51 protein-coding genes, 1 tRNA gene and 1 riboswitch (2 of these 53 cut by a window edge) are annotated in these 56,265 nt (G+C 70.7%); of the genes, 31 read left to right on the top strand and 21 right to left on the bottom strand.

All coding sequences use genetic code 11. The features are described 5' to 3' along the window. Nucleotides 1-1,129: the 5' portion of a biotin carboxylase N-terminal domain-containing protein gene (locus CGL27_RS21025; protein ID WP_119989261.1), read on the bottom strand. It extends 620 nt beyond the left edge of the window; 1,129 of the gene's 1,749 nt are visible here — the first part of the coding sequence; the start codon lies at nt 1,127-1,129; its stop codon lies off the left edge, out of view. A gap of 387 nt (nt 1,130-1,516) precedes the next feature. On the opposite strand from CGL27_RS21025, the gene CGL27_RS21020 reads away from it, so the two are divergent. Further along, nucleotides 1,517-1,927, top strand: a complete 411-nt coding sequence (locus CGL27_RS21020; protein WP_240451000.1) for a hypothetical protein — start codon at nt 1,517-1,519, stop codon at nt 1,925-1,927. Between the two features lie 137 nt (nt 1,928-2,064). Here the strand turns inward: CGL27_RS21020 and CGL27_RS21015 are convergent, their stop codons facing one another. The 4 genes from CGL27_RS21015 to CGL27_RS21005 all read right to left on the bottom strand — a co-directional run bounded on the left by CGL27_RS21015 (nt 2,065) and on the right by CGL27_RS21005 (nt 4,866). Next, nucleotides 2,065-2,667, bottom strand: coding sequence for a Maf family protein (locus tag CGL27_RS21015; RefSeq protein WP_119994477.1), 603 nt, complete (start codon nt 2,665-2,667; stop codon nt 2,065-2,067). A 143-nt stretch (nt 2,668-2,810) separates the two neighbouring features. Beyond that, on the bottom strand, nt 2,811-2,942 hold the full coding sequence (locus CGL27_RS53175) for a hypothetical protein (RefSeq protein ID WP_014061294.1): 132 nt from the start codon (nt 2,940-2,942) through the stop codon (nt 2,811-2,813). A gap of 96 nt (nt 2,943-3,038) precedes the next feature. Further along, nucleotides 3,039-3,245 carry an acyl-CoA carboxylase subunit epsilon gene (locus tag CGL27_RS21010; protein WP_014061293.1) on the bottom strand — a complete coding sequence of 69 codons (207 nt, stop codon included), beginning with the start codon at nt 3,243-3,245 and terminating at the stop codon, nt 3,039-3,041. Between the two features lie 25 nt (nt 3,246-3,270). Next, on the bottom strand, nt 3,271-4,866 hold the full coding sequence (locus CGL27_RS21005; RefSeq protein WP_078641905.1) for an acyl-CoA carboxylase subunit beta: 1,596 nt from the start codon (nt 4,864-4,866) through the stop codon (nt 3,271-3,273). A 266-nt stretch (nt 4,867-5,132) separates the two neighbouring features. On the opposite strand from CGL27_RS21005, the gene CGL27_RS21000 reads away from it, so the two are divergent. From CGL27_RS21000 to hutH, 6 genes are all read left to right on the top strand, one after another. Beyond that, nucleotides 5,133-6,020, top strand: a complete 888-nt coding sequence (locus CGL27_RS21000; RefSeq protein ID WP_078641904.1) for a biotin--[acetyl-CoA-carboxylase] ligase — start codon at nt 5,133-5,135, stop codon at nt 6,018-6,020. Between the two features lie 147 nt (nt 6,021-6,167). Further along, entirely contained in the window at nt 6,168-7,382 is a 1,215-nt protein-coding gene (locus CGL27_RS20995) for an adenylate/guanylate cyclase domain-containing protein (protein WP_119989256.1), read from the top strand. 257 nt (nt 7,383-7,639) lie between these two features. Continuing rightward, nucleotides 7,640-9,172, top strand: coding sequence for a cytochrome P450 (locus tag CGL27_RS20990; protein WP_119989255.1), 1,533 nt, complete (start codon nt 7,640-7,642; stop codon nt 9,170-9,172). Nucleotides 9,173-9,265: 93 nt separating this feature from the next. Continuing rightward, a complete protein-coding gene (locus CGL27_RS20985; RefSeq protein ID WP_119989253.1) occupies nt 9,266-10,060 on the top strand; it encodes an enoyl-CoA hydratase-related protein in 795 nt (264 codons plus the stop codon). A gap of 368 nt (nt 10,061-10,428) precedes the next feature. Continuing rightward, nucleotides 10,429-11,550 (top strand): sensor domain-containing diguanylate cyclase, encoded by a 1,122-nt coding sequence (locus tag CGL27_RS20980; RefSeq protein WP_078647462.1) that lies wholly within the window; start codon nt 10,429-10,431, stop codon nt 11,548-11,550. A 137-nt stretch (nt 11,551-11,687) separates the two neighbouring features. Next, nucleotides 11,688-13,232, top strand: a complete 1,545-nt coding sequence (gene hutH, locus CGL27_RS20975; protein ID WP_119989251.1) for a histidine ammonia-lyase — start codon at nt 11,688-11,690, stop codon at nt 13,230-13,232. Nucleotides 13,233-13,287: 55 nt separating this feature from the next. Here hutH and CGL27_RS20970 read toward each other — a convergent pair whose 3' ends face one another. Next, a complete protein-coding gene (locus tag CGL27_RS20970; protein WP_119989249.1) occupies nt 13,288-13,584 on the bottom strand; it encodes a hypothetical protein in 297 nt (98 codons plus the stop codon). A gap of 99 nt (nt 13,585-13,683) precedes the next feature. Here CGL27_RS20970 and CGL27_RS20965 point away from each other — a divergent pair, with 99 nt between their 5' ends. The 3 genes from CGL27_RS20965 to CGL27_RS20955 all read left to right on the top strand — a co-directional run bounded on the left by CGL27_RS20965 (nt 13,684) and on the right by CGL27_RS20955 (nt 16,595). Beyond that, nucleotides 13,684-14,019, top strand: coding sequence for a hypothetical protein (locus tag CGL27_RS20965; RefSeq protein WP_162953033.1), 336 nt, complete (start codon nt 13,684-13,686; stop codon nt 14,017-14,019). A gap of 293 nt (nt 14,020-14,312) precedes the next feature. Continuing rightward, entirely contained in the window at nt 14,313-15,575 is a 1,263-nt protein-coding gene (locus tag CGL27_RS20960) for an Ig-like domain-containing protein (RefSeq protein WP_205587935.1), read from the top strand. Between the two features lie 237 nt (nt 15,576-15,812). Continuing rightward, a complete protein-coding gene (locus CGL27_RS20955) occupies nt 15,813-16,595 on the top strand; it encodes a VOC family protein (RefSeq protein ID WP_078641897.1) in 783 nt (260 codons plus the stop codon). An 88-nt stretch (nt 16,596-16,683) separates the two neighbouring features. Here CGL27_RS20955 and CGL27_RS20950 read toward each other — a convergent pair whose 3' ends face one another. Beyond that, nucleotides 16,684-18,147: a DUF2079 domain-containing protein gene (locus CGL27_RS20950; RefSeq protein ID WP_078641896.1), complete on the bottom strand. Its 1,464-nt coding sequence runs from the start codon at nt 18,145-18,147 to the stop codon at nt 16,684-16,686. 83 nt (nt 18,148-18,230) lie between these two features. On the opposite strand from CGL27_RS20950, the gene CGL27_RS20945 reads away from it, so the two are divergent. The 4 genes from CGL27_RS20945 to CGL27_RS20930 all read left to right on the top strand — a co-directional run bounded on the left by CGL27_RS20945 (nt 18,231) and on the right by CGL27_RS20930 (nt 21,256). Further along, nucleotides 18,231-18,941, top strand: coding sequence for an HNH endonuclease family protein (locus CGL27_RS20945; protein ID WP_119989245.1), 711 nt, complete (start codon nt 18,231-18,233; stop codon nt 18,939-18,941). A 144-nt stretch (nt 18,942-19,085) separates the two neighbouring features. Next, entirely contained in the window at nt 19,086-19,703 is a 618-nt protein-coding gene (locus CGL27_RS20940) for a SurA N-terminal domain-containing protein (RefSeq protein ID WP_078641894.1), read from the top strand. Continuing rightward, entirely contained in the window at nt 19,664-20,716 is a 1,053-nt protein-coding gene (locus CGL27_RS20935) for a nucleoside triphosphate pyrophosphohydrolase (protein ID WP_240450581.1), read from the top strand. The genes CGL27_RS20940 and CGL27_RS20935 overlap by 40 nt, the downstream gene beginning before the upstream one ends. A 120-nt stretch (nt 20,717-20,836) precedes the next feature. Further along, nucleotides 20,837-21,256 (top strand): DUF6479 family protein, encoded by a 420-nt coding sequence (locus tag CGL27_RS20930; protein WP_119989241.1) that lies wholly within the window; start codon nt 20,837-20,839, stop codon nt 21,254-21,256. A gap of 152 nt (nt 21,257-21,408) precedes the next feature. Here the strand turns inward: CGL27_RS20930 and CGL27_RS20925 are convergent, their stop codons facing one another. From CGL27_RS20925 to CGL27_RS20895, 7 genes are all read right to left on the bottom strand, one after another. Next, entirely contained in the window at nt 21,409-22,782 is a 1,374-nt protein-coding gene (locus CGL27_RS20925; RefSeq protein ID WP_119989239.1) for a tryptophanase, read from the bottom strand. Between the two features lie 47 nt (nt 22,783-22,829). Continuing rightward, nucleotides 22,830-23,975 (bottom strand): tryptophan dimethylallyltransferase family protein, encoded by a 1,146-nt coding sequence (locus CGL27_RS20920; protein WP_119989237.1) that lies wholly within the window; start codon nt 23,973-23,975, stop codon nt 22,830-22,832. Nucleotides 23,976-24,317: 342 nt separating this feature from the next. Continuing rightward, on the bottom strand, nt 24,318-25,664 hold the full coding sequence (locus CGL27_RS20915; RefSeq protein ID WP_078641889.1) for a cytochrome P450: 1,347 nt from the start codon (nt 25,662-25,664) through the stop codon (nt 24,318-24,320). Between the two features lie 9 nt (nt 25,665-25,673). Further along, on the bottom strand, nt 25,674-26,264 hold the full coding sequence (locus CGL27_RS20910) for an ATP/GTP-binding protein (protein WP_014061273.1): 591 nt from the start codon (nt 26,262-26,264) through the stop codon (nt 25,674-25,676). Further along, entirely contained in the window at nt 26,239-26,610 is a 372-nt protein-coding gene (locus CGL27_RS20905; RefSeq protein ID WP_014061272.1) for a DUF742 domain-containing protein, read from the bottom strand. The genes CGL27_RS20910 and CGL27_RS20905 overlap by 26 nt, the downstream gene beginning before the upstream one ends. Beyond that, a complete protein-coding gene (locus tag CGL27_RS20900; RefSeq protein ID WP_014061271.1) occupies nt 26,607-27,008 on the bottom strand; it encodes a roadblock/LC7 domain-containing protein in 402 nt (133 codons plus the stop codon). The genes CGL27_RS20905 and CGL27_RS20900 overlap by 4 nt, the downstream gene beginning before the upstream one ends. After that, on the bottom strand, nt 27,005-28,162 hold the full coding sequence (locus CGL27_RS20895) for an ATP-binding protein (protein WP_119989235.1): 1,158 nt from the start codon (nt 28,160-28,162) through the stop codon (nt 27,005-27,007). Before CGL27_RS20895 ends, CGL27_RS20900 begins: the two co-directional genes overlap by 4 nt. A 651-nt stretch (nt 28,163-28,813) precedes the next feature. Here CGL27_RS20895 and CGL27_RS20890 point away from each other — a divergent pair. From CGL27_RS20890 to CGL27_RS20850, 9 genes are all read left to right on the top strand, one after another. Further along, on the top strand, nt 28,814-30,091 hold the full coding sequence (locus CGL27_RS20890) for a cytochrome P450 (RefSeq protein ID WP_119989233.1): 1,278 nt from the start codon (nt 28,814-28,816) through the stop codon (nt 30,089-30,091). A gap of 146 nt (nt 30,092-30,237) precedes the next feature. After that, a complete protein-coding gene (locus CGL27_RS20885) occupies nt 30,238-31,245 on the top strand; it encodes a transglycosylase family protein (protein WP_119989231.1) in 1,008 nt (335 codons plus the stop codon). Nucleotides 31,246-31,500: 255 nt separating this feature from the next. After that, nucleotides 31,501-31,668: riboswitch (cyclic di-AMP (ydaO/yuaA leader) on the top strand. Nucleotides 31,669-31,675: 7 nt separating this feature from the next. Then, nucleotides 31,676-32,362, top strand: coding sequence for a transglycosylase family protein (locus CGL27_RS20880; RefSeq protein WP_119989229.1), 687 nt, complete (start codon nt 31,676-31,678; stop codon nt 32,360-32,362). A gap of 252 nt (nt 32,363-32,614) precedes the next feature. Further along, nucleotides 32,615-33,895 carry a phosphopyruvate hydratase gene (eno, locus tag CGL27_RS20875; protein ID WP_078641884.1) on the top strand — a complete coding sequence of 427 codons (1,281 nt, stop codon included), beginning with the start codon at nt 32,615-32,617 and terminating at the stop codon, nt 33,893-33,895. A gap of 118 nt (nt 33,896-34,013) precedes the next feature. After that, entirely contained in the window at nt 34,014-34,496 is a 483-nt protein-coding gene (locus tag CGL27_RS20870) for a septum formation initiator family protein (RefSeq protein ID WP_014061265.1), read from the top strand. Nucleotides 34,497-34,565: 69 nt separating this feature from the next. Then, nucleotides 34,566-35,114 (top strand): DUF501 domain-containing protein, encoded by a 549-nt coding sequence (locus tag CGL27_RS20865; protein WP_119989227.1) that lies wholly within the window; start codon nt 34,566-34,568, stop codon nt 35,112-35,114. Next, the gene (locus tag CGL27_RS20860; protein ID WP_119989225.1) at nt 35,111-36,070 is read left to right on the top strand and encodes a Ppx/GppA phosphatase family protein; all 960 of its coding nucleotides are present in this window, start codon (nt 35,111-35,113) and stop codon (nt 36,068-36,070) included. Before CGL27_RS20865 ends, CGL27_RS20860 begins: the two co-directional genes overlap by 4 nt. 395 nt (nt 36,071-36,465) lie before the next feature. Beyond that, the gene (locus tag CGL27_RS20855) at nt 36,466-37,845 is read left to right on the top strand and encodes an NAD(P)/FAD-dependent oxidoreductase (protein WP_078641881.1); all 1,380 of its coding nucleotides are present in this window, start codon (nt 36,466-36,468) and stop codon (nt 37,843-37,845) included. Between the two features lie 198 nt (nt 37,846-38,043). Then, nucleotides 38,044-39,357 (top strand): cyclopropane-fatty-acyl-phospholipid synthase family protein, encoded by a 1,314-nt coding sequence (locus CGL27_RS20850; protein WP_119989223.1) that lies wholly within the window; start codon nt 38,044-38,046, stop codon nt 39,355-39,357. Nucleotides 39,358-39,433: 76 nt separating this feature from the next. Here the strand turns inward: CGL27_RS20850 and CGL27_RS20845 are convergent, their stop codons facing one another. Both CGL27_RS20845 and CGL27_RS20840 read right to left on the bottom strand, forming a co-directional pair. Continuing rightward, on the bottom strand, nt 39,434-41,974 hold the full coding sequence (locus tag CGL27_RS20845) for an ABC transporter permease (protein ID WP_119989222.1): 2,541 nt from the start codon (nt 41,972-41,974) through the stop codon (nt 39,434-39,436). 66 nt (nt 41,975-42,040) lie between these two features. Continuing rightward, nucleotides 42,041-42,823: an ABC transporter ATP-binding protein gene (locus CGL27_RS20840; RefSeq protein WP_078641878.1), complete on the bottom strand. Its 783-nt coding sequence runs from the start codon at nt 42,821-42,823 to the stop codon at nt 42,041-42,043. 402 nt (nt 42,824-43,225) lie between these two features. Here CGL27_RS20840 and CGL27_RS20835 point away from each other — a divergent pair. Together CGL27_RS20835 and CGL27_RS20830 are read left to right on the top strand one after the other, a co-directional pair. Then, nucleotides 43,226-43,308, top strand: a tRNA-Leu gene (locus CGL27_RS20835). Nucleotides 43,309-43,493: 185 nt separating this feature from the next. Further along, entirely contained in the window at nt 43,494-44,372 is an 879-nt protein-coding gene (locus tag CGL27_RS20830) for a Bax inhibitor-1/YccA family protein (RefSeq protein ID WP_078641877.1), read from the top strand. A gap of 158 nt (nt 44,373-44,530) precedes the next feature. Here CGL27_RS20830 and CGL27_RS20825 read toward each other — a convergent pair whose 3' ends face one another. After that, nucleotides 44,531-44,761 carry a DUF4287 domain-containing protein gene (locus tag CGL27_RS20825; protein WP_014061257.1) on the bottom strand — a complete coding sequence of 77 codons (231 nt, stop codon included), beginning with the start codon at nt 44,759-44,761 and terminating at the stop codon, nt 44,531-44,533. A 120-nt stretch (nt 44,762-44,881) separates the two neighbouring features. Between CGL27_RS20825 and CGL27_RS20820 the strand changes: the two genes are divergently transcribed. Then, entirely contained in the window at nt 44,882-45,223 is a 342-nt protein-coding gene (locus CGL27_RS20820; RefSeq protein WP_078641876.1) for a hypothetical protein, read from the top strand. Nucleotides 45,224-45,265: 42 nt separating this feature from the next. Here CGL27_RS20820 and CGL27_RS20815 read toward each other — a convergent pair whose 3' ends face one another. The 3 genes from CGL27_RS20815 to CGL27_RS20805 all read right to left on the bottom strand — a co-directional run bounded on the left by CGL27_RS20815 (nt 45,266) and on the right by CGL27_RS20805 (nt 50,224). After that, complete coding sequence (locus tag CGL27_RS20815; protein ID WP_119989220.1) at nt 45,266-46,186, bottom strand: hypothetical protein; 921 nt, start codon at nt 46,184-46,186, stop codon at nt 45,266-45,268. 300 nt (nt 46,187-46,486) lie between these two features. Further along, nucleotides 46,487-47,707: an acetyl-CoA C-acetyltransferase gene (locus CGL27_RS20810; protein WP_078641874.1), complete on the bottom strand. Its 1,221-nt coding sequence runs from the start codon at nt 47,705-47,707 to the stop codon at nt 46,487-46,489. A 1,488-nt stretch (nt 47,708-49,195) separates the two neighbouring features. Continuing rightward, a complete protein-coding gene (locus tag CGL27_RS20805) occupies nt 49,196-50,224 on the bottom strand; it encodes an SGNH/GDSL hydrolase family protein (RefSeq protein WP_107439076.1) in 1,029 nt (342 codons plus the stop codon). A 197-nt stretch (nt 50,225-50,421) separates the two neighbouring features. On the opposite strand from CGL27_RS20805, the gene CGL27_RS20800 reads away from it, so the two are divergent. Then, nucleotides 50,422-51,807, top strand: coding sequence for a cystathionine beta-synthase (locus CGL27_RS20800; RefSeq protein WP_119989218.1), 1,386 nt, complete (start codon nt 50,422-50,424; stop codon nt 51,805-51,807). A gap of 326 nt (nt 51,808-52,133) precedes the next feature. Here the strand turns inward: CGL27_RS20800 and CGL27_RS20795 are convergent, their stop codons facing one another. Further along, nucleotides 52,134-52,571 (bottom strand): hypothetical protein, encoded by a 438-nt coding sequence (locus CGL27_RS20795; protein WP_119989216.1) that lies wholly within the window; start codon nt 52,569-52,571, stop codon nt 52,134-52,136. Between the two features lie 119 nt (nt 52,572-52,690). Here CGL27_RS20795 and CGL27_RS20790 point away from each other — a divergent pair, with 119 nt between their 5' ends. The 4 genes from CGL27_RS20790 to CGL27_RS20775 all read left to right on the top strand — a co-directional run. After that, complete coding sequence (locus CGL27_RS20790) at nt 52,691-54,070, top strand: acyl-CoA synthetase (protein WP_119989214.1); 1,380 nt, start codon at nt 52,691-52,693, stop codon at nt 54,068-54,070. A gap of 121 nt (nt 54,071-54,191) precedes the next feature. Beyond that, a complete protein-coding gene (locus CGL27_RS20785; RefSeq protein WP_119989212.1) occupies nt 54,192-54,467 on the top strand; it encodes a hypothetical protein in 276 nt (91 codons plus the stop codon). After that, on the top strand, nt 54,454-55,077 hold the full coding sequence (locus tag CGL27_RS20780; RefSeq protein WP_119989210.1) for a DUF6879 family protein: 624 nt from the start codon (nt 54,454-54,456) through the stop codon (nt 55,075-55,077). The genes CGL27_RS20785 and CGL27_RS20780 overlap by 14 nt, the downstream gene beginning before the upstream one ends. A 54-nt stretch (nt 55,078-55,131) precedes the next feature. Next, nucleotides 55,132-56,265, top strand: the 5' portion of a protein-coding gene (locus tag CGL27_RS20775) for a tetratricopeptide repeat protein (protein WP_240450580.1). The gene runs 1,230 nt beyond the window's last position; 1,134 of the gene's 2,364 nt are visible here — the first part of the coding sequence; its start codon is at nt 55,132-55,134; its stop codon lies beyond the right edge, outside the window.

Below are 56,265 nucleotides of genomic sequence, written 5' to 3'. Positions count from 1 at the left end.
GGCCGATGACGCTGCCGGACTCCACGCCCGCGTCCAGCCGGACACCGGGCCCGGCGGGCGGGACGAAGGAGGTCACCGTGCCGGGGGCGGGCAGGAAGTTGCGGCCCGGGTCCTCGCCGTTGATGCGGAACTCGAAGGAGTGGCCCCGCATCTGCGGGTCGTCGTAGCCGATGGCCTCGCCGTCGGCGATGCGGAACATCTCCCGGACCAGGTCGATGCCGGTGACCTCTTCGGTGACCGGGTGCTCCACCTGCAGACGGGTGTTGACCTCGAGGAAGGAGATGGTGCCGTCGTTGCCGACCAGGAACTCCACCGTCCCCGCCCCCACATAGCCGGCTTCCTTGAGGATGGCCTTGGAGGCGGCGTAGAGCTGGTCGTTCTGTTCCTGGGTCAGGAAGGGGGCCGGGGCCTCTTCGACCAGCTTCTGGTGGCGGCGCTGGAGGGAGCAGTCACGGGTGGAGACGACCACGACGTTGCCGTGGGTGTCGGCCAGGCACTGGGTCTCCACATGGCGGGGCTTGTCGAGGTAGCGCTCGACGAAGCACTCTCCGCGCCCGAAGGCCGCGACGGCCTCGCGGACGGCGGAGTCGTAGAGCTCGGGGACTTCTTCCATGGTGCGGGCGACCTTCAGGCCGCGGCCGCCGCCGCCGAAGGCGGCTTTGATGGCGATGGGCAGGCCGTGCTGTTCGGCGAAGGCCACGACCTCGTTCGCGCCGGAGACCGGGTCGGGGGTGCCGGCGACCAGGGGGGCGCCGGCGCGCTGGGCGATGTGGCGGGCGGCGACCTTGTCGCCCAGGTCGCGGATGGCGTGCGGTGGGGGGCCGATCCAGGTCAGGCCCGCGTCCAGGACGGCCTGGGCGAATTCGGCGTTCTCGGAGAGGAATCCGTAGCCGGGGTGGATGGCGTCGGCGCCGGATTCGGCGGCCGCGGCCAGGACTTTGGCCTGGTCGAGATAGCTGGCCGCCGGGGTGTCACCGCCCAGCGCATAGGCTTCATCGGCCGCGCGCACATGACATGCGTCCCGGTCCGGATCGGCGTAGACGGCTACGCTCGCGATCCCGGCATCCCGGCAGGCACGGGCAACACGGACAGCGATCTCGCCACGGTTGGCGATGAGCACCTTGCGCACGATGGCTCCCTCCTTGAAACAAGCCGAGTTTAGGTACAGGCGACACCTCGCGCCGAGAAGATCCCGGGCGTGAGCTTGACCACACGGAGCGTGAACCTCGCGTTGAGCGAGCAACCAAATCCCCCGTCGCTCCACCGTACGCCCGGTTTTCGGGGCTGGTGCGCCGTCCACGGTGTGGGCAAGGTCTCTGGCCCGCCGTGCTGCGGCGCTTCACGTTTCTTTGTGGAAACCCTACGAATGCCGGGCGGAAACTTTGCCATGGCGTTCAGCTCGTCCGCACCCCTTGTGGCAGCGCTTACCCGTTAGTAGCGTGCTTCGGCACTGACGGAGTGGAGGGGGAACACGGTGGCGCGCAGACCAGTGGCCGCGGTAGCGGCTGTGACGCTCATGTTCGAAGCGGTCGGTATAGCGCTGCTGAACTGGATCCTCGGCCTGGTCGTGGACCGTCAGCAGATGTCCCTGGGCGGCCTCGACACCGACGCGATGTCCATCGGCACCTGGGTCGGGGGCGGCCTCTTCGGCCTCTATCTGCTGGTGTGCGGGGTGGTGCTGCTGCGCACCGCCGTGCGCGACCGCGCGCCCGGCCGCCTCGCCCGCATCCTGCTCGTCACCTGTGCGGTGGTGCACGGGCTGGTGGGCGCGTTCGCGGTCGGCCTGGTGGGCTGGTCGGCGTTCGCGTTCTTGATGGTGGTGCTGGGGCTGATCGTGCTGAGCCTGCTGGGGTACGAGGCGGAGCCGCCTGCCGAGCCCTCCGCGGAGGCCGCGGGCGGCGGTCAGGACGCCCCCAGCCCGGCCTGATTCAGGGGAAATCCCTAGCCGGACCCGGCCTGATTCGGGGGGGGGGAATCCCTAGCCCCCGGCCTGGCCCGACTCAGGGGAGTCCCTAGTCGCCCAAGAGGCAGGGAGACCAGTCGCCCCAGAGGCAGGGAGACCCCCTAGTCCCAGAGGGCCGTGATTCGCACGCCCAACTCGGCCAGCAGACGGCGGAACAGCGGCAGGGAGAGCCCGATCACGGTTCCGGCGTCGCCCTCGATGCCGTCGATGAACGGCGCCGAACGGCCGTCGAGCGTGAACGCCCCCGCCACATGCAGCGGTTCGCCGCTGGCGACGTACGCCGCGATCTCCTCGTCCGTCGGCTCGCCGAAGCGGACGGTGGTGGACGCGGTGGCCGAGGCGCGGCGGCCGCTCGCCGTGTCGATCACGCAGTGCCCGGTGCGCAACACCCCGGCCCGGCCGCGCATCGACTTCCAGCGGGCGGTGGCCTCCTCGGCGTCCGCCGGTTTGCCGAGCGCCAGACCATCGAGCTCCAGCACCGAGTCGCAGCCGATGACGAGAGAGTCGGCCGCCTCCGGAAGCCCGGCCACGGCGGTGGCCTTCGCCTCGGCCAGCACCCGGGCCAGCTCGGCGGATGTCGCCGCGCTCAGCGCGTCCTCGTCCACCCCGCTGACGATCACCTTCGGCGCCATTCCGGCCTGCCGCAGCAGTTCGAGCCGGGCGGGCGAGGCGGACGCGAGGATGAGAGTGCGCTGCGCAGTCATGCGCACCAGGGTAAGCCGCCCCCGGGACGGCCCGGCCGGGGGCCGGAGCCGGGCCATGGCACCGGCCTCCTCGGGCAGGTCGGAGCAGGTCAGGGCAGGTCAGATTGAGCCAGATCAGGCCGGGGTTCGGATCAGGGCCGTATTCACGGCCACATGCTGAGGAGGCACATCGCGAGCAGCACGGAGACGGTCAGGACCGTGCGGGCGCGGCGGAGCATGGCCTCGGCGCGCCGCAGCTCCTCGGGCGGCTCATCGGGCGGCTCGGACCACAGCATGGGACCGATCCTGGGGCCGCAGACGGCGGGGCGCCTGAGTACGCGTACTCAGGCGCCCCGGCGCGAAGGTGCCATTCCGGCCTTACCGCGCGGCTCTCAGGCGGGCCAGTAGGTGGTACGCCACGCCTTGGGGCCGGGATGCGGCACCCGGTGGCTGGGGACGGTGCGGGCCGGGTCGGACCACTCCTCCGGATCGTCCTCGCTCTGCGCAGCGGCCGTGACGGCCGCCGCGCGTGCTTGCACCACCGCCAGTGCGGCGGCCAACTCCTCGGGGGTCGGGTTGCCCCGGACAATTCGGATCATGGAATTAGCCCTTCGCTCGAGGGGGCTAGAGGGGGATGTTGCCGTGCTTCTTGGGGGGCAGCGACTCGCGCTTGTTCCGCAGGGTCCTCAGTCCGCGGACGATGTGGCGGCGGGTCTCGGACGGCATGATCACTGCATCCACATACCCTCGCTCGGCCGCGATATACGGATTCAGCAGGGTGTCCTCGTAGTCCGCGATCAGCTCGGTGCGGGTCGTCTCCGGGTCGTCGGAGGCGGCGATGGTGCGCCGGTGGAGGATGTTGACCGCGCCCTGGGCGCCCATGACCGCGATCTGTGCGGTGGGCCAGGCCAGGTTGAGGTCCGCGCCCAGATGCTTGGAGCCCATGACGTCGTAGGCGCCGCCGAATGCCTTGCGGGTGATGACCGTGATCAGCGGGACGGTGGCCTCCGCGTAGGCGAAGATCAGCTTGGCGCCGCGGCGGATGATGCCGTTGTACTCCTGGTCGGTGCCGGGCAGGAAGCCGGGCACGTCCACGAAGGTCAGCACGGGCACGTTGAACGCGTCGCAGGTGCGCACGAAGCGTGCGGCCTTCTCGGAGGCGTCGATGTCCAGACAGCCGGCGAGCTGCATGGGCTGGTTGGCCACGATGCCCACCGGATGGCCCTCGACCCGGCCGAAGCCGGTGATGATGTTGGGCGCGAAGAGCGCCTGCGTCTCCAGGAACTCGTTGTCGTCCAGGACGTGCTCGATGGCCTTGTGCACGTCGTACGGCTGGTTCGCCGAGTCCGGGATGAGCGTGTCCATCTCCCGGTCCTCGTCCGAGACCTCCAGATCGGCCTCGTCGGCGAAGGCCGGGGGCTCGGAGAGGTTGTTGGAGGGGAGGTAGGCCAGCAGGGCCTTGACGTACTCGATGCCGTCCTTCTCGTCCCCGGCCAGGTAGTGCGCGACACCGGAGGTGGTGTTGTGCGTCCGGGCGCCGCCCAGCTCCTCGAAGCCGACGTCCTCACCGGTGACCGTCTTGATCACGTCGGGGCCGGTGATGAACATGTGCGAGGTCTGGTCGATCATCACCGTGAAGTCGGTGATCGCCGGGGAGTAGACCGCCCCGCCCGCGCACGGCCCCACGACCAGGCTGATCTGCGGGATCACTCCGGAGGCATGGGTGTTGCGGCGGAAGATCTCGCCGTACATGCCGAGTGAGACCACGCCTTCCTGGATACGGGCGCCGCCGGAGTCGTTGATGCCGATGACCGGGCAGCCGGTCTTCAGCGCGAAGTCCATGACCTTGACGATCTTCTCGCCGAACACCTCCCCGAGCGCCCCGCCGAAGACCGTGAAGTCCTGGGAGAACACGGCCACCGGGCGGCCGTCGACCGTGCCGTAGCCGGTGACGACCCCGTCGCCGTAGGGGCGGTTCTGCTCGATGCCGAAGTTGGTCGAACGGTGCCGGGCGAACTCGTCGAGCTCGGTGAAGGACCCCTCGTCCAGGAGGAGGCCGATGCGCTCGCGCGCGGTCAGCTTGCCCTTGGCGTGCTGCTTCTCCACCGCGCGCGCGGACCCCGCATGGGTCGCCTCTTCGATACGGCGCTGCAGATCCGCGAGCTTCCCCGCGGTGGTGTGACGGTCTGGAATCTCGGGGGCGATCTCCGGCTCGGACATCGGGATGCGGCTCCTGCTCGTCCTGGGGGTGGATACGGCGGACTTCTGGATACGGCGGACTTCTTCAGGGTCGGAGGGAATCGGGGGAAGCGGTGGAAACGGGGTGAGGGGTCGGAATCGTGATCAGTGGGGCCTACGGACGTTCGGTGGTTACGGACCGTTCGGCGGCTGTTGCGCCGGCTGGGCTACCGGCACGTAGCGTATCGGCGGCACCGCTTGGTGGCACTGCGTCGTTGGCCACACCTCCTGACCCTAGGCTGGCCCTCATGACGCCTTCTGACACCTCAGGCGGCCCAGGTGACGGGCCCGGCCGCTGGTCCGATCTTGAGCGGCCCCCGCTGAACGCCACCGCGCTGCGCCGGGGGCTGGTGCTCCCCGGCGGGCTGTGGACCGAGTTCGAGGTGGTGCAGGCGACCGGCTCGACCAATACGGATCTGGTCACCCGGGCCCGGGCCGGAGCCCCCGAGGGCGCGGTGCTCGTCGCCGAGGAGCAGACCGCGGGGCGCGGCCGGCTCGACCGCGCCTGGACGGCCCCGGCCAGGTCCGGGCTCTTCTTCTCCATCCTGCTACGGCCCGCCGACGCCGGCGTGCCCACCGAGCGCTGGGGCTGGCTGCCGCTGCTCGCCGGGGTCGCGAGCGCCGGGGCGCTCAGCCGCACGGCGGGCGTGGACACCGCGCTGAAGTGGCCGAACGACCTGCTGGTGACGGTCGCGGGCGAGGAGCGGAAGTTCGGCGGGATCCTCGCCGAGCGGGCCGGGGACGCGGTGGTCATCGGCATGGGGCTGAACGTTTCGCTACGCGCCGGTGAGCTTCCGGTGCCCACCGCCGGGTCGCTGGCCCTGGCCGACGCGATCTCCACCGACCGCGATCCGCTGCTGCGGGCCGTGCTGCGCTCGATCGCGGAGTGGTACGGGGAGTGGTGCCGCTTCGAGGGCGACCCCGGCGCGAGCGGCCTCCAGGAGAGCTACGCGGCGGGCTGTGCGACCCTCGGGCGGCAGGTGCGCGCCGAGCTTCCGGGCGGCCGGGAGCGGGTCGGCGAGGCGGTCGCGGTCGACGGCGACGGGCGGCTGGTTCTGGCCACCGAGGGCGGGGTTCAGGAGCCGGTCTCCGCCGGGGACATCGTGCATCTACGCTCCGTACCGAGGGAGGAATGAACCCCTGCCGTGGAGAGTGAGCTACGGCACACCTGACGTATCGTGGTCGCGGTCGGTCCAGCTCGGGGCGGCTGTGGGCGATTCGGAACCCCAACCGGGAAGAGGGAACGGAAGGGCAGTGCGCAGGGATCTGACAGGGGGCGGGCGGTGACCGCCGACGACGCGGGTTCCGGCACGGCCGAGGAGCGCGAGGCGTGGGACGCCGTCGCGCCGGACGGGACCGTACGGGACACCGGGGCGCGGGAGAGCGCCGCCGCGGAGGCCCTCGAGGAGGCCCCCGAAGAGGCCGCCGAGGAGGCCCCCGAGGATGAGGACCAGCCGGATCCCATCGCGCTCCGGCTGGAGCAGCTCATCCTCGGCGCCGAGCGGCGCTACACCCCCTTCCAGGCCGCCCGCAGCGCGGGCGTCTCGGTCGAGCTGGCCACCCGCTTCTGGCGGGCCATGGGCTTCGCCGACATCGGCCAGGCCAAGGCGCTGACCGAGGCCGATGTCCTGGCGCTGCGCCGGCTGTCCGGTCTGGTGGAGGCCGGGCTGCTGAGCGAGCCGATGGCCATCCAGGTGGCGCGGTCCACCGGCCAGACCAGCGCCCGGCTCGCCGACTGGCAGATCGACTCGTTCCTGGAGGGGCTCACCGACCCCCAGGAGACCGGGATGACCCGGACCGAGATCGCGTATCCGCTGGTCGAGCTGTTGCTGCCGGAGCTGGAGGAGTTCCTGGTCTACGTCTACCGGCGCCAGCTCGCGGCCGCGACCGGCCGGGTGGTGCAGGCGGCGGACGACGCGGAGATGGTGAACCGTCGGCTGGCGGTCGGCTTCGCGGACCTGGTGAGCTTCACCCGGCTGACCCGGCGGCTGGAGGAGGAGGAGCTCGGCGAGCTGGTCGAGGCGTTCGAGACCACGGCCGCCGACCTGGTGGCGGCGCACGGCGGGCGGCTGATCAAGACGCTGGGCGACGAGGTGCTCTACGCGGCCGACGACGCGGGCATCGCCGCCGAGATCGGGCTGCGCCTGATCGAGACGCTCACGCACGACGAGACGATGCCGGAGCTGCGGGTCGGGATCGCGTTCGGCACGGTCACGACCCGCATGGGCGACGTGTTCGGGACGACGGTGAACCTGGCGAGCCGGCTGACGTCCATAGCCCCCAAGAACGCGGTCCTGGTGGACGGCGCGTTCGCGGAGGAGCTGAGCCGCACCGGGGACGCCCCGGTGTCGGAGGCGGAGGCCGCGGAGGCGGCCGCCGCGGCGGAGAAGGAGGGCGAGGAGCCGCCCTCGTACCGGTTCGCGCTCCAGCCGATGTGGCAGCGGCCGGTGCGTGGTCTGGGGGTCGTGGAGCCGTGGCTGCTGAGCCGTCGCGCATGACCCCGGGCGGTCGCCGGGCATGACCCCGGGCGGTCGCCGGGCGGGACCCCGGGTCGCCGCCGGGCTGGACGCGGCGGGCGACGTTCGTCCGGATCCCTTCGGTGGCTTCGGCCGGATCGTTGAACTGGGCGCGGATCCGGGCCTGTTGGGCTAGCCTACGTCCGCAAGATCCACTCGGTGGATCCCAGGTCCTGTCGTCGAAGTAGCACCGTCCGCGTCCGCCCGCGGGGTGGGCCCGGCGGTGTCCAGGAGCACGTGTGACCCCGCTTTACGATTCGAGTGCTCAGCGTCCGGGCGCCTTACCTCCGCCGGGCTGCCCCGCCCATGAGGGGGCCGGTGCAGAGCCGCTCCACGCGCCCGAGTTCGGAAGAGACCCCTTCGCGGTCTACCGGCGCCTGCGCGAGACCCACGGCCAGCTCGCGCCGGTGGAGCTGGACAGAGGCGTCCCGGCCATGTTGTGCCTGGGGTACGACACGGCGCTGGAGATCATGCGGCGCCCCGAGACCTTCTCCAAGGACCCCCGTCACTGGCGGGCCAGGAACGAGGGCGTGCTGCCCGGGACCAGCTATGCCCCGCAGGTCATCAGGCCCCGGCCACAGGCCGACTTCGTGGACGGCGAGGAGCACCGGCGGCTGCGCGGCGCCATCGAGGACTGCACCGGCCGGATCGACTCCGGTGCGCTGCGGAACTATGTCGAGCGCATCGCCGACTCGCTGATCGACCAGTTCTGCGAGGCGGGCGAGACCGAGCTGATCGGGACGTACTGCGCACTGGTCCCGGTGCTCGTGACCAGCCAGCTCTTCGGCTTCCAGCAGCAGGCGATGGACCCGCTGCTGCGGGGCGTGGTGGCGTTCATCGACGGCTCGGATCCCGCGGGCGGGGACCGGGCCGCGGCCGCGGCGCTGCGCGAGCTGATCGGCCTCAAGCGGCGCGAGCCGGGCGCCGACATCACGTCCTGGCTGATCGCGCATCCGGCGCGGCTGACCGACGAGGAGCTGGTCGAGCAGCTTCTGCTGCTGATCGGGATGGTGACCGGGCTGGTGCCCGGCCTGATCGGCAACTCGCTGCGGGTGCTGCTCACCGACGAGCGGTTCTCGGGCGAGCTGATGGGCGGCAGCATGCTCGTCGAGGATGCCCTGGACGAGGTGCTCTGGACCGACCCGCCGCTCGCCAACATGGGGCTCTACTTCCCGGTCCATGACACCAACCTCGCCGGGAAGCGGCTGCGCGCGGGCGACGCCGTGATGATCAGCTTCGCGGCGACCAACCGGGACGCCCTGCTGAGGTCCCCGCACAAGCAGGGCAACCGGGCCCATCTGGCGTTCGGCGCGGGCCCTCACGCCTGCCCCGGCCGGAGCTCGGCCCGGCTGATCGCCTCCGTCGCACTGGAGAAGCTGCTGGACCGGATCCCGGACCTCGCGCTGGCCGGGGATGTCGAGGAGCTGAAGTGGCTGTCCGGGATCTTCGTACGGGGGGTGGTCTCCCTGCCGGTGCGGTTCGCCCCCGTCGCCAGGCCGGGGGGACGGCGCCCCGGCCCGCCCGCCGGCCGCCCTGGCGAGCGGGATCCGCAGGACCGGCGGCACGAGGCGCCGGGCATGCCGCAGGGGATGCCGCAGGGGGCGCCCCCGCCGCCGTCCATCGCGCCGCTCTCGCTGCCGCTCGCCACCGAGGGGGCGGCCGAGTCCGGAGGCGAGCCCCTGGAGGGGTCGGACCTGGAGCAGCAGGAGGAGGACGGGCAGAAACGGTCGATCCTGCTGGGCTTCCTGAACCGGTGGCGGCGGGCCCGCTAGGCCCGGTCCGGGCGGCTCAAAGGTTCCGCACACCCCGGGGAGCTGAAATGATCGCCGCATTGGGTTCACGGTCGTTAACCGGGAGAGTGCGTGATGAGTGAGCAGCGGTACGGGGAGTGGGTCGCGGTCCGTAAGGACGGCTTCGTGGCCGAGCTGGTGCTGGACCGGCCCAAGGCCATGAACGCAGTCTCCTCCGAGATGGCGCGCTGCATCACGGCGGCCTGCGCGGCACTGTCCGAGGACCGTGACGTCCGGGCCGTCGTGCTGACCTCGACCCATGAGCGGGCCTTCTGCGTGGGCGCGGACCTCAAGGAGCGCAACTCGCTCTCCGACGCCGAGATGCTGCGGCATCGGCCGGTCTCCCGCGCCGCCTACACCGGGGTGCTGGAGCTGCCGATGCCCGCCATCGCCGCGGTGCACGGCTATGCGCTGGGTGGCGGCTTCGAGCTGGCCCTGTCCTGTGACGTGATCGTCGCCGACCCCACCGCGGTGGTGGGGCTGCCCGAGGTGTCGGTCGGGGTGATCCCGGGCGGCGGCGGCACCCAGCTCCTGCCGCGCCGGGTGGGCGCCGCGCGCGCCGCCGAGCTGATCTTCTCCGCGCGCCGGGTGGCCGCCGCGGAGGCCCATGAGCTGGGCCTGGTGGACCGGCTGGCGGCGGAGGGCGAGGACCGGGCCGAGGCGCTGGAACTGGCCCGGGGCATCGCCGCCAACTCCCCGGTGGGCGTGCGGGCCGCCAAGAAGGCGCTGCGGCTGGGGCAGGGGCTGGATCTGCGGGCCGGTCTGGAGGTCGAGGACGCGGCGTGGCGGACGGTGGCCTTCTCCGGCGATCGCGCGGAGGGGGTTGCCGCGTTCAACGAGAAGAGGTCGCCTGACTGGCCGGGGGAGTGAGAAGCGGGTCGGCCGGACTGGCCGGGAGTGGGAAGCACGTCCGCCGGACTGGCCAGGGGCCGGGGGAGAAGTGGGCCGGAGGAGTAGAGGGCCGGGGGAGTAGGGATCCCGGACCGGGGAAGCTGACCGGATCCGGGGAATGGCCCCGGCCCGGGGAGCGCGCGGTCACCGGGGGTGACCGTTCGCTCGGATACCCGGGGTGAACGGCCCGCAGCGGATTGTTCTCGACGTTCTTACGCTGGAGAGCAGAGCGAACGATGCATGGCCGTGAGGAATGCGAGGCCGTCGTGACGGACAACGGGGAGATCGGCGGACGGCCCGCCGGGGTCGATGGACGATTGCGGGCCGTCGTGGGGCTCGCCCAGGAGATGGCGGCGGCGCACACCTCGCAGGAGTCGGTGGGCGCGGCGGCCGAGGCGGCCCGCCGCGCCCTCGACGGCGGCTTCGCGGCGATCTCGGTGTGGGAGCGTGCGCGGGGGCGGCTGCGGGTGCTGGTCAACGTGGGCGAGCTGATGGCGGGCGAGGAGCCGCTGCCGGAGGACGAGTCGTATCCGGTGCACGACTTCCCGGAGATCGCCGAGTTCCTGCATGAGCACTGGGCCGCGGGCGGGGAGCCGCACGCCTGGGTCGAGACCGCCGACGGCGTACGCCCCGGCGCGGCCCCGCCCGGCCATCAGGGGGCGCCTGCCAGCGGTAGCTGGGGGAGGGTGGCCGCCCTGCGGCGGCGCGGCCGGGGGAGCTGTGTGGTGGCCCCGATCGTGCTGCACGGGCGGGCGTGGGGCGAGCTGTATGTGGCCCGGGCGGCCGGACGTCCCGTCTTCGACCGCGACGACGCCGACTTCGCGACCGTGCTGGCCTCGGTGACCGCCGCCGGGCTGGCCCAGACCGAGCGCCTGGAGGAGGCCCGCCGCCTCGCCTTCACCGATCCGCTGACCGGCCTCGGCAACCGCCGCGCGGTGGACATACGGCTGGACGAGGCGCTGGAGGCGTATCACGCGGACGGCACGGTGGTGAGCCTGGTGGTCTGCGATCTCAACGGCCTCAAGCGGGTCAACGACACCCTTGGCCATGCGGTCGGCGATCGCCTGCTGGAACGGTTTGGCTCATTGCTCTCGCTCTGCGGCGCGATGCTGCCCGGGGCGCTGGTGGCCCGGCTGGGCGGCGATGAGTTCTGTCTGCTGGGGGTCGGCCCCCCGGCGGACGAGGTGGTCCGGGTGGCGGATGAGCTGTGCCGCCGGGCCGCGGAGCTGGAGATGGGCGAGGGGGTCGCCTGCGGGATCGCCTCCACGGGCGATCCGATCGGGCCCGTGCCGTCGGCCCGCCGCCTCTTCCGTCTGGCGGACGCGGCGCAGTATCGGGCCAAGGCGGCGCGCTCGCTGAAGCCGGTGGTGGCGGGGCGGGATGGGGGTACCGAGGACTCGGTGATTCGGCTGGCCGATACGTCTGCTGCGCACCCGCCGGAGCGGCGCCGCTTCCGGGGCCGCCGCTAGGGCGCACGACGCGCTCCGTCCCCCACCCCGCCCCGGACCCCGCTCCTCAATCGCCGGAGGGGCCAGAAGATCGGGCTTCGGTGGGGGAAGGCCCAGCGGGGTGACAGGGGGCGATTCACTCTCTAGGGTGCCTGAATATGGATATGCACTCTGTGGTCGTGGGGACGTCCGGAACGACCGCCGACGATGTCATCGCCGTGGCGCGCGGCGCCGCCCGGGTCGAGATCTCCGAGGCGGCACTCGACGCCGTCTCGGCCTCACGGCAGGTGATCGACGATCTCGCCGCCAAGCCCGAGCCCGTCTACGGCGTCTCCACCGGCTTCGGCGCGCTCGCCGTACGCCACATCAGCCCCGAGCTCCGCGCCCAGCTGCAGCGCAACATCGTCCGTTCGCACGCCGCCGGCATGGGCGCGCGGGTCGAGCGCGAGGTCGTGCGGGCGCTGATGTTCCTGCGGCTGAAGACGCTCGCGTCCGGTCGTACCGGGGTCCGGCCCGTCGTGGTCGGCACGATGGCCGCGATCCTCAACGCGGGGATCACCCCCGTGGTGCACGAATACGGCTCACTTGGCTGCTCCGGGGACCTCGCGCCGCTGTCCCACTGCGCCCTGACCCTGATGGGCGAGGGCGAGGCCGAGGGTCCCGACGGGGCCGTGCGGCCGGCCGGCGAGCTGCTGGCCGAGCACGGCATCGAGCCGGTCGAGCTCCGCGAGAAGGAGGGGCTCGCGCTCCTCAACGGCACCGACGGGATGCTCGGCATGCTGATCATGGCCTGTGCCGATCTCGCCCGGCTGTTCACCGTCGCCGATGTGACCGCCGCCCTCTCGCTGGAGGCGCTGCTCGGCACCGACCGCGTCCTCGCGCCCGAGCTCCACGCCATCCGCCCCCACCCGGGGCAGGCCGCCAGCGCCGCCAACATGCTGCGGGTGCTGGAGGGTTCGGGGCTCACCGGGCACCACCAGGACGACGCGCCGCGCGTCCAGGACGCGTACTCGATCCGCTGCGCCCCGCAGGTCGCGGGCGCCGGCCGGGACACCCTCGCGCACGCCCGGCTGGTCGCCGACCGTGAGCTGGCCTCCGCCGTGGACAACCCCGTCGTCCTGCCGGACGGGCGGGTGGAGTCCAACGGCAACTTCCACGGCGCCCCCGTGGCGTATGTCCTGGACTTCCTGGCCATCGCGGCGGCCGACCTCGCCTCGATCGCCGAGCGCCGCACCGACCGGCTGCTGGACAAGAACCGCTCCCACGGCCTGCCGCCCTTCCTGGCCGGCGACCCGGGCGTGGACTCGGGGCTGATGATCGCCCAGTACACCCAGGCGGCGCTGGTCAGCGAGATGAAGCGGCTGGCGGTGCCCGCCTCGGTCGACTCCATCCCGTCCTCCGCGATGCAGGAGGACCATGTCTCGATGGGCTGGTCGGCGGCGCGCAAGCTGCGTACGGCGGTGGACAACCTGGCCCGCGTGCTGGCCGTCGAGCTGGTCGCCGCCACCCGCGGTGTCGAGCTGCGCGAGGGGCTGGAGCCCGCGCCCGCGAGCCGGGCGGTGCTGGCGGCGGTGCGCCGGGCGGGCGTCGAGGGGCCGGGCGGGGACCGCTATCTGGCGCCCGACTTGGCGGCGGCGGACGCGTTCGTACGATCCGGAGAGCTGATCGAGGCCGTGGAGTCGGTGACGGGCCGCCTGGACTGAACAGTTCGCCTGGACTGAGCGGTCCGCCCGGACCGAACGCGCCGCGCCTGCGGTGTCAGTACGCCTCCGGGCGGGTCCGCCGCACGGAGGCCGTCACCATCGCGACGCCCAGGCCCAGAAAGGCCGTGCCGCCGAAGAGATACGGGGTGACGTCCACACTGCCGGTGTCGGCCAGATCCCCGTCGGGCACGGCCTCGGTCCTGGGCCCGGATCCGGGCGAGGTCTGCGAGGGCGCCGACGGCGACCCCGGGTCCTCCACCGTGGCGTTGGCGGACGGAACGAACCACAGGGCGCACAGCAGCGAACCGGCAGCGGCGGCCGTCAGCAGCGGTCGGCGTGCGGACAACGGCATCCTCCTTGAGGCTGCGGCAAATTGACCCCGTGCGCCGATCGTAGTGACAACTGCGGGTCGTGCGGAAGCGAGATGGGTAGGACCCCTAACCTCCGTCGCATGACGAGTACCGAGACATCCCGGTTTGTCAGGCTTCGCGTGGAGCTCGTGGTGGAGATCACCGATCCGGACGGGCTGCGGCGCGCGACGTTCGAGCGGATCGACGGCGATGAGTCCCTGGCCGCGGAGGAGCGAGGACACGCGCGCCGTGTGGTGGAGTCGGACGAGGCCGAGGCGCTGGCGTATCTGGTCGAGCCGTTCGAGATGGTGGAGGAGGTGCCGGGGGTCGAACTGGCCCAGGCGTCCTGGAGCAGTGAGCACATCGACTACGATCCTCGCGCCGCCGAGTGGTCCGGGGCCTTCGCCGAGCTGGACGAGGACGATGAGGACGACTAGGGCGGCTGGGGCGACTGAGCCGGCGCGGCGCCCATGGTGGCCCCAAGGCGGCGCACGCGGCGGCTCAGGGCGGCACCGAGGGGGCTCAGGGCGGCGAATCCGGGGCGAAGACGGCTGAGCCGTACGGGTCCGGGTGCCGGCGGGTCTTAGGCTTGTCCGGTGTCTTTGCTAAGTGGCCTTGCGCACAGTTTTACTGTGCGTGGAACCGGCCAAAAGGTACAGGCGTTCTTTTCAGGCAGGTCCGGGGTTTCTGGGGTCCAGATCAAGATCCAGGTCAAATGGAGAAGCGTGTGATGACGGACGGCAAGCGCCGTAAGGGGCTGGTGGCCGCGGCCGCCGTACTCGGCGGCGTACTCACTCTCGCCGCATGCGGCGGGGATGGCGGCGGCGACGACGCCAAGAACGACGGGAACAAGTCGCAGTCGCAGGTCGACGAGGCAGCGGCCAAGGACGCGTCGGACGCCCACATCAAGATCACGCCGAAGGCCGGTGCGACGAACGCGGGCATCAACAGTGACACCAAGGTCACGGTCAGCGGGGGCAAGCTCAGCTCCGTCACGATGACGTCCGCGGCGACCGGCGACACCGTGGCCGGGACCATATCTCCCGACAAGACGTCCTGGAAGCCGAGCGGGCAGCTTGAGCGGGCCACCCAGTACAAGATCGCCGCGTCCGCCGAGGACTCCAAGGGCCGTAAGGCGACCGAGAACTCGTCCTTCACCACCGTCTCCCCCGCCAACAGCTTCATCGGCAACTTCACGCCGGAGGACGGCTCCACGGTCGGCGTGGGCATGCCGGTGTCGATCCGGTTCGACAAGGCGGTGACCAACAAGAAGGACGTCGAGTCGCACATCAAGGTCACCTCCAGCAGCGGCCAGCAGGTAGTCGGCCACTGGTTCGACGGGAACCGGCTCGACCTGCGCCCGAAGGACTACTGGAAGGCCGACTCGACCGTCACTCTGAAGCTGGACCTGGACGGTGTCGAGGCGGCGCCCGGTGTCAAGGGCGTCCAGGAGAAGACCGTCAACTTCAAGATCGGCCACTCGCAGGTCTCCACGGTCGACGCCGAGTCCAAGGAGATGAAGGTCGTCCGCGACGGCAAGCTGCTGAAGACCATCAAGATCTCGGCCGGCAGCCCCGACAACACGACCTACAACGGTCAGATGGTGATCTCCGAGAAGTTCAAGGAGACCCGGATGAACGGTGCGACGGTCGGCTTCACGGACGATGACGGCAAGGGCGAGTACGACATCAAGGACGTGCCCCACGCCATGCGGCTGTCCACCTCGGGCACCTTCATCCACGGCAACTACTGGGGCGCCAAGTCCATCTTCGGCAACGTCAACACCAGCCACGGCTGTGTCGGCCTGTCGGACACCAAGGGAGCGGGCGACGCCAACACGGACGGCGCCTGGTTCTACGACAACTCCCAGGTCGGCGACGTCGTCGTCGTGAAGAACTCCAACGACAAGACCATCCAGCCGGACAACGGCCTCAACGGATGGAACATGGACTGGAGCAAGTGGGTGGCCGGAAGCGCCGTCGGCGGCGCCTGACACACCCTCTTCTCACCACCGCCGGGCGGCGGTCGGCCTTCGGGCCGGCCGCCGCCCGGCGGTTTCACGGCAACTCGGGAACGGCCGGTAAGCCGTGTGCACGGCCGGTCACGGACCGGTGCGCGCGGTAGCGATCCCCGTCGAGTGGCGTGCCGCCCCGGCCGGAGGAGAATGGGCCGAAGGGGGCCATCCCATCCGGCCACGCCCGGCCGGAGGTGGCGATACGGAGGCGGCCCCATGCCCGAAGTCACGTCCTATCAGCCCGGAACGCCCTGCTGGATCGATCTGATGATCCCCGACCAACGGGCCGCCCTGGACTTCTACTCCGGGCTGTTCGGCTGGGAGGCCGAGGTCGGCCCTCCGGAGACCGGCGGCTATGCGATGTGCACCCTGAAGGGCAAGCCCGTCGCGGGGGTCATGTCCGCGCAGTCGATGTCCGGGGAGGGCCCGCCGCCGACGGTGTGGACCACCTACTTCTGCTCCGCCGACGCCCAGGCCACCTCGGAGGCCATCAGCCGGGCCGGCGGCACCGTGCTGCTGCCGGTCATGGACGTGATGGACCTCGGGCGGATGCTGGTGGCGGCCGACCCGCTGGGGGCCGTCTTCGGCGTCTGGCAGCCGCTCGGCTTCTCCGGCACGGGCCTCGTCAACGAGCCGGGCACGCTGATCTGGAACGAGCTCAACACCACCGACCGGGAGGCGGCTTCGGCCTTCTACGCGGAGGCGCTGGGCCTGGAGTCGACCCCGATGGAGGGCGCCGAGGGCTACTTCGCGCTCTCCGTCGACGGCCGCACGGTCGGCGGGCTCCAGCCGCTGCGGGAAGGGACGCCGGCGGAGGTGCCCCCGCACTGGCTGGTCTACTTCGCCGTCGAGGACGCCGACCGCTCCGCGGCCAAGGTGTCCGCGGAGGGCGGCACGGTCCTCCGCCCGCCGTACGACATGGTCGCGGGCCGGATGTCCCTGGTGAAGGACCCGCAGGGGGCGCCGTTCGCCCTCATCGCGCCGAAGCCCATGAGCTGAGCCGCGGGCCGAACCGGCGCGGACCCCCGCTCGGTCCCGCTCGGTCCCGCTGGAGGGCCTCGGCCCCGTTCAGCCCCGCTTGAGGACCTCAGCCCCGCTTGAGGACGAAGTAGCCCGAGGTGGAGCCGATGGGCGTGTACCGCGTGTCCGGGTGGAGTTGCCCCGCGTAGTCGACCACCTGCCGCACGGTGCGCTCCGGCGGCTCCTGCAGGGCTATGTAGTCCGGCTGTACGTCCCGCGTGGCGCCGACCCACAGCACCCGGCAGCGGCTGGTGAGCCGGCTTATCGGCCCGACGTTGGCCTCCACCGTCGCCCCGTCCGGGATCCGGTCCAGCAGCCGCTCCACCGCACCGGCCTGCGGCGGCTTGTCGTAGGTGGCGCCCTGGGTGAGGCTGTACAGCGGCATGGAGGACGACAGCGCCAGGGCCGCGCCGCACACCGCGGCGGGCAGCTGACGGGCGTACGAGGCGAGCCAGGGCCGCTGGGTGGCGCGGGTGCGGTCCAGGGCGTCCACCAGGGCCAGCAGGACGACCGGCATCAGTACCGCGTTGTAGTGCCAGTCGGTGCCCCAGTAGTGGTCGTCGTGGGAGAGGAAGCGCCAGCCGAGGGTGGGCACGGCGGCCAGCAGCAGCGGGGAGCGCAGCGCCAGCAGACCGGTGGTCGGCAGCAGGATCCACAGCAGGGTGCGCAGCGCGGTGCCGAAGGGGATCGTGCCGGTCTGCTCACCGCCGCTGCCGACCTTGTCCCAGTAGTCGTACGAGCCCCCGCCGTTGAAGCCGGGGATGACGACGCCGAGCGCGAGCGCCGAGACCATGACGCCGAAGCCCATCAGCGCGACGGCGAGCGGAACGGCGCGGGGGCCGCGCTCGGGGTCGCGCCGGGCGCGGATCCACACGACCGCGCCGATCGCGGCCACGGTGGCGCCCATGTCCTCCTTGACGAAGACCAGCGGGGCGGCCCACAGCATCGCCGGATACCAGCGCCCCCGGATCACCGCCTCCAGGGAGAAGGCGATGAGCGGAACGGCGAAACATATCTCGTGGAAGTCGAAGTCCACGGCGCGCTGGATGCCCCAGGAGACCCCGTAGGCGATGCCGATCGCGAGCCCCCGGCCGCGCCCCAGCAGCCGGGCGGCGACGCGGGTGACGGGAACGGCGGAGACGGCGAACAGCGCCGCCTGCGCGACCAGCAGCGTGACAGGGCCGGGGAAGAGCCGGTAGACGGGCCCGAGCAGCGCCGTGATGGGGCTGAAGTGGTCGCCGAGGATATTGGCGCCGGGGCCCTTGAGATCGGCTATGGGGGCCTGGAAGTGCGCGTACGCCCGTATCGCCTGCTCGAAGATGCCCAGGTCCCAGGACATGGTGGCCATGCGGCGGAAGCGGCAGACCGACAGCGCCGTGAAGGCGGCGAAGAGGGCGAGGGCCAGCCAGTACGGATCGGCCCGCGGATGCCGCAGTAAACCCGCTCGCGCGACGAGCCGGGTACGCCCCGTGGTGACGGCGGTGGCCCTCTCGGCGCCGGTGCCGGGCGGAGCGGTTGCGGCCGTGTCCATCCAGGGTCCTTATCGTGTGGGCGGTCTGTGCGAAAAGATACGCGAAGGGGGCGGGAAGGTTGCAGGGACGGTTTCGCATACCGATGCGGAGTTCTGTGGCGGTGTTGGCCGCGCTGTTGGCGGTCGGCGGCTGCAAGGCCGGTGACCAGGACGGTGACCAGGGCGGCGGCAAGGGTGGCGGCAAGGGCGGGGGCGCTTCGAGCGCGCCCGCGGCGTCCGGATCGGCCCTCGCGGCTGTGTCCTCGCTCACAGTCAAAGGGCGTGCGCCGAAGACGGGTTATGAGCGCGGTGAGTTCGGCAGCTCGTGGGTGGACACCGACGACAACGGCTGCGGGACCCGCGATGACATCCTCAAGCGGGACCTGAAGGACGTGAGGTTCCGCGACGGCCACTGCCTGGTCGCCTCGGGCACGCTCACCGACGATCCGTACACCGGCCGCGATGTGCGGTTCGTCCGGGGCCGCAGCAAGGTGGATATCGACCATGTGGTCGCGCTGTCGGACGCCTGGCAGAAGGGCGCCCAGAAGTGGGACCGGGACAAGCGCCTGGCGTTCGCCAACGATCCGCTCAATCTGATCGCCGTGGACGCGTCCGCCAACCGCCGTAAGGGAGACGGCGACGCGGCGACCTGGCTGCCGCCCAACAAGGCGTACCGCTGTGCCTATGTGGCGCATCAGGTGGCCGTGAAGAAGGCGTACGGGCTGTGGGTGACCGAGGCCGAGAAGGGGGCGATGAAGCGGGTGTTGGGCGGCTGCCCCACGGCCAAGCTGCCCGCGCGCTCCGGTGGGCGCTAGGCCCGCACCGGCCGATGGCGGCCGGAGGCTGACCAAGACCGCCGTGAATCGTTGTCCAAGCAGTGGCCTAGGCCGCGCCGACTCCATACCATCGATCAACGCCAGATCGTTTGTCGCGCCGCACGATCTCTGCCGGGAGGCTCAATGATCCGCCGCCATACTGCGCTCTCCGTCTCCGCCGCGTCCGCGCTCCTCCTCTCCGCCCCGCTGCTCACCGCGTGCGGCGAGGCCCCGCGGCCCGGCGCCGCGGCGGTCATGGACGGCGGCCGGATCACCGTGTCCGAGCTCCAGGGGCAGGTCAAGGCCGTCCGGGAGGCGCAGCGTCATGATCCGAGGGCGGCTCAAATGGTCGCGGGCAGCGGCCGGCTGAGCCAGGACACGCTGATCCGGATGATCCAGTTCCGGGTGATCGAGCGGGCCGGTAAGGACAACGGGATCAGCCTCACCCGCCGCGAGATCCAGCGCGCCCGCTCCGCCGCCGAGGGGCAGAGCGGCGGGGCCACCGCCCTGCGCGCCCTGTATCTGCAGCAGGGCATCGCGCCCGGCGGGATCGACGAGGCCGTCCGGATGGACCTCACGCGCAACGCGCTGCTGCGCAAGCTGGGCACCTCCAAGGTCAACGAGGTGTTCGCCCGGACCTCCAAGGCGCTCGACATCAAGGTGAACCCCCGCTACGGAAAGTGGGACAACACCCAGGGCACCGCCGTCCTCGCCAGGGAGGCATGGCTGCGCACCTCCGGCGGCACCCCGGAGCAGGCGTAAGTTACGTTGCAAGGGTGACCGCAGCCGACTCGCCCGTCCCCGCCGCCGCCCCTACCGGCCGTATCGTCCTCCTCACCACCACCCACCGGGTGGCGCCGGGGCTGCTGTCCTGGCCCGCCTGGCAGGCACTGCGCGGCGCGGACCGGGTGCTCTCCGGCGATCCCGGCCATCCGCAGCTGCCGTATCTGCGGGAGGCGGGCGTCGAGGTGGAGCCGGGCTCACCGGCCGCGCGCGAGCTGGTCGACTACTGCGTGGCCCAGGGCGGCCGCACGGCCGTCGTGCTCACCTCCGCCGAGGGCGAGTCCGAGCTGACCGACGGGCTGGCGCGGCTGGCCGGATCCGGCCGTGAGGCGATGCCGGACCTGGAGCTGCTGCCCGGTTCCTACGATCTGCCGGGCGCGCGGCTGCTCGATCTGGTGCAGGTCATGGACCGGATCCGCGCCGAGTGCCCGTGGAGCGGCACCCGGACCAACGAGGAGCTGGTGAAGTACGGCATCGAGGAGGCGTACGAACTCGTCGAGGCCATCGAGGAGGGCGACCGCGAGGCGCTGCTGGAGGAGCTCGGCGATGTGCTGCTGCAGGTCGTCTTCCACGCCCGGATCGCCCAGGACGACCCCGAGGACCCGTTCTCGATCGACGATGTGGCGGGCGGCATCGTGGACAAGCTGATCCACCGCCATCCGCATGTCTTCGGCGACGAGACCGCCGAGACCGCCGAGGACGTCCAGAGGCACTGGCTGCGGACCAAGGCGGCCGAGAAGCAACGCGATTCGGTCACCGAAGGGGTGCCACTCGGTCAGCCCGCGCTCGCGCTGACCGCCAAGCTGGCCTCTCGCGCCCGTACGGCCGCCCTCGACGTGGCCCTGCCGGACGGGGCGGGCGTCGGCTATGAGCTGTTGGCGCTCGCGGCGCGCGCCGAGGCGGACGGCGTGGACCCGGAGGCGGCGCTGCGCGCGGCGGCCCGTGCCTACCGTGACGCGATACGGGCGGCGGAGGGCTCCGCGGGGCGGTGACGCGGCGCGGTGATCCGGGGGCGAGGGCGCGGCGCGGGTGACGCGGCGCGGTGCCGCGGGCAGGGCGTGACGCCCATGGGGCCCGAGTGATATCCGACCGGGTCCGGGTACCCGGCCGCCATGGATACGTACACCGAGGATCTCGCCGTGACCCGGGGCCTGTTGATCGGGACCGGGCCGTTCATCGTCGGTCTGGTGGTCGTCATCCTGTGCCTCGGGGCCGTGTGGTGGGGGATACGGCTACGGGCCCGTGAACCGGTCCCGCCCCAGCAGCCGCAGCCCCGCGCCGGTGCCTGGCAGAAGGCCCAGGAGGCCGACCACGAGGCACGGGCGGCGGGCCATGGCCCGGGGCATCAGGACGACGACGGCAGCGTCGGCTATGTGACCCAGCACCGCGAGCCCGATGAGCTGGAACGGGACCGTGGCCGCCGGTTCCCGTCCGAGCTGGGCGGCTCGGGGACGCGGGACTCCGGCAAGGGCGGCGCCGAGGGCCGGCCGACCCGGACCGGGGGCAGCAGCGGCTCGTTCGGCAAGGGCTGAGGCGCGGACCCGGCCACAGGGCGCCGGGGTACGGGCTGCCCACCGTGGCGCGGGCGCATGACGCGGGCGCGCGATACGGGCGCATGACGCGGGCCCGGCACCGGTGGTGTCCGGTGCCGGGCCCTTGTCCGTGCCCCTGTCGTGCGGTGCGGTCAGCCCGTGATGGGCACCGGCACCAGCGTGGCGCGGAAGTGGCGCAGGATCGGCGACTGGTCGGTGATCCGGAAGCCGTACACCTGGTCCGCGTTCTTGGCGATCTTCGCGAGCGTGTCGCCCACGTGGTCGTAGTGGCTGCGGGTGTAGACCCGGCGCGGCAGGGCGAGCCTGACCAGCTCGTACGGCGCGCTCTTGATCGGGTTCCCGTGCTCGTCCTCCTCACCGAGGTAGAGCGAGCCCAGCTCGGCCGAGCGGATGCCGCCCTCCAGGTAGAGCTGGCAGGCCAGGGCGTGGCCGGGGTACTGGTGCGGCGGGATGTGCGGCAGCAACCGCCCGGCGTTGAGGTAGAGCGCGTGCATGCCCGGCGGTTCGACGATGTCCACGCCCGCGGCGCGGACCCGGTGGGCGAGGTGGGAGGCGATCTCGGCGCGCTCGGCGAGATAGCTCGGCTCGGTCACCTCGGTCAGCCCCTGCGCCATCATGTCGAGGTCGCGTCCGGCCAGACCGCCGTAGGTCGCGAACCCCTCGGTGGCGATGAGGAGCAGCTCGCACTTCTGGGCGAGCTCCGGGTCGTTGGTGCCGATGAAGCCGCCGATGTGGACGATGCCGTCCTTCTTGGCGCTCATCATGCAGCCGTCCGCCAGCCGGAACGCCTCCTCCGCGACCTGCCGGGGGGTGCGGTCGCGGTAGCCCTCCTCATGGCGGGTGACCAGCCAGGCGTTCTCGGCGAACCGGGCGGCGTCCAGGAAGAGCGGGACGCCGTGCTGACGGCACAGGGCCGCCGTCCGCTTGAGGTTGTCCATGGACACGGGCTGGCCGCCGCCGCCGTTGTTGGTGATGGTCATGACCACCACGGCGACCCGGGAGCCGTCGGGCCCGGACAGCGTCTGAGCGAGCGCCTCCAGGTCGATGTTGCCCTTGAACGGCTCGGTGCTGTCGAGGTTCTTGGCCTCGGGACACGGCAGATCGCGCGCCTCGGCCTCGTTCAGCTCGACATTGGCCCGGGTGGTGTCGAAGTGGGTGTTCGACAGCACGAGGTCGCCGCGCTCCAGCAGGGTGGTGAACAGCACCCGCTCGGCGGCGCGTCCCTGGTGGGCGGGGAGGATATGCGCGTAACCGGTGAGCTCGGTGACCGTCTCGTGGAACCGGTAGAACGAGCGGGAGCCCGAGTAGGACTCGTCGCCGGCCATGCCCGCGGCGAGCTGGGCGGCGGAGAGCGCTCCGGTGCCCGAGTCGGTGAGCAGATCGATGGTCACCTCTTCGGCGCGCAGATCGAAGAGGTTGTAGTTCACACGCTGCAGCGCCTCTTCGCGCTGCTGCCGGGTGGTGAAGGGTATCGGTTCGACGACCTTGATCCTGTACGGCTCCACGCTGACCGCTGCTCCTGTCTTTTCGTTGTTCGGTGTCTCGGCGGATGTCACAGCCGTGCCCGCACCCGGTCGCGGGTGGGGACCGTCTCGCGGGGCGGCCGGGTCCGGTACGCCTCGGAGGAGACGTAGACGGTCACCCGCTGCGGCCGGCCGCGCTCATGGACCAGCGCCAGGTAGGCGATCAGGCCCACCCCGTCGTCGAGCGGGCGCGGGCTCACGGCGGCCAGCGCCCGGTCGAGCGCTGTACTGTCCATGTCATGGCTGCGCAGCACGGCGACCGCCCGTTCCCGCGCCTCGCCGTCGTGCCGGACGTAGTCGCGGACGGGCACGTGGAGGGTGTATCCGCTGGGCAGCCCGGTCGCCGTCTCCGTGAAGGAGTGGCAGGTGAGGGCGGGGCGCCCGGTGAGCCGGCCGGCGTCCTCATCGGCGCTGAGGTCCTCGGCGGCGGGGAGGTCCCCCGCGGTGCGGAAGAACTCCTCCAGCCGCTCCCGGCCCGGTGCGGGCGACATCCGGGGGAGGGAGCCCGCCTCGGTGGGGGACAGACCGGGGTGCTTGAGGTAGACCTTCACCCGCGGGGCGTCCCAGTCGCCGAGGTCCAGGGCCAAGAACGGGAAGCCGTCCGCCCGGGGCAGCGAGTCGAACGCCTGCCGATGGCCCAGCCTGGCCAGCGCCTCGCGTACGGTCTCGGCGGCCCGGTCGGCGCCGTTCGCCGAGGGGTTGAGGTAGACCTTGACCCCGGGGACGCCGCCGGGGCGGAGCTCCAGGGCGCACCACAGGGCCAGCGGGCCCTCGGGGGAGTGCGGGAAGAACAGGTCCTCGAGCCGGTCGAGCTGGTCGGTCGAGAACCCCCAGCGGTCCGCCATGGCGTGGATCGCCTGCAGACCGGCCCGGCCGTTCTCCGCGAGGTCGTCGCCCCGGGAGTAGCCCGGGTCCACCAGGACCCGCAGGTCCGGAGCCTGGCCCGGCACAAAGGCCAGGGAGAACTCCACGGGGCTGTGGTCGTCGGACAGAAAGGTCCGTGACGGGGGTGGCAGCGCCAACGGCCGTCCGGCCGAGGCACCCAGACTCTCCATCAGTACCCCTGTATAGGCGGCCGTATCGGCCTCGCTGAGCCGCGCCACCTGGCACAGCCGGGTGAGCTGGCCCGTGGCGAGGTCGCCGAGCAGCGCCTCACCTGAATTGAAACCGTTCATCGAACCTCCCGCTGAATCGAGAGGAACGGCTGTTTGGGTTTGTGCGGCGGGGTAATCGGGCGGTCATGCGCCACGAGAAGATACCCGCCCCGTGGGGCGGGTATCTCGGCTCCCATCGCGTGTGCTGCCGCGAAATTAGGGTAGGTGTTCGATTGGCCGCGGGGGTGGTGCGGTCGGGATATGAGTGAAACCGCGGATCGTCGACCGACAGTGGTGTCGTCGGCGGCGAGAGACCTCACGACAGCTCCTCTTAGGGATGGGCCAACAAAAATTGCGCGATAGTGCCTACCCGTTCAGTTGAACATTCATGCGGTATGAAATGGGTTCCGGATGTGGTGTGGATCACGCTCTCCACCACGAGAGGAACGAACTCCACAAGCCGCCCTTCTCGTGCTTATTCTGGGCGTGGCCGCGATGGTCGCCCGTCGGGATCTGTTGCTGTGCAACGGGCTGTTTGTCAGTACGTATCGGAGTGAATCGGGCAGGCAGTGCGGTCAATCCGCGGTTGAACGGACCGGGGCGCCAAGTCAGACTCGACTCGGGCACCGCGAGTTCAATGTCGGGCAGCTGGTTGAGCAGTTTTTCGATGGCCACCACACCGATGAGCTGAGCGGTGTCCTTGGCCGGGCAGGCGTGCGGACCCGCGCTCCAGGCGAGGTGCGCCCGCTTGCTGAGCTGCTGACGGGAGGCGGACAGCGCGGGGTCGCTGTTCGCCGCCGCGATGGAGACCATCACCAGATCGCCCGCCCGCAGCCGGGTTCCGGCGAAGTCCACGTCGGAAACCGGGTAATGGGGGGCGTAGTTGGACATCGGCGGGCTGTTCCAGAGCACATCGTCGAGGGCGTCCTCGACCAGCAGCCCAGCACCCGCGTACCGCTCGTCGGAGAGCAGCAGGAGCAGCGCGTTGGCGATGAGATTCCGCTCGGGCTCGGCGCCGGAGCCCAGCAGCAGCACCAGCTGGTGAACCATTTCCTCATCGGTCAGCTGGGCATGGTGCTGCATAAGCCAGGAGGTGACATCTTCCCCGGGCTGCCTGCGCTTGAGTGCGACGAGTTCGCTGACGCTCTGGCCGAGGACCTCGTTCGCCTTCTCCGCATTGATTCCGTCGAAGATCCCGGAAATGCCGAAGATGACCCGGTCGCCGATTTCCGCCGGGCATCCGAAGAGCTCATTGAAAACAAACAGCGGCAGCAGTTTGGCATAGTCATTGAGCAGATCGGCCGAGCCGCGGGAGATGAACTGGTCCATCAGGTAGTCCGCGACGCGCTCGACATGGCGGCTCAGTCGATGCGTATCGACCCGGGCCAGGCTGTCGGTCACCGCCTGACGCAGCCGCATATGCTCGGCGCCATCGGTGAACATGCAGTTCGGCCGGTATTCGAGCAACGGGACGACCGGATTCTCCCGGGTGACCTTGCCCTCGTTGTAATCGCGCCAGCGGCGCGAGTCCTTCCGGAAGGTGTCGGGGTTCTGCAGCAGCTGAAGCGCCGCCGAGTAGTCCGTGATCAGCGTGGCCTCGACACCCGGGGAGAGCTCGACCGGTGCGGCCGGGCCGTACGAGCGCATATACGCGTAATAGGCACCCGGATCGGCGGCGAACTCCGTCCCGTACAGCGGCACCCGCTTGCCACTGCCATGGGCGGGGCAGCCGGGTGGCGGTACCGCCGAAAAATCCGATTGCGTGTTCATCAGGTGCTCCTAGCGGGTACGTTCCTGTAGGTAACGGACAAGCGCCATCAGGGCATTGGCCGATGACTTCTCGTCACGTGCGTCACAGGTGACGATGGGGGTCTCGGGCAGCAGATCGAGCGCCTCGCGCAATTCTGCGTCGGGGCGGGCCGGCGTGCCGTCGAAGTGATTGACGGAAATCGCATAGGGAAGTCCGTAGTGCTCCACCAGGTCGATCACCGGGAAGGATTCCTTGATGCGTTCGGGATCGACCAGGATCAGTGCCCCGAGAGCGCCTCGGGTCATGTCCTCCCACACCTGGACGAAGCGCTCCTGTCCGGGTGTGCCGAAGAGATACAGGACGAGTCTCTCGCTCAGCGTGAGACGTCCGAAGTCCATGGCCACGGTGGTCGTGGTCTTGCCCCGGGTGCCCATGAGGTCATCGACGTGGGCTCCGGCCTGAGTCATCCGCTCCTCGGTGCGCAGCGGAGGAATCTCGGACATGGTGCCGATGAACGTCGTCTTTCCGACCGCGAAATGCCCCACGACGAGGATCTTGGCCGCGATCTGCACCGCTTCGTTCAGATAGACATCGTCATCCGAAACGGGCCTGGAGCCCATCCAGCACCTCCTGAAGGAGCGAAACGTCGACAAGCTGCGCGGGAGGCGCGGGGGCACGGGTGATGAGGTACCCGTCCGATGAGAGATCGGACAGCAGGACCTTCACGATGCCGATCGGCAGCCCCATATGCCCCGCTATCTCGGCAACCGAGAGATAGCCACCCGCGCACAGCTCCAAGAGGCTGCGCTTCTCCGGGTCGAGCTGACTGGGGGGTCTCTGTTCGGACGCGGTGACCAGCGTGATCAGGTTGAACTGGTCATTCTCCGGCAGCCCGCGACCGTTCGTGATGACGTACGGTCGCACTAATTGAGCGGACTGGGGCTCCTGCTCGCCTGGTGCCGTCATGCCTGTATTCCGGTGTTTTCGCGAGGTGGTGTGGAAAGCGCCTTGCCGAGCTGCCCGACAAGCTGCTGCATCCGGAAGGTGATGTCGGCCATGTCGACATCCGGGGCGGAGGAGACCGCCAGATACGCGCCCTCACCCGCGGAGATGAGGAAGACCCAGCCACCGTCGAACTCGACCAGGGTCTGGCGCCATGTCATATGGGAGCCACCGCAGAAGCCGGCCATGGTGCGGCTCAGCGACTGGATGCCGCTCATCGCCGCGGCGACGGTGTCGGCCTCGTCCTTTTTGACCTCTTGAGAACGGGCCATCAGCAGACCGTCGGCGGAGACCAGGATCGCATGACGAGCCCCTGGTACTTCCAGGGCGCTCTCAAGCATCCATGACAGGTCGTTGTTCACTGAGGATCATGCCCTTCCCTGTTCGGGTTTGCTGAGCGTCCGGACTGCGTGCCGCGCTGGAACGCGCCCATGATCGATGCGGATTCCTCGCTCGTCCGGGCCGGGGCACTGGTGGAGTCCGCTCTGGGGACGATGGAAATCGAGCCCTTACGGCGACGTTTGGGCAGGCCTCCGGCGGTGGCACCGCTCACGGTCGAACCGCTGACGGTGGAACCGGACATGGCGGAACCGCTCGGCTGCGGCTGCTCGGCCTCGGCGGGAACGTGGGTCGTCGGCTGCTCTTCCGGCTCGGGCATATTGGTCAGAAGGTCCTCGGGGAGAAGCACGACCGCGCGTACACCACCGTAGGGAGAGGCCGAATCGACGGACACCGTGAAGCCGTAGCGCGCGGCGAGCACACCGATCACCGCGAAACCGAACTGCGGCGGATTGCCGAGTCCCGTTACACCGGTGGCGTGCGTGGCCGAGAGCAGCTTGTCCGCCCGGTTCTTCTCCTCCTCGTTCATACCGACACCGGCGTCGTCGATGATGACGCAGACGCCCTTGGGGACGGTGCGGATGGTGATGTCGATCGGCGAGTCGGGCGCGGAGTAACTGGTCGCGTTGTCCAAAAGCTCGGCCAGCGCCAGCGCGACCGGTTCCACGGCCCGGCTGACCAGGGCGAAGTTGCTCTGTGAGCGGATTTCCACCCGGGTGTAGTGCCGGATGCGGCCCTTCGCGCTGCGGACCACGTCGTACACCGACGCGACGGCGCGCTGACGGCCCAGCCAGCCGTCACACAGCACCGCGATGGACTGCGCGCGCCGACCGAACTGCGAGTTCATGTGGTCGATCTCCAGGAGGTCCTGGAGAAGCTGATGCTCGCCGTATTTGTCCTGTGTCTTGGAGATGGCCAACTGCTGCTCGTTGGCGAGGCCCTGAAGCGTACGCATAGCGGACTTCAGTGCGCTCTTGGTGGCCTCCTCGGCGCGGTTGTGAGCCTCCTGGACCGCCTCGGCGTAATTGTTGTCGAGGTCGGCCGCGCGTTTCTCGAGCTCCGCCTTCTCCTGGCGCAGATTCGCCCGCGCCTTTCGCCCGCGAATAATGGCGGTTGCGGCGAGAGGCGTGCCAGCGATCAGGGCCCAGAGTGCTGGATCCTGTAGATATTGCGTCATTAAGACTCTCTTTAAACGACTAGACCGCCAGGGACTTTAGGGAGGTGTGGTGCGTTATGCGTCTGGAAGGTGCCTGAGCAGCGGTAAGTCAGCGCCCGTACGGCGCCCGCGGGTTCCGGGGACATCGCACTCGTCTTGCCGACGGCAGCGCACAGGCGTCGGTGCGCCGGAACGGCTCCATATGCCCAACTGGCGGCATAATGCTCCTCAGGGTGGGGATCCTCTCGGCTGATGTGCCGGATCGCCGTGTGTCTTACGCGCCCTTGGCTCGCCTGGCAAGCGCGGTGATCGTATCACCGGTATCACTGGGCCCCGTGCATGTGCCCCAGTCCCATTCGTTCACCTGACGTTGTTTCAGCCACACCGCCAGTTCACCGCGTTGACCGACGTCAGGGCATGTCCCGGGGGTTCGTATCGGGGTGGCGCGGGCAACCACCGAACGGCGGTCGCAGCCATCAGATATCCGGGCATTCGACCCGCACTGTGCATGGGTGGTGAAGGGTGTGTGGAGATGAATGGGGAATTCCGCTAGGCATTCATCCCGGTCATTACTCTCTTATTCTTTTTGTTCTGCTTATTCACTTATTTCTCGTGTTGCCCGTTACTTCCGGCAGGCCGGAGGGGGCGACTGCGCGCGGGTATCGTCGGGGCGTGTCGGAACAGCCCCGTGACAGCTCCGCTCCCACCCTCTTCACCTGGGAGTTCGCCACTGATCCCTACCCTGCGTACGCCTGGCTACGCGAGCACGCCCCGGTGCACCGGACCACGCTGCCCAGCGGTGTCGACGCCTGGCTGGTGACCCGTTACGCAGATGCCAGGAAGGCGCTGGCCGATCCCCGGCTCTCCAAGAACCCCCAGCGGCACAGTGCGGCGGCCCACGCAAAGGGCAAGGTGGGCATTCCCGGCGAACAGCGTGCCGACCTGATGACGCATCTGCTCAACATCGACCCTCCCGATCACACCCGGCTGCGGCGCCTGGTCTCCAAGGCGTTCACCCCGCGCCGGGTCGCCGCGTTCACCCCTCGGGTACAGACCCTCACCGATCAGCTCATCGACGCCTTCGAGGAAAGGGGAGAGGCGGACCTCATCCATGAGTTCGCCTTCCCTCTCCCTATTTATGCGATCTGCGATCTGCTCGGGGTGCCGCGCGAGGACCAGGACGACTTCCGGGACTGGGCCGGCGCGATGATCCGGCATGGCGGAGGCCCGCGCGGCGGAGTGGCCCGCGCCGTGAAGCGGATCCGCGCGTATCTCGGCGAGCTGATCCACCGCAAGCGCCTGGAGCTCGTGGAGCGGAGGGAAGAAGAGGACGGGGAGGATCTGATCTCGGGGCTGATCCGGGCCAGCGACCACGGTGAGCACCTCACCGAGAACGAGGCCGCGGCCATGGCCTTCATCCTCTTGTTCGCCGGCTTCGAGACCACCGTCAACCTCATCGGCAACGGCGTCTACGCACTTCTGCGCCATCCGGAGCAGCGCGCCGTCATGCAGCGGGCCCTGGAAGAAGGGGATGAGCGGCTGCTGGCCGCCGGGGTCGAGGAGCTGCTGCGCTACGACGGACCCGTGGAGATCGCCACCTGGCGGTTCGCCACCGAGCCGCTCACCCTCGCGGGGCAGCACATCGCCGAAGGGGAGCCGGTGCTGGTGGTGCTCGCCGCCGCCGACCGGGACCCCGAGCGGTTCGCGGCGCCCGATGTCCTCGACCTCACCCGCCGCGACAACCAGCACCTCGGCTATGGCCACGGCATCCATTACTGTCTCGGCGCCCCGCTCGCCCGGCTGGAGGCGCAGACCGCGATCGCCACCCTGCTGCGGCGCCTGCCCGGACTGCGGCTCGCGGCGGAGCCGGAGGATCTGCGGTGGCGCGGCGGGCTCATCATGCGCGGGCTGCGCACGCTCCCGGTGACCTGGAATTCCGCGGACCACTGAGGCCGCCAAGCCCCGTACGTACGGACATTGGTGACGAATGATCAGCCGTGTGACCGTGGCGTGACCTGGGATACATCGGCTTGTGATGATCGAGTGCCCTCGCTATGTTCACCGGCAACCGAGTTCGCCATAGAGAGGGCAATCGCATGCGTTCCGGTAATGGTCGACACCGTCGCCCCCGTCAGGCTCCGGCCATCATCGTCGCGGCGGGGGTCACGGGAGCGAGCATCGCCCTGCCCCTCTTCGGGGCGTCCGGCGCACAGGCCGCCCAGACCGCCACCTGGGATCAGGTCGCCGAGTGCGAGAGCGGTGGTATGTGGAGCGCCAACGAGGGCAACGGCTTCTACGGCGGACTGCAGCTGACCCTCGACATGTGGAAGGACTACGGCGGCACGGAGTACGCCCCGCGCCCCGACCTGGCCAGCCGCTCCCAGCAGATATCCATCGCCCAGTCGATCCTCGGCGACCGCGGCCCCGACGCCTGGCCGAGCTGTGCGCTGGGCGCCGGGCTCACCGACGGCTCCGGCGCCCCCGATGTGGACCCCGGTGGCACGGCCACCCGGGACCCGGGGGCGGGCCGGGGCGAGGCGGGGGACCGGGAGCGGGACGGCTCCTCCTCCCCGGAGTCGGACCGTTCGGGGGCGTCCGACAGCGCCGGTAAGCCGGATTCGTCCGGATCGACCGAGAAGCCGGAAGCCCCCCACACCTCCAAGTCCCCCGACGGACTGGACGGCTCGGCATCGGATGACCCGACGTCGGGCGGTTCGGCCTCGGATGACCCGGCCTCGGGCGGCTCGGGCGGCTCGGCCTCGGGCGGCTCGAAGGGGTCCTCGGCGGATCCCTCCGCCGACCCCTCGCCCTCCGGCCGCCACCGCGGCTCCCCGGATGCCGGGGAGCGGGCCGAGGACGGCGATTCGGCGGACGGGCAGCCCTCCGGACGCCACGCCTCGCGCGACGCCGCGGACCGCGACCGGAGCCCCGCGGGTGACGATTACACCGTTCGCCCCGGTGACAATCTGTCAGGCATCGCCGAGGACCGGAATGTGTCCCGAGGTTGGGAAGGGCTCTACGAGAGCAACGAGGACCTCATTGGAATCGACCCCGACCTGATCATCCCTGGTCAGCGACTTGACCTCACCATCAGGGAGCAGTGATTCGGGGTGAATTGCCCGATCTGGTTCCGATGAGACATACATCTCGTCACAATTTCCGGGGCGCACCTCGTGTCCGATCTCTCCTCACCCGGCCCTACCTGCGCCGATGTGGGCCGGGTGAGATCAATTACAGCCCCATTCGCTGCCATTGGGGTGTTTGAACGTTCTCGGGAGGTGTGTTTAACGTCTTTCCGCTCGCCACCGCGGGCACCGTCGATCGTCACGCCGAATCCTGCCGGCGGTCGGGGGGAATCCGACGCGTCAGCGCCGAAGGCAGGAGCGGGGGACCCAAGGTAGGTGCCGAGTGGCCTGTGGACACGGGCTCGTCGGCTAGGGGTGAAGCCGGGAGCGATCATCGCGACCGGCCGGGCAACTCACGTCCGAACCCGACAGCTCACCTCGTAGGCGTCGGTGAGGAAACGAACCAACGATGCTGAAGTCCAACGGGAAGCACCGCCGTCCCTCCAAGGCCACCCGTATCGCCGCGCTCACCGGTCTCGCCGGTGCCGCCGTGGCGGCGCCCCTCATCGGGGCGACCTCCGCCTCCGCGGCCACCAGCGCCCAGTGGGACCAGGTCGCGCAGTGCGAGGCCGGTGGCAACTGGTCGATCAACACCGGCAACGGCTACTACGGTGGCCTGCAGTTCTCCAGCTCCACCTGGGCCGCGTACGGCGGCACCGCCTACGCGCCCACCGCGGACAAGGCCAGCAAGGGCCAGCAGATCCAGATAGCCGAGAAGGTCCTCGGCAGCCAGGGCAAGGGCGCCTGGCCGGTCTGCGGCAAGGGTCTGACCTCCGGCGGCAGCCCGTCCGCGCCGTCCGCGCCCTCCGGTTCGCAGGACCAGCCGTCGGCCTCCACCAAGTCGGCCCCGGCCGCCCAGCCTGCCCAGCCGAAGGCCCAGCCGCACACCGCGCCCGAGCGTGCCACGCGTGAGCAGCCCCGTGGCCCGATCAAGAAGGGTGACGGCGAGTACAAGGTCAAGTCCGGCGACACCCTCGGCAAGATCGCCAAGGAGCACCACGTCAAGGGCGGCTGGAAGAAGCTCTTCAAGCTGAACGACGACATCGTGGAGAAGGCCGACCTGATCTACCCGGGCCAGAAGCTGCACCTCGGCTGAGTCACGGTCGCAGCCGCGGCCTGAGGCCGCCGCCCGAGAACCCTGAGACGAGCCCCGGTCGGGCGTGCCGCCCCTATGGCGCGCCCACCGGGGTTCCCTCATTGCCCGATTCACCAGAAATCTGGATATGTGATTCAGAATCTGGCTTTTTGTGTCACGCCCCCGTCTCGTGGGGCGGGCGAACGCGGGGTGCAGCCCTCCCGGCCCGTTAGGCTCGTGCTGCTACCGCTGACCCATACGAAGGAGAACCTCGTGCCGTCCATCGACGTCGTCGTAGCTCGCGAGATCCTCGACTCGCGAGGCAACCCCACGGTCGAGGTCGAGGTCGGCCTCGACGACGGCAGCACCGGCCGTGCCGCCGTTCCGTCCGGCGCCTCCACCGGCGCCTTCGAGGCCCTCGAACTCCGTGACGGCGACAAGAACCGCTACAACGGCAAGGGTGTGGAGAAGGCCGTCCTCGCCGTCATCGAGCAGATCGGCCCCGAGCTGGTCGGCTACGACGCCACCGAGCAGCGTCTGATCGACCAGGCGATGTTCGACCTGGACGCCACCCCGGACAAGTCCTCGCTCGGTGCCAACGCCATCCTCGGCGTCTCCCTCGCGGTCGCGCACGCCGCCTCCGAGGCGTCCGACCTCCCGCTCTTCCGTTACCTCGGCGGCCCGAACGCCCATCTGCTGCCGGTCCCGATGATGAACATCCTCAACGGCGGGTCGCACGCCGACTCCAATGTGGACATCCAGGAGTTCATGATCGCGCCCGTGGGCGCGGAGTCCTTCTCCGAGGCCGTGCGCTGGGGTGCCGAGGTCTACCACACCCTGAAGTCCGTGCTGAAGGAGCGCGGCCTGTCCACCGGCCTCGGCGACGAGGGCGGCTTCGCGCCGAACCTCGGCTCCAACCGTGAGGCCCTCGACCTGATCCTCGAGGCGGTCAAGAAGGCCGGCTACCAGCCGGGCCAGGACATCGCGCTCGCGCTCGACGTCGCCGCCTCCGAGTTCTACAAGGACGGGTCGTACGAGTTCGAGGGCAAGTCCCGCACCGCCGCCGAGATGACCTCGTACTACGCCGAGCTGGTCGCCGCGTACCCGCTGGTCTCCATCGAGGACCCGCTGAACGAGGAGGACTGGGACGGCTGGAAGACCATCACCGAGCAGCTCGGCGACAAGGTCCAGCTGGTCGGCGACGACCTCTTCGTCACCAACCCGGAGCGGCTCGCCCGCGGTATCGACAGCGACACCGCGAACGCCCTGCTGGTCAAGGTCAACCAGATCGGCTCGCTGACCGAGACCCTCGACGCCGTCGAGCTGGCCCAGCGCAGCGGCTACAAGTGCATGATGTCGCACCGCTCCGGTGAGACCGAGGACGTCACCATCGCCGACCTGGCCGTCGCCACCAACTGCGGCCAGATCAAGACCGGCGCCCCGGCCCGCTCCGAGCGGGTGGCCAAGTACAACCAGCTGCTGCGCATCGAGGAGATCCTCGACGACGCCGCGGTGTACGCGGGCCGCTCGGCCTTCCCGCGCTTCAAGGGCTGACCTGCGTACGACCTCAAGTAGCAGACACGTCTGACACCCGTCCCCGGCCGCGGTCCCGTACCGTGACCGGGGACGGCGTTACGCGTCACTCAAGCGAAGTCATCTCCGGGGAGGCGACGTGCCGGCGGATCGCGAACGGTTCTCCACCGCGACCAGGCTCAAGGCGCTCGGCGAGCACGCCGCCGCCCGGGTCTACCGGGTGCGGACCAAGCGCCGCCGGGGCCGGCTGACCGGCCGCGCGGCCCTGCTCGCGCTGGTCGTCTGCTCCCTGGTGGTGGCGCTCGCCTACCCGATGCGGCAGTACATCTCCCAGCGCTCCGACATCGCCGAGCAGCGGAGCGAGGCCCAGCGGGCCCGCGAGGACGTGAAGAAGCTGCGGGAGCGGAAGGCCCGGTTGCGTGACCCCGCCTACACCGAGCAGCAGGCCCGGGAGCGGCTGCACTTCCTGATGCCGGGGGAGACCGGCTACAGCGTGGTGGACGGCAGCGGCTCCACCGAGCGCTCCACCGACCAGGGCGCGGCCGGCCGCCCCTGGTACTCCAACCTCTGGGACGCCGTGGACACGGCGGACGCGGCGGGGGCGGGCAGCGCGCGCCGCTGAGGCGCCGCGCTCCGGCCACCGGTCGCACCCGGTGACGAATCGAAACGAAGAAGAAGAACTTTCCCACTCATGGATACGCCCCCGCCCCAGACGGAGCCCACCGCGCCCACCGACGCGGACATTCACGCCGTACGGGAGCAACTCAGCCGCGTGCCCCGGGGCCTGCGTGCGATCGCGCACCGCTGCCCCTGCGGCAATCCGGACGTCGTGGAGACCGCGCCGCGGCTCGAGGACGGTACGCCCTTCCCCACCCTCTATTACCTGACCTGTCCGCGCGCCGCGTCCGCGATCGGCACGCTGGAGGCCGAGGGCGTGATGAAGGAGATGACGGCCCGGCTGGCCACCGACCCCGAGCTCGCCGCCGCCTACCGCGCCGCCCACGAGGACTACATCGCGCGCCGCGACGCCATCGAGGTGCTCCAGGGCTTCCCCAGCGCGGGCGGGATGCCGGACCGGGTGAAGTGCCTGCACGTCCTGGTCGCCCACGCCCTCGCGGCCGGGCCCGGTGTCAATCCGCTCGGGGACGAGGCGCTCGCGATGCTGCCGGAGTGGTGGCGCAAGGGCCCGTGTGTGAGCCCCTGCGGGGCCGAGGGCGCGAGCCGGGAGGGGAGCGCATGACCCGCGTCGCCGCCGTGGACTGCGGCACCAACTCGATCCGGCTGCTGGTGGCGGACGCCGATCCGGCCACCGGGGAGCTGATCGAACTCGACCGCCGGATGAAGATCGTCCGGCTGGGCCAGGGCGTGGACCGCACCTGCCGGCTCGCCCCCGAGGCCCTGGAGCGCACCTTCGCCGCCTGCCGCGAGTACGCGGGGGTCATCGGTGAGCTGGGCGCCGAGCGCATCCGCTTCGTGGCCACCTCCGCCTCCCGCGACGCCGAGAACCGCGAGGAGTTCGTGCGCGGGGTCGTGGAGATCCTGGGCGTGGAACCCGAGGTGATCACCGGGGACCAGGAGGCGGAGTTCTCCTTCACCGGGGCCACCAAGGAGCTCAAGGGCCATGATCATGTGGCCGGGCCGTATCTGGTGGTGGACATCGGCGGCGGTTCGACGGAGTTCGTCGAGGGCGGCGAGCGGGTGCGGGCGGCCCGCAGCGTGGACATCGGCTGCGTCCGGCTGACCGAGCGCCATCTGGTGGCGGACGGCGGGATCACCGATCCCCCGACGGAGGATCAGCTCGCCGCCATGAAGGGCGATGTGGACGCGGCGCTGGACCTCGCCGAGCGGACCGTGCCGCTCACCCGCGCCTGCCGTCCCGCGGACGGCCACGCACTGGTCGGGCTGGCCGGTTCGGTCACCACTGTGGCCGGGATCGCGCTGGGTCTGGAGGAGTACGACTCCTCCGCGATCCACCACTCGCGGATCACCGTCGACCAGGTCCGCGAGATCACCGCGAAGCTGCTCGGCTCCACCCACGCCGAGCGGGCGGAGATTCCGGTGATGCACCCGGGGCGGGTCGATGTGATCGGCGCGGGGGCCCTCATCCTGCTTTCGATCATGGAACGGACCGGCGCCGAGGAGGTCGTGGTGAGCGAACATGACATCCTCGACGGGATCGCCTGGAGCATCGCCTGAGCGGGCGGAATAACGTATGAGCGGCCACGGAACCCCCTTCGGGGGCCTTCCGCGAACCGCCTCCGAGAAAGTTCGTGAAACTCTTCACATGAAAAAGGCGCCTGGTGGCCGACCGATGCGGCCCTCCGGGGCGGTTTCGGTGGCCGTGCCCCGTCGCTGACCGGATCGTGAGGTGTCAGGGGGGTTTCGCGGGCCCCGGCGCGGACCGCTTGGTCTACTCCCGAGTTCAACCACAAGCCCTGCTCAGAGGGGGCGGGAACGTGCCGGTCCGCCTTGTGGTTCCCCTCTGCCAGTATGGCATCCGTCACGGGGGCGGCGGAGTGTAGCAGATACTGTCACCATGCTTGTGAAGGGGCTCACGAGGTCCCCCTCGGAGGGTGCTGGATACTCGAAACATGAGCACCACGGAGCGTCCCAGGATCCTCGTTGTAGGCGGTGGGTACGTAGGCCTGTACGCGGCACGCCGCATCCTCAAGAAGATGCGGTACGGCGAGGCGACCGTCACGGTCGTCGACCCCCGCTCGTACATGACGTACCAGCCCTTCCTCCCCGAAGCTGCGGCCGGCAGCATCTCCCCGCGCCACGTCGTGGTTCCGCTGCGGCGCGTGCTCCCCAAGGCGGAGGTCCTCACCGGCCGAGTGTCGACCATTGACCAGGACCGCAAGGTCGCCGTCATCCAGCCGCTCGTCGGCGAGACGTACGAGCTGCCCTTCGACTACCTGGTCATCGCCCTCGGCGCGGTCTCCCGCACCTTCCCGATCCCCGGTCTCGCGGAGAACGGCATCGGCATGAAGGGCATAGAGGAGGCCATCGGCCTGCGCAACCACGTCCTCGAGCAGCTCGACAAGGCCGACTCCACCACGGACGAGGAGATCCGCCGCAAGGCGCTCACCTTCGTCTTCGTCGGCGGTGGCTTCGCCGGCGCGGAGACCATCGGCGAGATCGAGGACATGGCCCGTGACGCGGCCAAGTACTACCCGAACGTGAAGCGCGAGGACATGCGCTTCGTCCTCGTCGACGCCGCCGACAAGATCCTCCCCGAGGTCGGCCCGAAGCTGGGCCAGTGGGGTCTGGAGCACCTCCAGAAGCGCGGTGTCGAGGTCTACCTCAAGACCTCGATGGACTCCTGCATCGACGGCCATGTCGTCCTCAAGAACGGCCTCGAGGTCGACTCCAACACCATCGTGTGGACCGCTGGCGTCAAGCCCAACCCGGCGCTGGCCCGCTTCGGCCTGCCGCTCGGCCCGCGCGGCCACGTGGACACCGCCCCGACCCTCCAGGTCCAGGGCACCGACTACATCTGGGCCGCGGGCGACAACGCCCAGGTGCCGGACCTCGCCAGCGGCGAGGGCGCCTGGTGCCCGCCGAACGCCCAGCACGCGCTGCGCCAGGCCAAGGTCCTCGGCGACAACGTGATCTCGGGCATGCGGGGCTTCCCGCAGGGCCAGTACAAGCACGCCAACAAGGGTGCCGTCGCGGGCCTTGGCCTCCACAAGGGCGTCGCGATGATCGTCTTCGGCAAGATGAAGATCAAGCTGAAGGGCCGTCTCGCCTGGTACATGCACCGTGGCTACCACGGCATGGCCATGCCGACCTTCAACCGCAAGATCCGAGTGATCGCCGACTGGACGCTGGGGATGTTCCTCAAGCGCGAGGTCGTCTCGCTCGGTGCCATCGAGAACCCCCGCGAGGAGTTCTACGAGGCCGCCTCCCCGGTCAGCGCCGCCGCCGCGGTCAAGCCGTCGGCACCGGCCGAGAAGGCCAAGGCGTCCTGACCTCCGGGCCGGACCCGCACATCTGACGCCGAGGGCGTCCGCCATCCGTGGGGCGGACGCCCTTTCGTCTGCCCGCCGATGGCCCGCCTTTTGAAGCTGTTTTACCGATTCCAGACGTGTCGGCGGGACTGTAAAGCGGGTTCCATGGTGTTTACGTGGTGAGTGAATCTTCTTGACTCGCCATCACGGAGGTGTGACATGTCCGACGCCGCTGGGCGGATCGCCACCCTGGCCAAGGAGGTGCTGGGAGACCCCCTGCCCATCCGCGTCCGCGCCTGGGACCACAGCGAGACCGGCCCGCCCGGCGCCCCCACCCTGGTCATCCGGCGTCGCCGCGCGCTGCGCCGACTGCTGTGGCGGCCGGGCGAGCTGGGCCTGGCCCGCGCCTGGGTCGCCGGTGACCTGGATGTCGAGGGCGATCTGTACGACGCCCTGGACCGGCTGTCCGGGCTGCTGTGGGAGCGCGGCCCCGCCACCGCGCCGCGGTCCCGGCTCCGCACCGGCATCCAGGTGCTGCGCGACCCCGCGCTGCGCACCGCCGCCGGGAAGCTGATCGCGCTCGCCGGGCCGGGGCTGCCGCCGACCCCGCCCCGCGAGGAGGCGCGGTCCGGCTTCGGTCCGCTGCACTCCCTGCGCCGCGACAAGAAGGCCATCAGCCACCACTACGACGTCGGCAACGACTTCTACGAGCTGGTGCTCGGCCCCTCGATGGTCTACTCCTGCGCCTACTGGGACACCCCGGATGCGACGCTCGAGGACGCCCAGCGCGCCAAGCTGGACCTCGTCTGCCGCAAGCTGGCCCTGCAACCGGGCCAGCGGCTGCTGGACGTGGGGTGCGGCTGGGGCTCGATGGTGCTGCACGCGGCGCGCGAGTACGGGGTGCGCGCCGTCGGCGTCACGCTCTCCGAGGAGCAGGCGGCGTACGCCCGTAAGCGCATCGCGGACGCCGGGCTCACCGACCAGGTGGAGATCCGGGTCCAGGACTACCGCGAGGTTCCGGACGGGCCCTACGACGCCATCTCCTCCATCGGCATGGCCGAGCATGTGGGCTCCGTGCGCTACGCCGAGTACACCGCCATCCTGCACCGGCTGCTGCGGCCCGGCGGGCGGCTGCTGAACCACCAGATCGCCCGGCGCCCCCAGCCGGACGAAGAGGCTTACCACGTGGACGAGTTCATCGACCGGTATGTCTTCCCCGACGGTGAGCTCGCCCCGGTCGGCCGGACCGTCACCCAGCTGGAGGAGGCGGGCTTCGAGGTACGCGATGTGGAGGCCATCCGCGAGCATTACGCGCTCACGCTGCGCGGCTGGGTCGCCAACCTGGAGCGGTCCTGGCCGCAGGCCATGCGGCTGACCAGCCCGGGCCGGGCCCGGGTCTGGCGGCTCTACATGGCGGCCTCCGCCCTCTCCTTCGAACGCAACCGGATCGGGGTCAATCAGATCCTCGCAGTCCGCACCCCCGAGAGCGGGACCGCGGGGCTGCCGCTGCGCGCCCGCGACTGGCGCGGCTGAAACGCGGACGTCCCCGTCCGCCCCGGAGAGGGGGCGGACGGGGACGTCCGGTAGCGGTTCGCCGATCGGCTCGCCGCTACTCGGCCTTGATGGCCGCCAGCATGTTGAGCTTGGAGGCCCGCCGGGCCGGCCACAGCGCGGCGATCACGCCGACCAGCGCGGACATCAGCACGAACAGACCCATCCGGGCCCACGGCAGCACCAGCTCGTAGCTCGGCAGCTCGGTGGCGATCAGCTCACCGGCCGCCCAGCCGAAGAAGACGCCGAGGCCGAGGCCGAGCACCCCGCCGAAGAGCGAGATGACCAGGGACTCCAGCCGCACCATCCGCTTGATGCCGGCCCGGTCCAGGCCGATCGCCCGCAGCATGCCGATCTCCTTGGACCGCTCGAAGACCGACATCGCCAGGGTGTTGATGACCCCGAGCACCGCGACGATCACGGCCATGCCGAGCAGCCCGTAGAGCATGTTCAGCATCAGGGTGAAGGCACTGGCGATCTCGTCGGAGGTGTCCTGCTTGTTCTGGATCTTGACCGCGGGGTTCTCGCCGAGCGTCTTCTTCAGCAGGTCCTTGGTGTCCTGCGTCGCGCCGCCCTTGGTCTTCAGCATCACCTGGAAGTCGGCGACGGTCGTCATGTGCGGGGTGACCGTGGCGTTGTCGAGCATGACCCCGCGGATCATCTGGTTGCCCTCGTAGACACCGCCCACGGTCAGCCGGCCGCTGCTGCCGTCCTCGTAGGTCACCGGGATGGTGGAGCCGACCTTCCAGTGGTTCTTGTCGGCGATCTTGTCGTCGATGAGGACCTTGGTGCCCCCGAGCGCGCCGAACGAGCCCTCGGTGAAGTCCACGTTCACCAGGTCCTTGATGGCCTTGGGGTCGACGCCCGTCAGGGTGTCGGTGTCACCGGCGACCCGGGCCGGGGAGGAGCGCAGCGAGCTGATCGCGGTGACCTCGGGCAGCTTGGCGAGGGTCTTGGACACATCCGGCGACATCGGCCGCGGGGTGGTCCCGCCCATGCTGACGACGTAGTCGGACTTCAGCCCGTCGGCGGCCATCTTGTCGATGCCCTTCTGCATGCTCCCCGCGATCACCGTCATACCGGTGATCAGGGTGAGGCCGACCATCAGGGCGGAGGCGGTGGCGGCGGTACGGCGCGGGTTGCGCACCGCGTTCTGCCGGGCCAGCTTGCCGGGCATCCCGAAGAGCCGCAGCACCGGGGAGGCGGCCGCGATCAGCGGCCGGGACAGCAGCGGGGTGAGGACGAAGACGCCGATCACCAGGACGGCCGCGCCGAACGCCATCGGGCCCTGGCCGTCGCCGCCCATGCCCGCACCGGCCACCACCAGGGCGATACCGGCCGCGGCGAGGATCGAGCCGATGGTGTTGCGGACCACCAGACCGCGGGTGGTCGGCGCGGCGTGCACGCTGTTCATCGCGGCGACCGGCGGGATCTTGGCGGCGCGGCGGCCGGGCAGCCAGGCGGAGAGCACGGTCACCACGACGCCCACGAGCACCGAGACCAGCACGGTGGTCGGCGCGACGATCAGCGGGCCGTCCGGGACGTTGGCCCCGGAGGAGTTGAGCACCGAGCGCAGCGCGGCGCCGATGCCGACACCGGCGGCGAGGCCCACCACGGCCGCGACGGCGCCGACGAAGGTGGCCTCGATCAGCACCGAGCGGGTCACCTGACGGCGGGTCGCACCCACCGCGCGCATCAGGGCGAGCTCCTTGGTGCGCTGGGCGACCAGCATGGAGAAGGTGTTGACGATGATGAAGATGCCGACGAAGAGCGCGATCCCGGCGAACACCAGCATCGCGGTCTGCATGCTGCTCATGCCGTCTTCGATCGCCTTGGCCTGGTCCTTGGCGAGCTTCTTGCCGGTGGTGGCCTTGGTCTGCTCGGGCAGGACCTTGTCGATCGCGGACTTCAGCGACGCCTGCGAGGTGCCCGCGGCGGCCTTCACGTCGATCTCGTCGAACTGCCCGGGCTTGGCGAACAGCCTCTGGGCGGTGACCGTGTCGTACAGCGCGAGGGTGCCGCCGGCCGCGACATTGCCGTCGTCGGTGGTGAAGACGCCGACGACCTTCTCGGTGCGCACCGGGCCGTCGACGGACACCCGGATGGAGTCCCCGGCCTTGTACTCGCCGCGCTCGGCGGTCTTGGAGTCGAGCGCGATCTCACCCGCGGCCTTGGGGGCGCGGCCCTCGGTCATCGTGTACCGGGGGTCCTTGCCGTCGGCCCCCGGGTAGTAGTTGCCGCCGAGGTTGGAGAAGCCGCCGCCGAGCAGGTCGCCCTTCTTGTCGGCGAGGGCGGCGTTGCCCTTCACGACACCGAAGGCGGAGCCGGCGCCGGGCGCCTTGGCGGCCTTGTCGAGCAACTGCTGGCTCAGCCGGGGGGCATCACCGGGGTTGGCGGAGTCGTCATCCTTCTTGTCGGGGGCGATGGCGACGTCGACGCCCTTGAAGCCCTTCTGGGAGCTCTTCTGATAGGCGTCGGAGATGGTGTTGGTGAAGACCAGGGTGCCGGCGACGAAGGCCACACCGAGCATCACGGCGAGCACGGTCATCAGCAACCGGGCCTTGTGCGCAAGCACATTGCGCAGGGCTGTACGGAGCATGAGTGTCAGTCCTGAGGGGTGGGGAGGGGAGTGCGAGGCGGCGTACGGATACGGGCGCGCCCCGCGTCAGCTCGTACGGCCCTTGGCGTCGAAGCGCCTCATGCGGTCGAGGACCGAGTCGGCGGTGGGGTTGGGCAGGTCGTCCACGATCCGGCCGTCGGCGAGGAAGACCACGCGGTCGGCGTAGGACGCGGCGACCGGGTCGTGGGTCACCATCACGATCGTCTGGCCCATCTCCCGCACCGAGTTGCGCAGGAAGCCCAGGACCTCGGCGCCGGAGCGGGAGTCCAGGTTTCCGGTCGGCTCGTCGGCGAAGATGATCTCCGGCTGGCCGGCCAGGGCGCGGGCCACCGCGACGCGCTGCTGCTGACCACCCGACAGCTGGTTGGGCCGGTGCTTGAGCCGCCCGGCCAGACCGACCGTGGCCACGACCTGGTCCAGCCACGCCTGGTCGGCCTTGCGACCGGCGATGTCCATCGGGAGGGTGATGTTCTCCAGCGCGTTCAGCGTCGGCAGCAGGTTGAACGCCTGGAAGATGAAGCCGATCTTGTCACGGCGAAGCTGGGTGAGCTTCTTGTCCTTGAGCGTGGTCAGTTCGACGTCGCCGATCCGGGCCGAGCCGCTGGAGATCGTGTCGAGACCCGCCATGCAGTGCATCAGCGTCGACTTGCCGGAGCCCGAGGGGCCCATGATCGCGGTGAACTCCGCCTGGCGGAACTCGACGGAGACCGAGTCCAGGGCGATGACCTGGGTCTCGCCTTCGCCGTAGACCTTGGAGAGATCGGTGGCCCGGGCGGCCGCCGCTGAGGTGCGGTGGGCGGTTTCGACGCCGAAGGGTGTGGTGGTCACGGTGGATGGCTCCTGTCGTGCTCTGCGGGAGTGGCGGGACGTCACTCCATGGTTCCGGTTGTGAAGGGGGACGGGATCAGCCCGTGCTCCGGTTCTGCGGGGGGTCTCGCGATGTAGGTGGTGGTGGCGGAGTCCTCCTTGAGGAGGAGAAGACACCCCGGGCGGGGCGTCGAGATTGCGTCAATCCCCAGTTAATGGGGGTTCAGGGCATATCGGCAGGTCCAATGGCCGTCGGCATCTTCGGGTACCCCGCCCCGCTGCTGATGCACCCTCAGTTGCCAATAAAATAAGACAACCTCGGTCCGCGGAGTCGCTGTGCGGGGGCATGTCCCCGGATAGGCTCGTGCTGCTCTCTTCCAGGGGAGGGCCGTATGCGCTCCGTACGGCCCAGGGGGAACCGCCGCCCGGATGGTGGAATGCAGACACGGCGAGCTTAAACCTCGCTGCCCCTCGCGGGCGTACCGGTTCAAGTCCGGTTCCGGGCACCTTCAGATCCGGTGGGCGCACTCAGCGTGTGTGGATGGTCGCCCAATGTGCGTGCGCGGGGCCCGCAGGGGCCTCGCGCGGTCTCTCCCTGCGTGAAAAGATCCTCCTTGGGCACTAGGGTGCCTTCTTTGCTTACCTATTACTCTTGAGTCAAGGTCGCGCCCGGCGGCCATGGAGGAGTGAGATGAGGAGCAGCAACCCGGTCTTCTCGCGACGGGGGTTCAGCCGCAGCGGCGGCTACGCCGGTTTCGGCGCGGCACCGCAGGCCGGGAGCCCCGTCGCCGGTCAGGGCAATCCGTACGCGCAGACACAGGCGCCCACGAACCCCTATGCGGCGGGCGACCAGCAGAATCTGACCCCCCAGCAGCTGCAGCAGATGTACGGCGCGCCGCCGGCGGGCCCGCTGCAGACCGGCCGGATGACGATGGACGACGTCGTCATGCGCACCGGTATGACGCTGGGCACCGTCATCGTCGCCGCCGCGGCCGCGTGGATCGCGCAGCTTCCGGTGGGCGTGGGCATCGGCGCCGCGCTCGTGGCGATGGTGCTCGGTCTCGTCCAGTCGTTCAAGCGCACGGCCTCGCCTGCGCTGATCATGGGTTACGCCCTCTTCGAGGGTCTCTTCCTGGGCGTCATCAGCCAGGTGTACAACGAGCGCTGGTCCGGCATCCCGATGCAGGCCGTGCTCGGCACGATGGCCGTGTTCGTCGGTGTGCTCGTCGCGTACAAGACCCGTCTCATCCGGGTGAACGCGCGATTCCAGCGCTTTGTGCTCGCCGCCGCCATCGGCTTCGTGCTGCTGATGGCGGTCAACCTGCTGTTCGCCGCCATCGGTGGCGGGGACGGCCTCGGCTTCCGCAGCGGTGGCCTCGGCATCGTCTTCGGCCTCGTCGGTGTCGTGCTCGGCGCGGCGTTCCTGGCGATGGACTTCAAGCAGATCGAGGACGGCGTCCAGTACGGCGCTCCGCGCGAGGAGTCCTGGCTGGCGGCCTTCGGGCTGACGCTCTCGCTGGTGTGGATCTACCTGGAGCTGCTCCGGCTGATCTCGATCTTCAGGGACTAGCGTCGGGTGGTGCGGGCCTCGTCCGCGCCACCGGCTCGGACCCGGCGCACCTGAAAGGGCCCGCGGAGGCGATGACCTCCGCGGGCCCTTCTTCCTGTGCGGCTTAAGCCGCCCGGTTCGGTGGGTCTGTCATACACGCTTCTGCCTCCGGGCAGCGGCTACAGCAGCTTGCGTGCCGCACGCCTCAAGTCGTGTTCATGGATGATGGCCTTCGCATGGCCGTAGGCGAGCTGGTGCTCGCCGCGCAACCAGCTGACCTTCTCCTCGAAGCGGAAGAAAGCGGGGCCATCGTCGACCGTGCGCAGCCAGTCGGCAACTTCACGGCCCGTGCACTGGGGGATGCGGGAGAGTAGGTTCCGGTGAGTCTCGTCGGAGAAGATTTGGGACATCGGCGCCTCCGGACGCTTCCATGCCGGCCCCCGGGTCCATGGCCCGGGTTTCCTTCAGCTCACCGTGCCTGAGTGTTCGCCCGTTGGCAACAGTCCCTCAGTGGCGCATACGCTCGGAGCGTGGACGATACGACCCCCCTCATGACCGCCGTCGACCGGCTCGCCGACCGGCTGCGCGCCCTTCCGCAGTCCCGGCTGCGCGCGGGTGCGGCGGCCGAAGGACTGGCGCTGGCTAGGGAATTGTCGGCGCGCGCACAGCGTCTGGAGGAGCCGGGAACCCCGCCGCGGATCATGCCGGACGCGGGGCTGTTCGTGGTCGCCGACCAGGTGGCGGTGGCCGGACATGACTTGGTGCACGCGCTGGAGCGTGCGCCGGGCGGCTCCGGGGGCGGCCGGGCGGCGCGGGGGGTCACCGAGGCGGTGGCGCTCGTGGTGGAGACGGCCGGGCGCTGCGGGGTCTGAGGGCGCCGGTCGCCGAGGCTTACCGCGGGTTCGTACCGGGGCTCACAGCGAGGCGATGACGCGGTCGGCCAGGACGTACACATTGTCCTCGCCGCAACCGAACGTGAGCGCATACGCACCGGAGACGCCCGAGCCGCCGAGCAGCACCGGGGTGGTGCCCTCGCGCAGCGCGTCCGCCAGCCGCTCGGCCGTCTCCCGGTGGCCCGGGGTCATGCAGATCGTGGTGCCGTCGGCGAAGACGTAGACATCCAGGGTGCCGAGGGGCCCGGGGCGCACATCGGACAGCGGGGTGCGGGCGTCGGCCAGCTCGGTGATCCGGGTCACCGTACGGTCGTGGTCGGCCATGGGTGACGACGGGGAGAAGTCGGGGTGGGACGGATGGCGCCGGCGGGCCGCCGCGAGCTCGGCCGACTCCCTGGGCTCGGCCGCCGGCTCCGGCTCGACGCCCAGCTCCAGCTCCACCTCGGCCTCGACCTCGGGTTCCTGGTCCCCGGCGGAGTCCAGCGCCTCGGGGCCCAGCGCGTCCAGGCCGAGCAGCGGTTCGAGCCCGGCCAGATCGGCCTGGCGGGGCACGAAGAGCTGCGCGTCCTGTACGGCGTCCTCGCCGTACCCGCCGGGCCCGCCCAGCAGGGAGTGGGCGTCGGCCGTTCCGGCGGAGTCCCTGGCCTCCTGGGCGGCCCAGAACGCCCGCGCCTCGGCCAGCTCGCGCTCCCGCTCCTCGGCGAGTGCCTCGGCCACGGCCGCGCGTATCTCGGCGGCCGGGGTGGCGCGGGGTGCGGGCACCGTCACACCGTTCTCCTCGCCGCCGCTGCCCGCCTGGGCGCCGGCGGCGACGGTGGCCGCGAGCTCGGCGCGCAGCTCACAGATCTGCCGGCGCATACCGCGCGCGGTGTGCAGGGCGGCCGCCCCTACGGCCGTGGCGGTCACCGCGGCCAGGAGGAGGGCAAGAGTCGTGGGGCTCACTGACGTACTCCCGGTTGGCTGTTGATCCCCCGAATTCCTACCTCAGCTTGAGGCTTATCGCCTCTCGACGTCAGTGCATACCGTCACCAAATGGACAGAATTCGGTACCGGAAGGGCCTTTGGTCACCGGTGCTGAGCTGGGCAGACGGCTCTCCCCCAGGACCTTTGTCACATCCTGGGGGAGATTCGGTCACGGCTCGATCGAAACCAGTGTCTCAGACGCGGGGCGGCTCGGCCCCTCGGTCCGGCCCGGCTCGGCCCAGCGGCTCGGCCGGGCTCGGCCGCCCGGCTCAGCCCGGCTCAGCTCAGGCGCTCGATGACCATCGCCATGCCCTGGCCGCCGCCGACGCACATGGTCTCCAGGCCGAACTGCTTGTCGTGGAACTGCAGCGAATTGATCAGCGTGCCGGTGATCCGGGCGCCGGTCATGCCGAAGGGGTGGCCCACGGCGATCGCGCCGCCGTTGACGTTGAGCCGGTCCAGGTCGATGCCCAGGTCGCGGTAGGACGGGATGACCTGCGCGGCGAACGCCTCGTTGATCTCCACCAGGTCGATATCGCCGATCGACATCCCGGCGCGGGCCAGTGCCTGCTTGGACGCCTCGACCGGTCCGTACCCCATGATCTCGGGGGAGAGCCCGGAGACGCCGGTCGACACGATCCGGGCCAGCGGGGTCACGCCCAGCTCCCGCGCCTTGGTGTCGGACATGATCACCAGTGCCGCGGCTCCGTCGTTGAGCGGGCAGCAGTTGCCCGCGGTGATCCGGCCGTCGGGGCGGAAGACCGGCTTCAGGCCCTGCACGGCCTCCAGGGTGGTGCCCGCGCGGGGGCCGTCGTCCTGGCTGACGACCGTGCCGTCCGGGGTGGTCACCGGGGTGATCTCACGCTCCCAGAAGCCCTTCTTGATGGCTTCCTCGGCGAGGTTCTGGGACCGGACGCCGAACTCGTCCATGTCCTCGCGGGTGACTCCCTTGAGCCGGGCCAGGTTCTCGGCGGTCTGGCCCATGGCGATGTACGGGTCGGGCAGCAGACCGTCCTCGCGCGGGTCGTGCCAGTCGGTGCCCTCCTGCTCGGCGCGCGCGACGGTACGGGCCTCGGCCTCCGCGAACAGCGGGTTGTGGGTGTCCGGCAGCCCGTCCGAGGTGCCCTTCTTCGACCGCGAGACCATCTCGACGCCCGCCGAGATGAAGACATCGCCCTCGCCCGCCTTGATGGCGTGCAGCGCCATCCGCGAGGTCTGGAGGGAGGAGGAGCAGTAGCGGGTGACCGTACAGCCGGGGAGGTGGTCCATCCCCATCTGCACGGCCACGATCCGCCCCAGGTTGTGCCCCTGCTCACCGCCTGGCAGACCACAGCCGAGCATCAGGTCGTCGATCTCGCGCGGATCGAGCTCGGGGACCTTGGCGAGCGCGGCCTGGATGATCTCGGCGGTGAGGTCGTCCGGGCGCAGATCTTTGAGCGATCCCTTGAAGGCGCGGCCGATGGGAGAACGGGCTGCAGAAACGATCACTGCTTCGGGCATCACGGCTCCATGGGGGCGGGGGTGCGGGTGGGACTCTGAGGGAAGTTACCCGTACGTATCGGCAGGGTCACGGGGTGCGGGCTGTGACGCGGAACTCTTTTTTCCAAGCGTACGCTCAGTGGCCCCGGATCCGCCCTGCCCGCGGCGCCTTCCCTCGCGCCCTACGAGGCGCCGATACGCGCCCGGGCGCCGCCTCCAGGACCCCCGGCCCCCGGGCCCCGAACGCGGGCCGCGCGCCCGCTACCCGGACGGGCGGGAGGTCCCGGGGCCGGGTGCCCCTGCCCCCGGTGCGCCAAGTACTTGCCCTAATGCAACTAATCCATCAAGCGATTTCCAAAGGGGTACCCCACCCCCCGGCATGGGCCTCGCCCCGTCCCACGGAAGCCGCCACCGCCCCGACGGCCGATGGCGCGGCCCCGGCCCGCCACCGCCTGCTGTCCGGCGTCGGCCTCGGCCCCTGGCGGCGGGAGCCGCGACCGGCCCAGCCTCCGGCGACGCGGCCCCGGCCCGGCCCCGCCTGCTGTCCGGCATCGGCCTCGGCCCCCGCCGCCGGGAGCCGCCACCGGCCCTTGCCCCCTCCGGCCCGGCGGTCGGTGGCGAGGGCGCGGCCGGGCACGTCTGCCGCCGCTGCTCAATTGCGCCGAAGGCGCGGGACGAAGGCCGCGCTCGGCCGGGTAGATCAGCCTGCCCCGGAGGGATATGGCGGCCGGGGCCCGGCTACAGGAGCCGCTACTGGTCCGGTGGCGAGGGCGCGGCCCGCCACTGCCTGCTGTCCGGTGTTGGCCTCGGCCCCTGGCGGCGGGAGCCGCGACCGGCTCTCGCTTCTGCGGCCCGGCGGTCGGTGGCGAGGGCGCGGCCGGGCACGTCTGCCGCCGCTGCTCAATTGCGCCGAAGGCGCGGGACGAAGGCCGCGCTCGGCCGGGTAGATCAGCCTGCCCCGGAGGGATATGGCGGCCGGGGCGCGGCTACAGGAGCCGCTACTGGTCCGGTGGCGAGGGCGCGGCCCGCCACTGCCTGCTGTCCGGTGTTGGCCTCGGCCCCTGGCGGCGGGAGCCGCGACCGGCCCTCGCCCCCTCCGGCCCGGCGGTCGGCGGCGAGGGCCAGGCCGGGCACCTCTGCCGCCGCTGCTCAATTGCGCCGAAGGCGCGAGACGAAGGCCGCGCCCGGCCGGGCACATCAGCCTGCCCCGGAGGGGCACGGCAGCCCGAGGAGGGGCCGCCGCCGTGGCGGCGTGGCAGCCGGAGTCCGGCGATGGCGTGGCAGCCCGGCCCGGGGCCCGCAGGCCCCGGATGGGCCGCGGTCGCAGACGCCGGGTGGGTTGGGCCCGCAGGTCCGGGTGGCTGGGGTCGCAGACGCCGGGTGGGCTGGGCCCGCAGGCCCGCAGGCCCGCAGGCCCGGGGGGCTGGGGCCGCAGGTCCGGGTGGCTGGGGCCGCAGGCCCTGGGTGGGCTGGGGCCCGCGGTCCAAGGGGAGCCGGGCCCGGTGGGGGTCAGGAGCCCGAAGGGGGCGGGGAGGTCGGGGACGAGGTGTCGGGGGAGCCGGACACGGTCGCGGGCTCCTTGGCGGGGCCCTGGCGCCGCAGCAACCGGGCCCAGGGCCCGCGAGCCGCGGTGACCTCGGTGCCCCCCTCGGCGGCCGCCTCGGCCGCCGCCGTGGCGACCGGCAGGATGCCCTCGTCGAGCGTCTCCGCCGCCTCCTCGGGCCACAGGCCAAGCGAGTCGCACAGGGTCGGCAGAACGGCCATCGAGGCCGTGGCGTACCCCTCCGCCGAGGGGTGGAAGTTGTCCGGGCCGAACAGCTCGCGCGGATTGGCCGCGAACTCGGGGCCGAGCAGATCGCCCAGCGAGACCGTGCGCCCGCCCTGCTCCACCACCCCGATCGTCTGCGCGGCGGCAAGCTGTCGGCTCAGCCGCCGCGCGACCCAGCGCAGCGGCTGATAGACGGGCTCGATCGTGCCGAGGTCGGGACAGGTGCCCACCACCACCTCGCAGCCGCTCTCGCGCAGTCTGCGCACCGCGTCCGACAGCAGCCGCACCGACTTGGCGGGCGGCATCCGACGGGTGACGTCATTGGCGCCGATCATGATCACGCACACGTCGGGAAGCAGCTCCGCATCCCCCAGCACCAGCGTGACCTGGCGCTCCAGATCGCTGGACTGCGCCCCCGGCAGCGCCACGTTCCGCAGGTCCACCGGGCGCTCGGCAACCGCCGCGAGCCCCGAGGCGAGCAGCGCGCCCGGTGTCTGACTAGGGCGGTGGACGCCCTGTCCGGCGGCCGTGGAGTCGCCGAGAAAGGCCAGCCGCAGTGGGGGCTGGCCGGTCCTGCGGGCGAAGGCGAAGCCATATCGGCCGTCCGCGCGCGGCGGAGGATCGTCCGACCCGCCCACGGCCCGCTTCGCATGGGACACCTCAGTGAGCAACAGCACGGCGGTCACCCCGCCCAGCAGCCCGATCCCGCCGCCCCCGTACGCCGCCGCGGCCGCGATCCGCCGCGCCACCCTCGCCCTCGACATCGACATGGGTCCAGGCCACCTCCGTCCGCACGCGCACGCGCTTCCTTCTCCTTTGTACGCCTCGCTAACAACTTGTTGCCCCGCACAGCCTTCCTCCCAACGCATGGGTCGCAGGGCGGGGACGCGCAATAAGCTGACAGCACGGCGCCGCGATGGCGGCCGCCCCGACGCGGAGATCCCGCGGAACCGGACCAGGAGCAGGTGTGCAGTACTACGAATCGATGATTGAGCTGGTCGGCAACACCCCGCTGGTGAAGCTCAACACCGTGACCGAGGGCATCCGGGCAACCGTCCTGGCCAAGGTCGAATACTTCAATCCCGGTGGCTCGGTGAAGGACCGGATCGCGGTCCGGATGATCGAGGCAGCCGAGCGCTCCGGTGAGCTCGAGCCCGGCGGCACCATCGTCGAGCCGACGTCCGGCAACACGGGCGTGGGCCTCGCGATGGTCGCCCAGCGCAAGGGCTACAAGTGCATCTTCGTCTGCCCGGACAAGGTGTCCACGGACAAGATCAACGTGCTGCGGGCCTACGGCGCCGAGGTGGTGGTCTGCCCCACCGCCGTGGACCCCGAGCACCCCGACTCGTACTACAACGTCTCCGACCGGCTGGTCCGCGAGACGCCGGGTGCCTGGAAGCCCGACCAGTACAGCAACCCGAACAACCCCCTCTCCCACTACGAGTCCACCGGCCCCGAGCTGTGGGAGCAGACCGAGGGGAAGATCACCCACTTCGTCGCGGGCGTCGGCACCGGCGGCACGATCTCCGGCACCGGCCGCTATCTGAAGGAGGCCAGCGAGGGACGGGTCCAGGTGGTCGGCGCCGACCCCGAGGGCTCGGTCTACTCCGGCGGCTCCGGCCGCCCGTATCTGATCGAGGGCGTCGGTGAGGACTTCTGGCCGACCGCCTACGACCAGACCGTCGCGGACGAGATCGTCGCGGTCTCCGACAAGGACGCCTTCCAGATGACGCGGCGGCTGGCCAAGGAGGAGGGGCTGCTGGTCGGCGGCTCCTGCGGAATGGCGGTCGTGGCCGCGCTGAAGGTCGCCGAGCGGCTCGGACCGGACGATGTGGTGGTCGTGCTGCTGCCCGACAGCGGCCGTGGCTATCTGTCCAAGATCTTCAACGATGAGTGGATGGCCGACTACGGCTTCCTGGAGGAGGACGGCCCCTCGGTGCGCGTCGGCGACGTCCTCCAGGGCAAGCAGGGCGGACTGCCCTCCCTGGTCCATATGCACCCGGACGAGACGGTGGGCGAGGCCATCGACGTGCTGCGCGAGTACGGCGTCTCGCAGATGCCGATCGTCAAGCCGGGCGCCGGACACCCGGATGTGATGGCCGCCGAGGTCATCGGTTCGGTGGTGGAACGCGAGCTGCTGGACGCCCTGTTCGCCCGGCGCGCGGAGCTGACCGACCCGCTGGAGAAGCACATGAGCCCGCCGCTGCCGCACGTCGGCTCCGGCGAGCCGGTCGAGGACCTGATGGCGGTGCTGGGCACGGCGGACGCGGCGATCGTGCTGGTGGAGGGGAAGCCGAAGGGCGTGGTGAGCCGGCAGGACCTGCTCGCGTACCTGGCCAGCGGCGTCAAGTAAGGGCTCCAAAGGGGGCCCAACTGCCCTTCGAGGGAGGCCCGCCGGGGCTTCGAGGAAGTGGTACGTGCGTGTCACGCGCCCGCAGCACAGGCTTAACACAGCTCCGGCAGATTAGTGGGTGTCGGAAGGACGACACCGACACCCAGGATGAGGCGACAGGACATCCGGAGCGGCTCCCGGACCTCCATGGTCGCCTGGACGCGGAAGTCCGGCCCTGACCCGGCCCGCGTCCCCCGCGGGGACCGCCGTCGTCCCGCCCTCGGTGCCCAGCACCGGGGTGCGGCGGTCCCCGCGCAGTCTTATCGGAGGTTCGGCGTTCGCAGAACCTAGTCCCTGCTCTCCTCCGGGCTCCGACCCCGGCGCAGCCAGGAGAAGCCCCCCGCCGCGTGGACCGCGTTGACGCCGAAGATCCCGGCCCAGGTGATCAGCAGGCCGGGCAGGCCCTCGTTCACCACGCCGATCGCCGACAGCGGGATCGCCAGCACCAGGGAGATCCCGACGAAGGCGAAGCGCTCGCCGATGCCCATCCCGTGGGGCTGGTCCGGATGTGCGCCGGTGAAGTACGGGCGGGTGCCGCGTGCCGCCGCCATCTGCTGTTCGGCGAGCTGGCGGCGGACATGCCGGTCCGCCGTATCGTTGAAGCGCTGCTCGACTTTCTCCATGAAGGAGTCGACCAGTTCCGACTCGTACTCCGCACCCAGCTCCTTACGGGTCTGCAGGGCCGCGTCGAGTTCCTTTTTCAGATCCGGGTCACGGGCGTCCATGCTTAATGACGGTACGGTCGCGGGGACGCTTTGTCGGTAGGGCTAGCCCCCGAAAGACGCGCGGGCGCGAAGAGGTACACCCCTGGTACCCCCGGCCCGCTGTGGAAGGAGTCAGTTCCGTGACCGCACCTCTCCTCACGTTCCTCGCCGCGCCCGGCGGCGACCGCCCCGACGCGCTGAGCGTCGGCGGCCGCTCCCTCTCGCGCGAGGAACTGCTCGGTGCCGCGGGCGCGGTGGCGGCCCGTATCGCCGGTGCGCCGGTCGTCGCGGTCCGGGCGACCGCGAGCCCGGAGACGGTGGTCGCGGTGGTCGGCGCGCTGCTGGCGGGGGTACCGGTGGTGCCCGTACCGCCGGACTCCGGCCCGGCCGAACGCGACCACATACTGCGGGACTCGGGCGCCACCCTGCTGCTCACCGGGGAGGCCATAGCGGCCCCGATCGAGACCGTCCCGGTGGACCCGGCCGAGCGGGCCGCGTGGACGAAGCCGGAGCCGGACGCGGAGTCCACGGCGTTCATCCTCTACACCTCGGGGACCACGGGGGCGCCCAAGGGCGCGCTGATCTCCCGGCGGGCGGTGGCCGCCGACCTGGACGGGCTCGCCGCGGCCTGGGCCTGGACCGCGGAGGACACCCTGGTCCACGGGCTGCCGCTGTTCCATGTGCACGGCCTGGTGCTGGGCGTCCTGGGCGCGCTCCGGACGGGCAGCCGTCTCGTCCACACCGGCAAGCCGACCCCGGCGGCGTACGCGGCGGCGGGCGGCAGCCTCTACTTCGGTGTGCCGACGGTCTGGAACCGGATCGTCCAGGACCAGGACTCCGCCCGCGCCCTGGCCTCCGCCCGGCTGCTGGTCTCCGGCAGCGCCCCGTTGCCCGCCCCGGTCTTCCGTGACCTCGAGCGGCTCACCGGCCAGCGCCCCATCGAGCGCTACGGCATGACCGAGAGCCTCATCACCCTCTCCACCCGGGCCGACGGAGAGCGCCGCCCCGGCTACGTCGGCACCCCGCTGGCGGGCATCCGCACCCGGATCGCCACCGAGGAGGGCGCCGAGATCGGCGAACTCCAGCTCACCGGCCCCACCCTCTTCGACGGCTATCTGAACCGGCCCGAGGCCACGGCCGGTTCATACACCGAGGACGGCTGGTTCCGCACGGGCGACATCGCCGCGGTCGACCCGGACGGCTTCCACCGCATCGTGGGCCGCGCCTCCACCGACATGATCAAGTCCGGCGGCTACCGCATCGGCGCGGGCGAGGTCGAGAACGCCCTCCTCGACCACCCCGCCGTCCGCGAGGCCGCCGTCGTCGGCGCCCCGCACGAGGATCTGGGCCAGGAGATCGTCGCCTACGTCGTCGCCGACGGCATCGGCGAACAGGAGCTGATCGACTTCGTCGCCTCCCAGCTCTCCGTCCACAAGCGACCCCGCAAGGTCCGCTTCCTGGAGGCCCTGCCGCGCAACGCCATGGGCAAGCCCCAGAAGAAGCTCCTGCCCCCGGCCTGACCCCGGCCCCCGGCCTGACCCCGACCCCCGGCCTGATCCCGCCTGCGGCTCCCGGCCGCCGTTGCCATCCGTGACGCTCATTCCTACACTCAGTGACCACGACGGATGAGTGGAGAGACCGATGGTCCGCGCATGGGAAGCCGACCCGTCCGCATCGTTCGCGCGCCGATTAGGAAAGTCGGCGCGCGAGCTCGGAAACACCGGTGGACGCGACGGGTGTCCCGACATCTGGCAGCTCGACAACGGTGACATCGCGGTCATCGGCCGCGACCTCACCGACGCCTACCGGGCGAAACTCCCCGACGACGCCAGCATCGCCCCGGACGAGCGCCTCGTCGTCATCCCGTGTTCCACCCTGAGCGCCGCGAAACCGGACATCCCCGATGCTCGGACTTGACGGCCCTCGCCTCGACACCACCCGGGGCGAAGTGCTCCCCCTCGACGCCTATCGCCGCGACTTCCGCGAGCGGCAGTGGACGATCGACGGCCAGGACTCCTGGAAGCTGGAGCGCCAACAGAGCTTCAGGGAGCCGGGATTCGCCAGCTGGGAGGCGTTCGCCCGGGGCGACTGGGACGAATCCCTGCGTCTCATCGAGGAGGAGCGCGACCATCTGCGGGAATTCTCGCAGGAGGTCGAAGACCACCGGATCGCCCTCTACCGGGTCCGGGTGGTCGAGGAGCCCATCGCCCCGTATCTGCAATGGGAGCTGCATCTGCTGCGGCTGCGCGCCGAATGCGGGGAGAGGATCCGGGTGGTCGGCCCCGAACACCTCGGCGAGCTGGAGAGATCCGAAAAGCTGCCGGAGCTTTTGACGCTGGGCGACCGCACGACCTATCGGATCCGCTATACGGACCAGGGGATTCTCGACGGCGCGGTGCGGTTCACGGATGCCGGGACCACCGTCCGCTGCCGCGCGTTCACCAGGGGTCTCTACGGTGCCGGTGAGGACCTGGAGTCGTATTTCGCTCGCGAAGTAGCGCATTTACCGCCACCACAGCCGGAGTAGCAGATCAACGAGGATCATGGGACGCATTCCGAACTGTCCGGATCCGCGGGTGAGGTGGTGCAGGCCCGGGACATCAGCGGAGGCATCCACTTCCACAGCGGCGGCCGCCCCGACCGCCCCAAGCCCCGGCAACTGCCCGGGGATGTCCGGGGATTCGTCAACCGGGGACAGGAGCTGGGACGGCTCGACGCCATCCTGACCGACGGCGGCGGTGAATCCGTCTCCGTCCCGGTCTGTGTCCTCGCCGGGACCGCGGGCGTCGGCAAGACCTCCCTGGCGTTGCGCTGGGCGCACCGCGCGCAGGACCGCTTCCCGGACGGCCAGCTGTATGTGAACCTGCGCGGCTACGACCCGGGCGCACCGGTCACCCCGCAGGAGGCGCTGCACCGGTTCCTCTCGGCCCTGGGCGTACCGGTGGCGGCGATTCCGGCGGACCTGGAGGCGGGCGCGGCGCTCTACCGGTCGCTGCTGGCCGGGCGCAGGGTGCTGGTGATCCTGGACAACGCGGCCACCGTGGGCCAGGTCAGACCGCTGCTCCCGGGCGCCGCGGGCTGCCTGGTCGTCGTGACCAGCCGGAGCCGGCTGTCCGGACTGGCCGTCCGTGACGGGGCGCACACGCTGACCCTGAGCACGCTGGACGAGACGGAGGCCGTCGCGCTGCTGAGCGTCGTCACCGCCGCCTACCGCCCCCAGGACGACCAGGACCAGCTCATCGAGCTGGCGCGGCTGTGCGCCCGCCTTCCGCTGGCCCTGCGCATCGCCGCGGAGCGGGCCGCCAGCCGTCCGCGGATGGGGCTGGACGAGCTGATAAGAGACCTTCGCGACGAGTCAGCTCTGTGGGATGCCCTGAGCGTGGGGGACGACGAGGAGGCCGAGGCGGTGCGTACCGTGTTCGCTTGGTCCTATCGGGCGCTGCCCGCGGCGGCGGCGCGTCTCTTCCGGCTGCTCGGGCTGCATCCGGGCGCCGAGTTCGGCACCGCGGCCGCCGCCGCTCTCGGCGGGGGCGCGGGCACCGGCCGTATACGGCATCTGCTGGACGTGCTGGTCGGCGCCCATCTGCTGGAGCAGACCGGACCGGACCGTTACGAGTTCCACGACTTGCTGCGCGCCTACGCGGCCGACCAGGCGCGGCACGAGGAGCCCCCGGAGGAGCGCGCGGCGGCGCTGCGCCGGGTGCTGGTCTGGTAC

This window comes from Streptomyces sp. 11-1-2, assembly GCF_003595545.1.
Taxonomy (GTDB): domain Bacteria; phylum Actinomycetota; class Actinomycetes; order Streptomycetales; family Streptomycetaceae; genus Streptomyces; species Streptomyces hygroscopicus_B.
Note: the sequence above shows the minus strand (reverse complement) of the source record. Positions and strands in the feature narration are given on the sequence as shown.

Coding starts and splice junctions, on each gene's coding strand:
- CGL27_RS21020 (WP_240451000.1), top strand. CDS start 1,517: ATGTTCGAAGCGGTCGGTATAGCGCTGCTGAACTGGATCCTCGGCCTG.
- CGL27_RS21015 (WP_119994477.1), bottom strand. CDS start 2,667: ATGACTGCGCAGCGCACTCTCATCCTCGCGTCCGCCTCGCCCGCCCGG.
- CGL27_RS53175 (WP_014061294.1), bottom strand. CDS start 2,942: ATGCTGTGGTCCGAGCCGCCCGATGAGCCGCCCGAGGAGCTGCGGCGC.
- CGL27_RS21010 (WP_014061293.1), bottom strand. CDS start 3,245: ATGATCCGAATTGTCCGGGGCAACCCGACCCCCGAGGAGTTGGCCGCC.
- CGL27_RS21005 (WP_078641905.1), bottom strand. CDS start 4,866: ATGTCCGAGCCGGAGATCGCCCCCGAGATTCCAGACCGTCACACCACC.
- CGL27_RS21000 (WP_078641904.1), top strand. CDS start 5,133: ATGACGCCTTCTGACACCTCAGGCGGCCCAGGTGACGGGCCCGGCCGC.
- CGL27_RS20985 (WP_119989253.1), top strand. CDS start 9,266: ATGAGTGAGCAGCGGTACGGGGAGTGGGTCGCGGTCCGTAAGGACGGC.
- CGL27_RS20980 (WP_078647462.1), top strand. CDS start 10,429: ATGGCGGCGGCGCACACCTCGCAGGAGTCGGTGGGCGCGGCGGCCGAG.
- hutH (WP_119989251.1), top strand. CDS start 11,688: ATGGATATGCACTCTGTGGTCGTGGGGACGTCCGGAACGACCGCCGAC.
- CGL27_RS20970 (WP_119989249.1), bottom strand. CDS start 13,584: ATGCCGTTGTCCGCACGCCGACCGCTGCTGACGGCCGCCGCTGCCGGT.
- CGL27_RS20965 (WP_162953033.1), top strand. CDS start 13,684: ATGACGAGTACCGAGACATCCCGGTTTGTCAGGCTTCGCGTGGAGCTC.
- CGL27_RS20960 (WP_205587935.1), top strand. CDS start 14,313: ATGACGGACGGCAAGCGCCGTAAGGGGCTGGTGGCCGCGGCCGCCGTA.
- CGL27_RS20955 (WP_078641897.1), top strand. CDS start 15,813: ATGCCCGAAGTCACGTCCTATCAGCCCGGAACGCCCTGCTGGATCGAT.
- CGL27_RS20950 (WP_078641896.1), bottom strand. CDS start 18,147: ATGGACACGGCCGCAACCGCTCCGCCCGGCACCGGCGCCGAGAGGGCC.
- CGL27_RS20945 (WP_119989245.1), top strand. CDS start 18,231: ATGCGGAGTTCTGTGGCGGTGTTGGCCGCGCTGTTGGCGGTCGGCGGC.
- CGL27_RS20940 (WP_078641894.1), top strand. CDS start 19,086: ATGATCCGCCGCCATACTGCGCTCTCCGTCTCCGCCGCGTCCGCGCTC.
- CGL27_RS20935 (WP_240450581.1), top strand. CDS start 19,664: ATGGCTGCGCACCTCCGGCGGCACCCCGGAGCAGGCGTAAGTTACGTT.
- CGL27_RS20930 (WP_119989241.1), top strand. CDS start 20,837: ATGGATACGTACACCGAGGATCTCGCCGTGACCCGGGGCCTGTTGATC.
- CGL27_RS20920 (WP_119989237.1), bottom strand. CDS start 23,975: ATGAACGGTTTCAATTCAGGTGAGGCGCTGCTCGGCGACCTCGCCACG.
- CGL27_RS20915 (WP_078641889.1), bottom strand. CDS start 25,664: ATGAACACGCAATCGGATTTTTCGGCGGTACCGCCACCCGGCTGCCCC.
- CGL27_RS20910 (WP_014061273.1), bottom strand. CDS start 26,264: ATGGGCTCCAGGCCCGTTTCGGATGACGATGTCTATCTGAACGAAGCG.
- CGL27_RS20905 (WP_014061272.1), bottom strand. CDS start 26,610: ATGACGGCACCAGGCGAGCAGGAGCCCCAGTCCGCTCAATTAGTGCGA.
- CGL27_RS20895 (WP_119989235.1), bottom strand. CDS start 28,162: ATGACGCAATATCTACAGGATCCAGCACTCTGGGCCCTGATCGCTGGC.
- CGL27_RS20885 (WP_119989231.1), top strand. CDS start 30,238: ATGCGTTCCGGTAATGGTCGACACCGTCGCCCCCGTCAGGCTCCGGCC.
- CGL27_RS20880 (WP_119989229.1), top strand. CDS start 31,676: ATGCTGAAGTCCAACGGGAAGCACCGCCGTCCCTCCAAGGCCACCCGT.
- CGL27_RS20865 (WP_119989227.1), top strand. CDS start 34,566: ATGGATACGCCCCCGCCCCAGACGGAGCCCACCGCGCCCACCGACGCG.
- CGL27_RS20860 (WP_119989225.1), top strand. CDS start 35,111: ATGACCCGCGTCGCCGCCGTGGACTGCGGCACCAACTCGATCCGGCTG.
- CGL27_RS20855 (WP_078641881.1), top strand. CDS start 36,466: ATGAGCACCACGGAGCGTCCCAGGATCCTCGTTGTAGGCGGTGGGTAC.
- CGL27_RS20850 (WP_119989223.1), top strand. CDS start 38,044: ATGTCCGACGCCGCTGGGCGGATCGCCACCCTGGCCAAGGAGGTGCTG.
- CGL27_RS20845 (WP_119989222.1), bottom strand. CDS start 41,974: ATGCTCCGTACAGCCCTGCGCAATGTGCTTGCGCACAAGGCCCGGTTG.
- CGL27_RS20830 (WP_078641877.1), top strand. CDS start 43,494: ATGAGGAGCAGCAACCCGGTCTTCTCGCGACGGGGGTTCAGCCGCAGC.
- CGL27_RS20825 (WP_014061257.1), bottom strand. CDS start 44,761: ATGTCCCAAATCTTCTCCGACGAGACTCACCGGAACCTACTCTCCCGC.
- CGL27_RS20810 (WP_078641874.1), bottom strand. CDS start 47,707: ATGCCCGAAGCAGTGATCGTTTCTGCAGCCCGTTCTCCCATCGGCCGC.
- CGL27_RS20805 (WP_107439076.1), bottom strand. CDS start 50,224: ATGTCGATGTCGAGGGCGAGGGTGGCGCGGCGGATCGCGGCCGCGGCG.
- CGL27_RS20795 (WP_119989216.1), bottom strand. CDS start 52,571: ATGGACGCCCGTGACCCGGATCTGAAAAAGGAACTCGACGCGGCCCTG.
- CGL27_RS20785 (WP_119989212.1), top strand. CDS start 54,192: ATGGTCCGCGCATGGGAAGCCGACCCGTCCGCATCGTTCGCGCGCCGA.
- CGL27_RS20780 (WP_119989210.1), top strand. CDS start 54,454: ATGCTCGGACTTGACGGCCCTCGCCTCGACACCACCCGGGGCGAAGTG.